Here is a 57,671-nt window from a genome sequence, read left to right as displayed (position 1 = left end):
GCCGGCCGACCGACACCAGCATGGCGTCGAAGGTTTCGGTCTTCGTCCCGTCCGCGCCCTCGTAACTCACGATCAGCCCCTCGGGCTTCGCCTCGACCGCGGTCACCTTCGTCTTCAGCAGGATCTTGTCGTAGAGTTTTCCGAGACGCTTGGCCAAGGGCGCTACGATGTCGGGGTCGGCCCCCGGCATCAGCTGGTCCATCATCTCGATCACCGTGATCTTGCTGCCGAGCGCCCGATAGACCGTCGCCATCTCGAGGCCGATGATGCCGCCGCCGAGGATCAGCAGCCGCTCCGGGGCGAAGCGCATCTCGAGCGCCGCGGTCGAATCCCAGATGCGCTTGTCGGTCGGGATGAAGCCCGGCGCGACCGGCTCCGAGCCCGCGGCGATGATCGCCTTGGCGAAGCGGACCGTGCGCGGCCCCTCGGCCGTCTCGACCCGGAGCGTGTTCTGCGAGGTGAACGCGCCCTCCCCGCGCACCACCGTCACCTTGCGCTGGCGGGCGAGGCCGGTCAGGCCCGTCGTCAGGCGCTTGACCACCGAATCCTTCCAGGCGCGGATGGCGTCGAGGTCGATCGTCGGCGCGCCGAAGGCGACGCCGTGCGCGCCCATCGCCGCCGCCTCGTCGATGGTCTTGGCGACGTGCAGGAGCGCCTTGGACGGAATGCAGCCGACGTTGAGGCAGACCCCGCCGAGCGTCGCATGCTTGTCGACGATGAGGACCTTCTCGCCGAGGTCGGCGGCGCGGAAGGCGGCGGTGTAGCCGCCCGGTCCCGCCCCGAGCACGACGATTTCGGCCTCGAAATCGACGTGGGCGGGCGGCGGCGGCGGCGGCGTGGGATGGGCGGCGGGAGCGGGCGAAGCCACCTCGCCCTCGACGCTCGCGAATGTGGCGATCAGGCTCCCCTGGCTCACCTTGTCGCCGATCTTGACGGCGAATTCGCCGATCACGCCGTCGGCGGGCGCCGGCACGTCGAGCGTCGCCTTGTCGCTCTCGAGGGTGACGAGCGTCTGCTCCTTCTTGACCGGGTCGCCGGGCTTGACGTGAATCTCGATCACCGGGACGTCATGGAAGTCGCCGATGTCGGGAAGACGGATCTCTTGCGGCATGGATTCTCGCTCCCCCCGTTACAGAATGACCCGCCGCATGTCCTCGACCAGCGAGGCCAGATGGCGCATGAAGCGCGCGGCCGCCGCCCCGTCGATGACGCGGTGATCGTAGCTGAGGCAGAGCGGCAGCATCAGCCGCGGCTCGAACGCTTCGCCGGTCCACACCGGCGCCATTTTCGCGCGCACGACGCCGAGGATCGCCACCTCGGGCGCGTTGACGATCGGCGTGAAGGCCGTGCCGCCGATGCCGCCGAGCGAGGAGAGGGTGAAGGTCGCGCCCTGCATTTCGGCTGGGCTGAGCTTTCCGGCGCGCGCCTTCTCCGACAGCTCGCCGAGCTCGCGGGCGAGTTCGATGACGCCCTTCTGGTCGACGTCCCTGATCACCGCCACGACCAACCCGTCGGGCGTGTCGACGGCGACCCCGAGGTGAAAATATTTTCGTAGAACCAACGAATTGCCGTCAGGAGTCAAAGCGGCGTTGAAGGTCGGGAAGGCCTTCAGCGTCGCGACCGCGGCGCGCATCAGCAGCGGCAGCAGGGAAACGCGGTAAGGCTTTGATTTGTCCTTCTTCGCGTCCTCGTCGAGGCGCTTGCGGAAGGCCTCGAGATCGGTGACGTCGGCTTCGTCGCTGTGGGTGACGTGGGGAACGTTGACCCAGGAGGCGTGCAGGCGCGGCCCGGAGATGCGCTTGATGCGCGACAGCGGCACGGTCTCGACCGGACCGTACTTGGCGAAGTCGACGGTGGGGACTGCGGGCAGCCCCGCCCCGCCCGATCCCGCGGCCGGCGCGCCGCCGGAGATCGCGCCCTTGACGTCCTCGCGGGTGATGCGGCCGTTCTCGCCGGTGCCCTTGATCGCGTTGAGGTCGAGCCCGAGTTCGCGCGCCAGGCGCCGCACCGCGGGTCCGGCGAAGACGCCGGAGAAGTCGGGCTTCGCCGGCCCCGCGGCGGCCGCCTGCGCGGGCGCCGCGGGCTGCGCGGGCGCGGCCTCTTCCTTCACGGGGGGCTCGCTCGCCGCCTGCGGCGCGGTCTCGGCCGCGGCGGGCGCGTCCGGGGCGGGCGCGGCGTCCGCCTGCTCGAGGCGTGCGATCAGCGCGCCCATCGACATCTTGTCGCCGACCTTGGCGACCACCTCCACCACCTTGCCGGCGATCGGCGACGGCACGTCCATGGTCGCCTTGTCGGATTCGAGCGTCAGCAGCGACTGCTCCTTCTTGACCTCGTCCCCCGGCTTCACCAGCACTTCGATGATCGGCACGTCCTTGAAGTCGCCGATGTCCGGCACTTTCACATCGATTGTCCCCACCGGCGCTTCTCCTTCGCGCAAAGACGTGAATGATTGTGTTCAAAGTCGGTTGAATTCAAATCGCGCGGCAGACCCCCGCCCGGCGCCGGGCCCGTCGAGGACGGGCCGTGGTTCCGGGCTTCCCCTCGGGGCGCGCCGCCGCGCGCCGTCGTTCAGCTGCGCATCGGGTTCGGGCCGTCGGGGTCGATGCCGTAGGCGGCGATCGCCTCGGACACCCGCTTCGACGGCAGGAGCTGGTCGTCGGCCAGCGCCTTCAGGCTCGCCACAACCACGTGATAGCGGTCGACCTCGAAGAACGCGCGCAGCCGCCGGCGATAGTCCGAGCGGCCGAAGCCGTCGGTCCCGAGCGCCTTGTAGCGCGCCGGAACCCACGGCCGCACGCCGTCGGCGATCGCCTTCATGTAGTCGGTCGCGGCGATCACCGGCCCCTTGCCCCTGGCCAGCGCCTGGGAGATGAAGGGGACGCGCGCCGGCTCCTCCGGGTGCAGCATCGACCAGCGCTCGGCGTCGAGGCCGTCGCGGCGCAGTTCGGTGAAGCTGGTCACGCTCCACACCTCGCTCGCGACGCCGTGCTCCTCGGCGAGCATGTCCGCCGCCGCCTCGACCTCGCGCAGGATCGCGCCCGCGCCCAGCAGGCGCACGGTGAGGCCAGACGGGCCGCCCTGCTTCGGCTTGACGTCGCGCAGCTTGTACAGGCCGCGCAGAATGCCCTCCTCCGCGCCCTCCGGCATGGCCGGATGCGGATAGTTCTCGTTCAGCGTGGTGATGTAGTAGAACACGTCCTCGTTGTCGACCAGCATGCGCTTCAGGCCGGCGTGGACGATCACCGCCAGTTCGTAGGCGTAGGTCGGATCGTAGGTGACGCAGTTCGGGATGGTCGAGGCCAGCACGTGGCTGTGGCCGTCCTCGTGCTGCAGGCCCTCGCCGTTCAGGGTCGTCCGCCCCGACGTGCCGCCGATCAGGAAGCCGCGGGTGCGCATGTCGCCGGCCGCCCATGCGAGATCGCCGATGCGCTGGAAGCCGAACATCGAATAGTAGATGTAGAAGGGGATCATCGGCGTGTTGGAGGTCGAGTACGACGTGCCGGCGGCGATGAACGACGCCATCGCGCCCGGCTCGTTGATGCCCTCCTGGAGGATCTGCCCCTTGGTGTCCTCGCGGTAGTACATGAGCTGATCGGCGTCCTGCGGCCGATAAAGCTGGCCGACCTGGCTGAAGATGCCGACCTGGCGGAACAGCCCCTCCATGCCGAAAGTGCGGCTCTCGTCCGGCACGATCGGCACGACGCGAGGACCGACTTCCTTGTCGCGCAGCAGCGAGGTGAGGATGCGCACGAAGGCCATCGTGGTCGAGATCTCACGCCCTTCCGCCGTCGGCTTGAGCAGCGCGTCGAAGCTCGACAGCGGCGGGATGACCAGCGGCGCGCTCGTCCGGCGGCGCGCCGGGAGATAGCCGCCGAGCGCGTCGCGCCGGGCGCGCAGATATCGCATTTCCGCGCTGTCTTCGGCGAAGTGGAGGAACGGCAGGTTGTGCAGGTCGTCGTCGGAGACGGGAATCCCGAAGCGGTCGCGGAACCCTTTGAGCGCGTCGTCGCCGAGCTTCTTGGCCTGGTGGGCGATCATCTGCCCCTCGCCCGCCGAGCCCATGCCATAGCCCTTGACGGTCTTGGCGAGGATGACGGTCGGCTGGCCCTTGTGCTCGGAGGCCGCCTTGTAGGCGGCGTAGACCTTGAGCGGATCGTGGCCGCCGCGGGTCAGCGACCAGATGTCGGCGTCCGTCCAGTCGGCGACCATGGCCGCGGTTTCGGCATAGCGTCCGAAAAAGTGTTTTCGGATATAGGCGCCGTCCTTGGAGCGAAAGTCCTGGTACTCGCCGTCGACGCATTCCTCCATCAGCTGGCGCAGCTTGCCCTGCGTATCCTTGGCGAGCAGTTCGTCCCAGCCCGAGCCCCACAGGCATTTGATGACGTTCCAGCCGGCGCCGCGGAAATCGGCCTCGAGCTCCTGCACGATCTTGCCGTTGCCGCGCACCGGCCCGTCGAGCCGCTGCAGATTGCAATTGATGACGAAGATCAGGTTGTCGAGCCGTTCCCGCCCGGCGAGCGAGATGGCGCCGAGCGATTCCGGCTCGTCCATTTCGCCGTCGCCGCAGAACACCCAGACCTTGCGCCGCTCGGTGTCGGCGAGGCCCCGCCCCTGCAGATAGCGCAGGAAGCGCGCCTGATAGATCGCCATCAGCGGCCCGAGGCCCATCGAGACGGTCGGGAATTGCCAGAAATCGGGCATCAGCCAGGGATGCGGATAGGACGACAGGCCCTTGCCGCCGACCTCCTGGCGGAAATTCGCGAGCTGGGCCTCGGTCAGCCGTCCTTCGACGAAGGCGCGGGCGTAGACGCCGGGCGAACTATGGCCCTGGATGTAGATCAGGTCGCCGCCGTGGTCGTCGCTGGCGGCGTGCCAGAAGTGCATGAAGCCGGTGTCGTAGAGGGTCGCCGCCGACTGGAAGCTGGCGATGTGGCCGCCGAGCTCGGACGATTCCTTGTTGGCCTTGACCACGATCGCGGCGGCGTTCCAGCGGATGTAGCGCCGGATCGTCATCTCGAGCTTGCGGTCGCCGGGATGGGGCGGCTGCTGCTCGGGCGGGATGGTATTGACGTAGGCGGTGTTGGCGGCGAACGGCAGGCGGGCGCCCTTGCGCCGCGCAGCGGTGACGACCTGGTCGAGGATCTCGTCGACCTTGCCGAGGCCCTCGAATGCCTCGACGGAATCGAGCGCGTCGAGCCACTCGTCGGTTTCGTCGTTGACGGATCGCGCCCTGTCGTCCATGGGGGTCGGCCTCCCTGTTCGCGGAAAAACGCTGAGACGAAAGTCTATGCGTTTCTTTGCCGCAGTCTCTTGTCATGCGCCACGGAAATTCGCAATCGACCGGGGCGGCGTTGCAGCCATGTTCTTCGTGCATGAGTAGCGTTTTGGCGGCAACCGCGACCTCAGGCTAATCTCGATAGGGGCGCGCAACGGCCGACGAGACGCCGCCCCCCAGACTGCATCGAACCAACGGAGCGCGTCCTTGGCAGGCCTCACCACCCACGTTCTCGACCTCACCCGCGGCGTCCCGGCGCCCGGCGTCCGGATCGAACTCTACGAGATCGGCGACGACGGCGCCCGGCTGCTCGCGGCGGCGACGACCACCAATGCGGACGGGCGGACCGACCGGCCCCTGATCGCGCCGAACGACGCGCGACGCGGCAAGTTCGAACTCGTCTTCCACGCCGGCGACTATTTCCGCAGCGTGGGCGCCACACTCGCCGACCCGCCGTTCCTCGACGTCGTGCCGATCCGGTTCGCCATCGCCGACCCCGCCGCGCACTATCACGTGCCCCTGCTCGTCACGCCGTGGAGCTTTTCGACCTATCGCGGGAGCTGAGCGCGCCCGCCTCGGATGCGACTCACCCGAATAGCGCAGCCACGTCGATGGAAATCGCTGGAATGCGCGACGGCGTGAGGAGCCCCTCGCTCATCCGCGCCGCGGACCCATAGCGTCCCTCGGCGGGGTCGCGATAGACTTCGACCACCCGGGCGGCGAGGTCGACGATCCAGACTTCGACGATCCCGAACTTCGCATACAGCGGCAGCTTGGTCTCGCGGTCGTAGGCAAGGGAGCTGTCGGCGACCTCGACGACGAGCAGCGCGTCGTCCGGCCCCGGATGGGACGCCGCGAAAGCGTCGGCGCGCGGCGGCAGGACCACGAAGTCCGGCTGGGGCTCGGTAAAGGGGTCGAGGCGCAGGGGATTCCGAACGCTGGTGAGCAGCAGCCCGTCCGCGACGGCGCGCGCGAAGCCTTGCTCGAGCCGCCGCGTGACCGCCGCGTGCGGGCTGCCGATCGGGTTCATGTCGAAGATCTCTCCGTCGATCAGTTCGACGCGCTGGAACGGAGCCAGAATGCCCGCTTCGGCCATGCGGTAGTAGGCGCCGACATCGAGGCGATGGCGCGCGGGGGCCTGCGGAGTCTGCGGAAGAACGCTCATGCTGCCTCCCTCAGCCGCCACGGTACTTCCGAATGCGGCGAACGCCAACACGGCGAGGCGACGTCACGCCGGGACGATGCCGAGGGTCGAGATCTCCCACCCGGCCGACCCGCTTCCCGGACCGGCGTAGGCTGTCAGCTGGCCGGCTTCACGAGCCCGGAGCTCCGACGGACTCCGGGCCGTGGCGAGCGCCGCTTCCCCCGGGCCCCTCGGCGCCCAGCCCCCGGTAACCAGTTCGCCAACCAGTCCGGCGGTGCTACCGCTTTGAACATGGGTTCAAGGTCAAGGGCATTCGATGCGCATCGGGGAACTCTCAAAAAAGACGGGAATCGCGACCTCGCGGATTCGCTTTTACGAGCGGCGCGAGATTCTCCCCAAAGCCGTCCGTGGCGAGAACGGCTACCGGGAGTATCCGGACAGGGCGGTCAAAGTGCTGAGTCTGATCGACGACGCCCAACGGCTTGGTTTCTCGCTGAGCGAAATTCGCGCCAGCCTCAGCGAGGCCGCGCCCGATTTTCCCTCGCGCGCAGCGATGATCAAGGCCCTGCGAAGCAAGCTCGAGAGCATCGACCAGCATATGAAGGACGTGCGGGCGCGCCGCCGGGCCATCGTCAAGCTGCTGGACGAACTCAGCGACTGAACGGAGCTTCGCCTCGCCCCGACACTCTGCGAGGTCTTCGGAGCCGAGCCTTCAGCTGAGGAAGTCGCCGCAGACGCGGGCGTGACCGTCGGCGCCGCGGACGCTCGGGATCATGCGGGTCGCCTGATCGACCGCCGGAGGCAGCGGGCGGGAAAAACCGTTCGCGCGGAGGAAAGCCTGCGCCCTCGGCTGGCCGCCCTCGGCGGCGCGTATCATCCAGGCGAGCGCTTCCGTCCGGCCCTGCCCGGCGCTTGTCCCGGCGAGGTAGGAAAAGGCGAGGTTGGACATGGCGCTGGTGTGCCCGAAAGCCGCCGACTGGCGCCACAGGTCGCGCGCCTGATCGAGGTCGCGCGGAACGCCGGCCCCGGTCGCGAGCAGGATGGCGAGATTGTTCATGGCCCGGGCGTTTCCGGCCTCCACTCCCTTGCAGTACCAGCGGACGGCCGAAGCGATGTCCGGGGCGACGCCGGTTCCGTACTGATATTTGTAGCCGAGGGCGTTCATCGCCTCGCTGTCGCCCTGCGCCGCAGAGAGTTCATAAAGGTGGAGGGCGGTCGCCTGGTTCGCCGCCACGCCCTGCCCGCGCGCGTAGAGGTATCCAAGGTTGACCTGAGCCTCCGGGTCGCCGGCCCCGGCCTCCTGTGTGAGAAGCCGATAGGCGGTCGCCACGTCTCCCCGATTGTACGCGTCCATACCGACGCGCGTGTCGCGTGACTGCGCCGACGCCGCCGCGGCTCCGCAAAGACAAGCGCAGACGACGGCGGCCCGCCTCCTGCGCCCGATCTTCGGCCGATGGGCGAACCTGCCGCTCACCGGAGCTTCCTCCGCGATCGCCGCCCGCGTCGGAACGGAGAAACTCTGCAGGGCTGGCGCGGCGGGCGCATGCGCGTTGGGCCGTCGGGGTCGTCGCGACGTCGACGCGCTACCCCTCCAGCGTCTTCAGTTCGCGGCGCATGATCTTGCCGGTCGAGGTCTTGGGCAGATCGGCGACAAACCGCACGTCGCGCGGAACCTTGTACGCCGCCAGTTCCTTGCGGCAGAGGGCGAGGATGCCGTCTGCGTCCGGCGCGGCGCCGGGCCTGAGCACCACATAGGCCCTGGCGATCTCGCCCTTCAGGTCGTCCGGCGAGCCGCCGACGGCGACCATCGCCACGCTCGGGTGCGCGGCGACCACCCGCTCGATCTCGGCCGGGAAAACCTTGAATCCCGAGGTGTTGATCATGTCCTTCTTGCGATCGACGATGAACACGGCCCCGTCCTCGTCCATGCTGGCGAGATCGCCGGAATGGAGCCAGCCGTCCGGTTCGATCGTCTCGCGCGTCGCCTTGTCGTTTCCCCAGTAGCCCTGCATGACCACCGGGCCGCGGATCATCAGCTCGCCGACCTCGCCCTGCGGCATCGTCCGTGCGGCGTCCACGACATCGGCGATGCGCGCCTCGCAATAGGGCAGTGCGATCCCAATCGAGCCGAGCTTGCGCCGCCCGTAGGTCGGGAAGGTGGCGCCGAGCCCGGCGATCTCGGTCATGCCCCAGAGTTCGATGAGCGGGCAGCCGAAGCGCTCCTCGACCTCCCGCATTTTGGCCACCGGCATCGTCTGCCCGCCGACGGTGCAGCGGGTCAGCGACGACAGGTCCCGCCGCGCCAGGTCGGGCGAGGCGAGCATGTACATATACATCGTCGGTACGCCCTCGAACAGGGTCGCGCGATGCGCCTCGATGCCCGCGAGCATCTCGCCCGCGTCGAAGCGCGGGTGCATGACGAGCTTCATGCCGCACAGCATGGCGGTCTGGAACACGATGTTGCCGTAGACGTGCGGACAGGGCAGAGCCGACACTACGACGTCGCCGGCGGTCTTCAGGTGCATCTGCGCGGTCATCGCGACATTGGTCATCACCGCGCGGTGCGACTGCATCGCGCCCTTGGGATGTCCGGTGGTGCCGGACGTGTAGCCGATGGTCGACGTCGCCGACGGGGCGACCCTTACGGGATCGAACGCCGCCGGCTTCGCCACGAGCTCCTCGAACGGCGTCGCGCCCGCGACCGACTGGTCGCCGAACGTGATGGCCGTCAACCCTTCGACGCCGGCGGCGAGCGCGGGCGCGACCTTGTCCGGGCTGCCGATCAGCGCCTTCGCGCCGCAGTCGCGGGTGACGAAGGCCACTTCCGCGGGCGTCAGCATCGCATTGACGGGATTGACGATCGCGCCCGCTTTCAGGACGCCGTAATAGCTGACGATCCACTCCCAGCAATTGGGCGCATAGAGGGTGACCCGGTCTCCCGGCGCGACGCCGAGCCCAACGAGACTGTGCGCCAATGCGCTGGAGAGATCGTCGAGGCGGCGGAAGCCGAGTTCGCGCGTATCCGTCACGAGCGCGACGCGGTCGCCGAACAGATGCGCGGCGCGCGGCAAGATGTTCCCGAGCGAGTCGAGCATTGGGCGATCCCCCCGCCGAGCCGATTGCGCCCCGTTGCGCCGGCTCCTGCCCGATTCGTACGCCGCGTCGCCGGCCCTCGGCAAGGGCGCGACCGTCGCGTTTCGCTGTGAGGGCGGTAAATATTCGCCATGCGCCGACGCATCGTCGGCGGCGTCCACGTCGCCCGGACAATCTGAGTAGATCTGTAAACTCCGCCAACGAAGCCCACCCGCGAGCCATTGCTCGACTCGACCGCGCGACACGCTTGTCTCGAAGGAACACGATCGCTGGTCACGGTTCCCCCTTGAAATCCTACAGCTGGCTCATTATAAGTTAGCTTATCATGACAATCGCATACGATCGCGTCTTTTCCCGCCGCCGCGAGGTCGCCTTCGCCCTCCACGACGCAGCGCGGATGTTGCGCACCTACTCGGACCATCGCGCGCGCGAGCTCAACACGACCCGCGCCCAGTGGGCCGTGCTGGTCCGCCTGCAGCGCTGCGAAGGCGCGAAGCAGAGCGAACTCGCCGAACTCCTGGACATTGCCCCGATCACCCTCGCCCGCCTCGTCGACAAGCTGGACGCCGCGGGGCTGGTCGAGCGGCGCGCCGATCCGACCGACCGGCGCGCGCACCGGCTCCACCTCACCGACAAGGCGATCCCGGCGCTCGGCGCGCTCGGCGCGCTCGCCGAGGACGTGATGAGCCGCGCCCTCGCCGGCGTCGACGACGCGACCGTCGAGGCTATTCTCGTGGGCCTGGCGACGATCAAGGCCAATCTGAAATCGGAATTGCATCCCGGAGCTTGCCACAAGTGACGCAGAGTACTTCGGTCGTTCGCGACGGGGCCCCCGAGGCCTCCTCCCCCGCCGCGAGGGGCGAGACGGTCCAGTTCACCCCGGCGCGGCCGGCGACGCAGCCCTCCCCCCAGGCCGCGCCGCCCCCCGCCCCGGCGACGCCGCCGATGGTCGTCAAGCCCGGGCGCGCCGGCTCGCGCCGCTTCATCCTGATCGTGGTGATCCCGCTGATCGCGCTCGCACTGGGCTTTTCCTGGTGGCTGACCGGCGGCCGCTACGTCACGACCGACAACGCCTATATCGGCGCCGACAAGTCGCTGATCACCCCGCAGGTGACCGGCCCGATCGTGGCCATCCACGTCGTCGAGGGGCAGAAGGTCAAGGCCGGCGATCCGCTGTTCGACATCGATCCCAATCCCTACGAGATCGCCCACGCCCTCGCGCAAGGCCGCGTCGACGCCGCCAAGGTCGCCTTCGACAACCTCAAGGCGTCCTATGTGAGCAACCGGGACCAGATCAAGATGGGTCAGGACGCGGTCAACGTCCGAAAGGCCGATTACGACCGCAAGAACGAGCTCGTCGGCCGCGGCGCCGGCACCAACGTCGACCGCGACACCTCGCTCGCAGCCCTCATCCAGGCCCAGCAGATCCTCGAATTCGTCAACAACCAGCAGGCGTCGACGATCACCAGGCTCGGCGGCAGCCTCGACGCTCCGCTGGCCAAGTTCCCCGAATACATGCAGGCGAAGGCGGGCCTCGACGACGCCGAGCGGAATTTGCGCAACACGAAGGTGCTCGCGCCGATCGACGGCGTGGCGACGCAGGTGAGCCAGATCGAGCTCGGGCGGGTCGCCGCCGCGGGACAGCCGGTGTTCGCCGTCGTGTCGGACAAGTCGCTCTGGGTCGACGGCAATCCGAAGGAATCGGACATGACGTATGTCCGCGAGGGCCAGCCCGCGAGCGTCACCGTCGACGCGTTCCCGGGCCGGGTGTGGAAGGGGACGCTGTGCTCGATTGCGCCCGGCACCGGCGCGCAGTTCTCGATCCTGCCGCCGCAGAACGCCAGCGGCAACTGGGTCAAAGTGGTGCAGCGCGTGCCGCTTCGCTTCTGCTTCGCGCCCGACGACGATACGAAGAACCTGCGCGCCGGCATGAGCGCCTATCTCTCGATCGACACCGGCCGTGTGCGCACGCTCAGGGGGGTCCTCGACGACGTGGCCGAGACGGTCGACGGTCTGCTTGGCAGGGGCGCCGCGAGCGCCGACGCCGCGGCGAAATGAACCGCCCGCTCTACGAGACCATCACGCCCGGCGTGCGCTGGGCGCTGACCGTCTGCATCATGATGGCGACGGTGATGCAGGCGCTCGACACCACGATCGCCAACGTCGCCCTGCCCTACATGCAGGGCTCGCTGTCGACGACGCAGGACCAGATCAACTGGGTGCTGACCTCCTACATCGTCTCGGCCGCGATCATGACCTCGCCGCTCGGCTGGATGGCGACGCGGGTCGGCAGAAAGAAGCTGTTCATCGTCTGCACCGCGGGTTTCACCGTCGCCTCGATGCTGTGCGGCGTGGCGCTGTCGATCGAGCAGATGGTCGCCTACCGCGTGTTGCAGGGCGTGTTCGGCGCGGCCCTGGTGCCGCTGTCGCAGGCGGTGATGCTCGACATCTTCCCGCCGAACCGGCGCGGCTCGGCGATGGCGATCTGGGGCATGGGCGTGATGCTCGGGCCGATCATGGGGCCGACGCTCGGCGGCTGGCTCACCGATTCCTATTCCTGGCGCTGGGTGTTCTTCGTCAACCTGCCGTTCGGCATTTTGACGACGGCGGGCCTGTGGGCGTTCATGTCCGAGACCCCGACGCGGCGTGACATTCCGTTCTCGTGGTTCGGCTTCCTGAGCCTGTCGCTCGGCATCGGCTCGCTGCAGATGATGCTCGACCGCGGCGAGCAACTGGGCTGGTTCGACTCGCCCGAGGTCGTGGCCGAAGGGGTTCTGTCGGTCGTCGGATTCTATTTCTTCCTGGCCGACGTGTTCACCTCGAAGCGGCCGTTCATCAGCGTGCGCATCTTCCGCGACTGGAATTTTTCGATCGCGCTGATCTTCATGTTCCTGATCGGCATCATATTGCTCGCCACCATGGCGCTGGTGACGCCGTTCATCCAGAACCTGCTCGGCTACCCGGTGCTCTCCAGCGGCTATCTGCTCGGCACCCGCGGCATCGGCACGTTCGTGGCGATGTTCCTGGTCGGGCGGCTCAGCGGCAAGGTCGATTCGCGCCTCCTCATCTTCATCGGCCTCGTGCTCGCGACCGCCTCGCTCTGGCAGATGGTCGGCTGGTCGCTCGATGTCTCCGCGCGCACCATCGCCGTCAATTCGGTGATGCAGGGCTTTGGGCTCGGCTTCGTGTTCGTGCCGCTCAACACGCTGGCGTTCGCCAGTCTTCCCGCCGAACTGCGCACCGAAGGCGCGGCGCTGTGGACGCTGATCCGCAACATCGGCTCGTCGGTCGGCATATCGGTGGTGATCGCCCAGCTCACCACCATGATCACGATCTATCACAGCCAGATCGTCGAGCGCGTGACGCCGTTCAGCGACGCGCTGCACATGCCGAACGCCGCGTCGCTCGCGGGCCCGGGCCTCGCCAACCTCGAGATGCTGGAGGCGATGGTCACCCAGCAGGCCGCGGCGATGGCCTATTCGAACGATTTTCTCCTGATGACGCTGGTGTCGCTCAGCGCCTTCCCGCTGCTCGCCCTGATCCGCTCGCCCAAGGTCGCGCCGGTCGCTGCGAAAGGCGAGGCGGCGCACGCGGTCATGGACTGAGGGCGGTCACGGGCGCCGCTCCCGACGCTCGGCGAGGCGTCGGTCGCCCCGGGGACGCGACACGGCTTACGCCGCAGGCGCCCCGACGGACGCGGGCGGGGCGTCGTCAAACCAGTGTTCGGCCCAACTCTGGCGCTTGACCGGCTGGAACTCGGTGAAGGTGAAGGTCGCCAATCGCTCGCTGAAGAACGGCTCCGCCTCGAACAGGGTCCTGAGGGTCTCCATCGAGTCTGCGCGGGCCACGAGATAACCGCCAGTAGGCGGCTCCTTCGGGCCGGAACAGAGGAACAACCCGGCGTCGTAGCCCTTCTGCAACCATGCCCGATGGCGTGGATAGGCTTCGCGCACCTGCTCGATCGGCGCGACATAGGTTGCCTCGACCATGAAATGCTTCATCGGCGACTCCGAGGGAAACCGACCGGTTCGTCCGGCTGGACTGTTACGAACCGGTCGGTTACATGTCAAGCCGGATCGCGGGGACGAGGGCGTGATGGTGAAGAGCTCAGCAAAAGCCGCCGGGGCGACAACGAGCGCGAAACGGGCGCGGGATAGGGTGTTCGACGTCGCGTCCGATCTCTTTTACCGCAAGGGCGTTCACGCCGTCGGCGTCGACGAGATCGTCAAGGAGGCGGGAGTCGCGAAGATCAGCCTCTATCGCAGTTTCGCCTCGAAAGATGCGTTGGTGGTCGCCTACCTGGAGCAGCGCGGGAGGACTTTCCTCCATCATTGGGACGAAACCTTCGCCCAATATCACGACAATCCTCGCGCGCAGTTGCAGGCGATCATGACCTATATCGCCGAGCGCACGACCGAGGCCGGATATCGCGGCTGTCCCTTCATCAACTTCTGCGCAGAGTTTCCCGATGCCTCCCACCCGGGCCGTCGGATCGCGCGGGCCGCCAAGGAAGCCATGTTCGAGCGCTTCCTGCATATTTCCGAGGCTCTACCGGCGCCGCAGCCTCGAGACCTGGCGAACGCCCTCCTCCTTCTGGTCGAGGGCGCCTACGCCATCAGTCAGACCTACGGCGGCGGGACCGACGGCGTCGGTCAATCGCTCGTCTGGGCCAGCGACGCGCTCGTCGACGCGCAGCTACGAAAAAGGTGAGAAGGTATGAGGCGGTCGGCGCCCGCCGGTCGCCCGCCCGGCGCCCCGGTTACAGGATTGCTCCAGACGGTCACCGGCGCGAAGGTGACGAACGGCGCGACGGCGGCGCCCACGCTGGCGCTCGGCGCCGTTCACGTCGGCGGTTCGAGCACGCAGAGCTTCGCCATCGCCAACACCGGCGTCAACGACCCGTCGCTGCGCGGCGCCATCCAGACGACCGGGACCTCGAGACGGAAGTCGAACGCGCGCCCGAAAGCGCCGAAACGAGATCCCTGGATACCTTGTTGACAATGTAACCGCGACGTGTTCGTTTTCCCCAAATCCGCAAAATGCTCGACGAGAGAGAGTTTCGACGAGCGGGAGAAAAGACCATGCGAATGGGCGCCCGTGTCCAGCAGGGTGCAGCCTGCATGAAAAACCGTCGGTCGATGCTGTCGGGAGTTTCGGTCGCCGCGCTGCTCATGGCGCAGCTAGTGGCCGGCGCGCCCGCGTATGCGGCGTCGCAGTCGTCTGTCGCGGGCGGGGGCGGCGCAGGTTACAATGCTCCAGGAAGCGGCGGCTTGGGCGGGGGCGTCAACGACGCGGTTTCCGGCGGCGGAAACGGCACGGCGAACACCGGCGCGGGCGGGGGCGGCGGCGGGTACGACAGCGGCCTCACATTTTATTCGGGCGGAAAGGGCGCGGCCGGTCCATCGCCCGGCGGGGCGGGCGGAGCGGGCGGAACGGGATCCAACACTCCGGGCTCCGCCGGCCCGGCGGGCACGGCAGGAGCGGCCGGCAATAGCGGCGCTCCGAACGGCGGCGGCGGCGGCGGCGGCGCCGGCGGCACGTCGCTCGGTAAGATCAATGCTCCGACGGCCGAGGCGTTGTCCGGCGTGGCGGGCGCCGGCGGCAATGGCGGCAATGGCGGCAACGGATTCGGCCTGTCCGGGATCGGCGGCGCAGGCGGCGGCGGCGGCGCGGGCGCCGGCGCCCTTTGGGTTTCTTCGACCTTCACGCTGCAATCCGGGACGCTCCAGGGCGGCGTCGGCGGGGCTGGCGGCGCCAGCGGCGCCTCGGTCGCCGGCAGCGGCGCGCCCGGCGGCGGCGGCGGCGGCGGCGGCGGCGGCGGGATCGTCTTTCAGGGAACAACCACAGTCACCGTCTCCAGCGGGACCGTCCAGGGCGGCGCAGGAGGCGCCGGGGGCGCCGGTGTCGGCGCGGGCGCCGGCGGCGGTGGAGGGATCGGCGTTTACTTCGTCCAGTACCCGAGCGTGCTGGTCAACGACGGAACCATCCAGGGCGGCGCAGGGGGATCCGGCGGCGCGAATGGGGCGGGCGGCTTCGGCGTCCAGGTCGGCCAGGTCGCCGGCGCGGCGGGCGGCGGCGCCGTCGTCGTCAATAACGGGACGATCGCAGGCGGTCTGTCGGGCGACGGCGTCACCCGGGCCAATGCGATCGCCTTTACCGGAACCGGCAACGTGCTGTCCCTGGGCGCCTCCCAGACGACGACGGGCGCTGTGAGCAACGCGGGCGCCCTCACCATCGACCAGACCGGGACGCGCCTGGGCGGGACCGGCGCCAGCGCGACCCTCTCGAGCGCCGTCGTCGGTTCGGGCGCCCTCACCGTCACGGCCGGCGTCAACACGCTGACCCTCTCGGGCGCGAACGCCTACACCGGCGGCACGACCATTACCAGCGGCACGCTGCGCATCGGCGGCTCGGGGGCGCTCGGCGCCGGGTCCTACGCTGGGGCGATTCTGAACGCCGGCACGCTCGAATATTCGAGCAGCGCGGCTCAGACCCTGTCCGGTGTAATCTCGGGCGCCGGCGGCATCGTCAAGGACGCCAGCAGCTCGACGCTGACCTTGTCAGGCGCCAACACCTATACGGGCGGCTCCGCCGTGAACGACGGAATGCTTGCAGACGGCGCCAACGGCGGCTTCGGCACCGGCGCTGTGACGGTCAACGGCGGCGCGCTGGCCAGCGGCTACGACGAGAAGGTCGCGAGCCTCGCCGTGGCTGGCGGCGGCGAGGCCGACATCGCCGGCGGAAACTTCACCGCCAACGGCGGCGCGACGATCGCGAGCGGCGCCGCGCTCCGGTTCAACGGCGCGAGCGGCGCGACCTTCACCGGTTCGGTCGCCAACGCGGGCGCGATCGTCGTCGGCGACGGCGTTCATGTCTCGACCTCGACGGTCACCGGCGCCGTCGCCGGGACGGGCTCGATCACGGTCGGCGGCGTCGGCGGATCGGCCGGGGCGACGCTCAAGATCGGCGGGACGACGAACAGCGTGGGGACGCTGACGGTGAACGCGGGCGGGGCGCTCGCCTTCAGCGGCGGCGGCTCGCCTGTCCTCACCGTCAGCGCCGACTACGTCAACGCCAACTCGGGCTCGGGCGACAGCTTCAACCCGACGGCCGGCGTGACCGGCGGCGCGATTGACGCGGCCGGGACCGGAACGCTCCAGACGGTCACCGGCGCGAAGGTGACGAACGGCGGGACGGCGGCGCCCACGCTGGCGCTCGGCGCCGTTCACGTCGGCGGTTCGACCACGCAGAGCTTCGCCATCGCCAACACCGGCGTCAACGACCCGTCGCTGCGCGGCGCCATCCAGACGACCGGGATTTCGAGCGCCGAATTGTCCGGCCTGACCGCCGGCAATTTCGGGCCGATCGCAAGCGGAGGCAGCACGGGGACCTATGCGATCACCTTCACCGGGACGCAGGCTGGCGCGCTCGCCGGTCAGTCGGTCCGCGTAGTCAGCAATTTTTCCAACATCGCGACACAGACAGTCAATCTGACGGGCGCGGCGTACGCCTACGCCGATCCCGAATTCAGCCGGACGGGCGGCGTCGGCGCGCTCACGGGCGGCGGAACCGCCTACACGCTTGACTTCGGCACGCTGAAGGCCGGAACGACGGTGAGCGCGGCGCTCGACGTCCTCAATGCGCTGATGAACGGCGCGTCGGCCGAATACACCGACCTCCTGAGCGGCGAGTTCGCGACAGCCGCTGGTCCGTTCAGCCTGTCGGGCTTCGACGCGTTCTCGGGCGTCGCGGGAGGCGACGGCTATTCGGCGCTTTCCATCGGCTTCGATCCGACGACGGGCGGTTTCTTCACCGAGGTGGTCACCCTCGATGCGTCGAGCGACAACACGGCCGGCCTCGGTTCGACCGCGCTCGGACCGATAACGCTGACGATCGAGGCCAACGTTCAGCAGGCCGTCCCAGAGCCTTCGACCTGGGCGATGATGGGGCTCGGATTGTTGGGGCTCGGCTTCGCTGGCGCTCGCTCGAGGAGAAAAGCCGCGGTCGCCGGGTAGCTGGCGCGCCGGCTCGTCTTGAACGCGCAGGGCGTCACCGTCCCTTGCGGCCGAGATGAGTGTCGCCGAACGCGGTCGGATATTTCAGTCCGTAGCCGAGCGCGCGGTCGAAGCCGATATGCGCCGCCCAGATCATCGCGACCGCCACGGCGGTCTTGCTCGCCAGACCGAGCCCCAGGACCGCGAGAAGGAACGGCGCGACATAGACGTGGAGCGCGTTGTAGGTCGCCGCGCCGGCCTTCGGCCCGGCCAGATAGCCGAGCATGCCGACATCGGGAACGAGGAAGAGAACCGCGAACAGGCGCCAGGAATAACCGGCATGCGCATAGAGCGCGGCGGCGCCGGCGACTGCGGCGGCGCCCTCGAGCCTGAGGAGACCTCGTACGCCCCCGGCAAATTCGGCGCGGTCAGGACGGGAAAGGCCAGTTGCTGTCGCTGCGAGGGTCATGGGAGCCGCCTGTCGAAGCCCCGCCGAGGCGTCGGGACCCCCGGAAGCTAAGCCGCCGGGAGACCCAAGAAAATTGTATATTTACGTCGGTCTGCTATTCATTTTCGTATGCCGGATCTCGATCCCTCCTGGGACGCGCTGCGCACCTTCTTCGCCGTGATGCGGGACGGCTCGCTGTCGGGCGCCGCGCGTCGGCTGAAGCTCGCGCAGCCGACGGTCGGACGGCACATCGACGCGCTCGAAGCCGCCCTCGGGGTGTCGCTGTTCACCCGTTCGCCCAGAGGCCTCGTCGCGACGGCGGCCGCGCAGGCGCTCGTTCCTTACGGCGACGCCATGTCGGCCGCGGCTGCGGCGCTCGTGCGCTCCGCGGCGTCCGAGGGCGACGACGAGCGCGGCGTCGTGCGGATCACGGCGAGCGAGGTCATCGGCGCCGAGGTGCTGCCGTCGATCTTCGCCGCTTTCCGCGCCGAGCATCCGGGCGTCGCCCTCGAACTCGCCGTCACCAACCGCAACGAGGACCTGGCCCGCGGCGAGGCGGACATCGCGGTTCGCATGGTCCGGCCGACGCAGAGCGGACTCGTCGCGCGGCGCGTCGGCCAGACCCGCATCGGCCTCTACGCCCATCGCGACTATTGCCGGCGCTTCGGCGAACCGCGCTCGCTCGACGAATTGCGCGCAATCGCCTGATCGGTTTCGACCGCGACGACCGGGCGTTTCAGGCGGCCGGCGGCATCGCTGCCGCCCTCACCCGCGAGGATCTCGTTTTCCGTTGCGACAATGATCTCGTCCAGCTCGCCGCCTTACGCGCAGGCGTCGGCGTCGGCGGATGTCAGGAAGGGATCGCCAGACGGTCGAAGGATCTCGTCCCCATTCTCGCCGACGCGTTCGGCTTCTCGCTGGAAATCTGGCTCGCGACCCATCGCGACCGCCAGCCGAACAGGCGGGTCAGGCTGCTCTACGACAAGCTGGCGGAAGGGCTCGCCGACTATGTCCGGAGCGCGGGGCGGCGCGAGCGTTAGGCCGGGCCCGCAGGAACTTTTTCCTGTTTCGCTTGTTCACCAGGCTCTCGCAACGGACTCAAGGGAGAGCGAATTGGACAAGACGATCATCGGATTGGTCGGCGCCGCCTCGGCGCTGGCGCTCGGGGGCGGCGCGCAAGCCGCGACCGCTTCCGGGGAGACGACGTCCCTGCGCCCGGCGCAGACCTATGCCGAACTCCTCGATCCCATCCCCGGCGCCGCGGACATCCTGAGATCGCAGCGCAACCGCGCCGATCGCGAAGCCCCTGCGGAGAGCCCGCTCCAGCTCGCCCAGATGCTGGTCCCCGTGCCCGTGGGTCCGGGATATCACCACCATCACCATCACCATCACCATCATCACCACCATCATCACGGCTGGTACGGTTGGCGGTATTATCCGCACCATCATTACCACCACCACCATCATCATCATCACCATTACTACTAGGGAAACCGGGCCGACGCGGCGCCCGGCCGAACGGCGCCGGAAGCGCACGCTCCGATGGCCGGCGCGCCGCTCGCGGCCGTGGTCTCCGCGCTCGTCGAGGCCCCCGGCTCGACCCCGTCAGCGGAGTCGGCGCCCCGCCCTCGGGCGCCTGCGCTTCGCCCAAAGGGCGGCCGGCGACGCGCCTCAGCCCCTGCCCTTCGCCCGACCAGCGGCGGCGCCGAGAATGTTGCGATAGGTCCCGTCGAACACGGTTCCAGTCGCCGACGTCCACGTGCTGTCGGCGGCGAGCGTCTGGCGGCTCGCGTAGATCCGCTGCGACTGAAGCTCCCGCTCGGCCGCCTCCTCCTCGCCCATCGGCACGAGTTCGAAGTCAGCCTCCTCCGGCACGACCAGAATCTGCGCGAACGGCTCGCCGGGGCGGAACATGTGCACCCCGCCCTCCGGCGGCGCCTTGAACACCAGGAAATAGGTCATCGGCCACCAGCGGCGGATCAGCGCCGGGACGGCGATCGGCGTGGTGTGGGTCGGATCGGTGTAGAATCGCGGATGCGGCTCGGTGCGGATCGCGAACCCCTCCTCGACCTTCAGGTCGAGCGACAGCTGGCAGGTGTAATAGAGGTCGCCGAACGGCCGGAACGGCGGCCATTCGCCGCCGCTTCCCTCGGGGGGCGGGCCGAAGTCGCCGTCCAGCGCCACCCGGCCGTCGCGCATCGTCACCGCGAGCGGGTTCGGATAGGGATAGAACAGTTCGATCCCGTAGCGGGCCGCCTCGGAGAACGGCAGGCAGTGCCACGCCTGCTCCATCGCGCCGTCCTTGCGCGGCTGGCGGTCGCCCGCCCAGCCGGGCGATTCGAGTTTGGTGCGGCGCGGATTGAGGCCGGGCGTGAAGCTGCGGACCTTGACCTGGCGCATGGCGAGCCCCTCCTGCTGCGGTGGACAACGCTCGGGCTGCCGCTTTCGTTCCCCGCGGGCCGCGCCCTTGCGCAACCCCGCGCGGGCGCTACAGCCTAGCGGCGCGACGACACGACCGCCCCGAACCGGGAGGAACCGCATGGCGAAGCTCCTCGTCCTGTACAAGACGCCGACCGACGCGGCCGCATTCGACATCTATTACGCCGAGACGCACATCCCGCTGGCCAAGAAGATCCCCGGGCTACGCCAATACGAGGTCAGCCGCGGGCCGGTCGCGACGCCGGCCGCGCCGGCTGTCCCATCGCCCATTCACCTCGTGGCGACGCTGACCTTCGACAGCGTGGCGGCGATCCAGGCCGGCCTCGCCAGCCCCGAGGGCCAGGCGACGGCGGCGGACCTCGGCAACTTCGTCACCGGCGGCGTCGACATGCTGGTCTACGAGACAGCCGACGCCTGATCGCGCGGGAACGCCGTCAGGCGGGCCGCGCCACGGCCAGGACCACGTCGGCGAGGCGCTCGGCCGCGTCCGGCACGCCGACCGCCTTGGCCGCCGCGGCCGCCGCCGCGAATTTCTTGGGCGCAGCCAGGGCCTCCCTCAGAATCGTGGCGAGCCGGTCCGGCGTGAACTCGGTCTGCGGCACGACGATTGCGCCGCCCGACGCCGCGAGCGCCGCCGCGTTCGCCGCCTGATCCTGATCGAGCGCGTGGGGAAACGGCACCAGCACCGAAGACCGCCCGATCACGGCGAGTTCGGACACGGTCGACGCGCCGGCGCGCCCCACAATGAGATGCGACGCTGCGATTCGCGCCGGCAAGTCGGGAAAGAAATCGGCGATTTCGACCGGAAAGCTCAACCGCGCGCAGGCCGCCGCAACGCGCGCGCGGTCTTCGCCGCGCGCCTGCATCGTGAGGCGGATCTCCCGCCGTTCGCTCGACGCGAGGCGCGCGAGCGCCTCCGGGACGACGTCGGCCATGACGCGGGCGCCCTGCGAGCCGCCGGTCACCAGCAGCCTGAGGCCCGCGGAAAAGTCCGGATAGGGGGTGGCGGCTGCGGCGATCACCGCCGGGCGGACCGGATTGCCGGTATAGCGCACCTTCGCCCGGGTCGCGGCGTCCGCCCCTTTCAGCTCCGGGAAGCCGCAGGCGACCGCCGTCACGCGGGGCATGAGGAAGCGGTTCGCCCGTCCGAGCACCGCGTTCTGTTCGTGCAGCACGCCGGGAATCCCGAGGAGCGCCGCGGCGACCAGCGGCGGCACCGTCGGATAGCCGCCGAACCCGACCACCGCGCGCGGGCGGATGCGGGCGAGCTTCGCCAGCGCGGCGGCGACGCCCACGCCGAGGGTCAGGGCGGCGCGCGCCTTGTTGAGCGCCCCCGCTCCGGTCGGGGTCGCCGACGGGAAGGCGTGCACCGCGCGCGCGGGAAAGTCCTGTCCGTACTTCAGCGCCCGGTCGTCGGTGGCGAGCTCGACCGCAACGCCGCGGGCGGCGAGCGCCGCGGCGAGCGCCGCGGCCGGGAACAGATGGCCGCCGGTTCCCCCGGCCGCCAGCAGGATCGGTCGTTGTCGCTCGCTCATTCGGCAGCCACCAGGTCGTGCGGCAGGTCGGCGACCGGGCGCCTTCGCGTGGTCGCGAGCAGGAAGCCCATGCCGAGGCCGAGCGCCAGCAGCGACGAGCCGCCGTAGGAGATGAAGGGCAGCGTCATGCCCTTGGCCGGCATGGCGCGCAGGTTGACCGCCATGTTGATCCAGCTCTGCACGCCGAACATCACCGTCATGCCCGCCGCCACGAAACGGCAGAACGGGTCCTGGTTGCGCGACGACAGGACGAGCCCGCGCAGCACGATGAAGGCGAAGAACAGGATCAGCGTCAGACAGGCGATCATGCCGAACTCCTCGCCGGTGACGGCAAACACGAAGTCGGTGTGCGCGTCGGGAAGGATGCGCTTGTACATGCCCTCGCCCGGCCCGCGCCCGAACCAGCCGCCGGAGAGAATGCTCTGCAGCGCCGTGTCGACCTGAAAGGTGTCGACCACGCCGCCGGTCTTGTCCGGATCGATGAAGCGCAGCACGCGCTCGTGCACGTGCGGCGCGAGCTTGAAGGCGGCGAAGCCGCCGAGCAACCCCAGGCCGCCGACGCCAACCACCCAGAACCAGTGCAGCCCGGCCATGAAGAACAGCGACGCCCAGACGATCGACACCAGCATGGTCTGGCCGAAGTCGGGCTCCATGATCAGCGGCACGATCGTGACGGGCAGGATGGCGAACGACAGGAACTTCGCCAGCGCGGCGGTCGGCGTCCTGCGCCCGCCCTCGGTGAAGGCCCAGGCCGCCAGGACGACGAAGGCCGGCTTGATGAATTCCGACGGCTGGATGCCGAAGATCCACCGCCGCGCGCCCTTGACCTCCGCCCCGAACATCAGGGCGAGCACGATCAGGATGAGCGCCGACGCGAAGGTCACGAGCGCCGCGCGGCGGACGTGACGCGGCGACAGGAACGAGGTCGCCACCATCAGGATCGCGGTGGGGACCAGCATCAGCGCCTGACGATTGACGAAATGGAAGGTCGAGAGATTGAGCCGCTCGGCCACCGCGGGGCTCGCGGCCAGCGCCATCACCAGTCCGATCACCATCAGCGCCAGGAACGAGCCGAGCAGCCAGCGGTCGATGGTGCGCAGCCAGTCGGCGAACGGCCCGCGTTCGGCTCTCGACACCATCTCACGGCTCCCCGTTCAAGAGATAATGGACTTCGGCGCGGAACGCGTCGCCGCGCGCCTCGAAATTGGCGAACTGGTCGAACGAGGCGCAGGCCGGCGACAGCAGCACGACGGGCTCCTGCGCCCGCGAGCGGAAGGCGTCGCGCGCCGCGGCCTCGAGCGCGCGCGACAGGGTGTTGCAGCGCTCGAACGGGACCGCGCCCTCGAGCGTCGCCGCGAAGTCTTCCGTCGCGTCGCCGATCAGGTAGGCTTTCGCCACCCGGCCGAACAACGGCCGCAGCGGCTCGATCCCGCCCGCCTTCGGCTTGCCGCCGACAATCCAGTGGATGTCGCGGAACGACAGCAGCGCCTTCTCGGCGGCGTCGGCGTTGGTCGCCTTCGAATCGTTGACGAACAACACCCGGCCGCGCCGGCCGACCTCCTCCATCCGGTGCGCCAGGCCCGGAAAGGTTGCGAAGGCGCGGGCGATGTCCTGGCTCGCCACGCCGAGGGCGCGCGCCGCCGCGCAGGCGAAGGCGGCGTTCTGGCCGTTATGGGCGCCGCGCAGGGCGCGGGCGGCCTCGAGGTCGATCGGCGGCTCGGCCGAATCGCACGAAACGATCCGGCGGCCGTCAACGAACACCTCGGCGAGCGGCGATTCGCCGCCCGACACCGCGACGACGCGCCGGCCCGGACCGCTCGCGATTCGCGCCGCAACCGCCCGGGACGGCTCGTCGTCGACGCCAACCAGGGCGATGTCGGCTTTCGCCACCAGCCGCTCCTTGACCGCGGCGTAATGCGTGAGGTCGCCGTGCCGGTCGAGGTGGTCGGGGGTGATGTTGATCAGGAGCCCGACCGTCGGCTTCAGCGACGGGGCGAGATCGATCTGGTAGGACGAGCACTCGATCACGTGGACGCGATGATCCGCGGGCGGCGGCAGATCGAGCGCCGGCACGCCGATGTTGCCGCCGAGCGCCACGTCGCGCCCGGCCTCCCGCAGCACGTGGGCGATCAGCGCGGTGGTGGTGGATTTGCCGTTGGTTCCGGTGATCGCCACCAACGGCGCGTTGGGCGCGCGGGCGGCGCGCTCGCGGGCGAAGAGTTCGATGTCGCCGATCACGGCCACGCCGGCCGCATGCGCGCGCTTCACCGTCCAGTGCGGCTCGGGGTGAGTCAGCGGCACGCCGGGGGCGAGCACGAGGGCCTTGAAACGGCTCCAGTCGGCGCTGGCGAGATCGACCAGCGGGAATCCGGCGGCTGCGGCGCGCGCGCGCGCCTTGTCGCCGTCGTCCCACGCCGCGACCGTTGCGCCCCCCCCGACCAGGGCGGCGAGCGTCGACAGCCCCGATCCGCCGAGCCCGAAGACGGCGACCGTCTCGCCGCGCAGGGTCTCCACCGGGGTCATCGGCTCACCTCAGCTTCAGCGTGACGAGGCCGACCATCGCCAGCACGAAGGCGACGATCCAGAAGCGCATGACGATCTGCGGCTCCGACCAGCCGAGCTGCTCGAAATGATGGTGGATCGGCGCCATGCGGAAGACGCGCTTGCCGGTGAGCTTGAAGGAAGCGACCTGGACGATCACCGAGACCGCCTCCATCACGAACAGGCCGCCGATCACCGCGAGCACGATCTCGTGCTTGACCGCGACCGCCATCGTGCCGAGCAGGCCGCCGAGCGCGAGCGAGCCGGTGTCGCCCATGAAGATCTGCGCCGGCGGGGCGTTGAACCACAGGAAGCCCGCCCCCGCCCCGATCAGCGCGCCGCAGACGACCATCAGGTCGCCGGCGAGCGGAACGTGGTTGATCAAGAGGTAGTGGGCGAAGAAGGCGCTGCCGGCGAGATAGGCGATCATGCCGAGCGTCGCCGCGGCGATCATCACCGGGACGATCGCGAGGCCGTCGAGCCCGTCGGTCAGGTTGACCGCGTTGCCGAAGGCGACGATCACGAACGGCCCGAACAAGAGAAAGCCCCAGCCGAAATCGAGCACGTAGCCCTGGACGAACGGCACGGCGAGCGAACTCGCTCCCGGTCCGCCGACATGCATCATCGCCAGGCAGGCGATCGCCGCGATCACATATTCGGCCGCCAGCCGCGCGCGCCCCGAGAAGCCGAGGTGCGACTGCTTCGTCACCTTGAGGTAGTCGTCGTAGAAGCCGATCGCCCCGAAGCCGAAGGTGACGAACAGGACGATCCAGACGTAGGGGCTCTCCGGGTCCGCCCACAAGAGCGACGAGGCGATCAGTCCGAACAGGATCATCAGCCCGCCCATGGTCGGCGTGCCCTTCTTGGTCAGAAGGTGCGAAGCGGGGCCGTCGGCGCGGATCGGCTGGCCCTTGCCTTGCTTCAGCCTGAGCATCGAGATGATCGTCGGGCCGAAGAACAGGACCAGGAACAGCCCCGTCCCCGCCGCCCCGAGGGTGCGGAACGTCAGCCAGTGGAAGAGACGAAAGACGCCCGGCAGGTGCGCCCAGTCGGAAAGCCAGGTGAGCATCGATCCTCTAGCCTCCCGAGCCCAGGCGGGCGAAATGGGCGCACAGGCGCGCGACCAGCGGCCCCATCCGGCTGCCGTTCGAACCCTTGACCATGGCGACGTCGCCGGACCGAAGCGCGGCGGCGACCTCGGGGGCGAGGTCGATCGACCGCTCGGCCCAGCCGCCGCGAATCGAAGGCGGCGCCGCGTCGTAGAGCGCGCGCGTCAGCGGCCCGGCCCCGAACAGCAGGTCGACCGCGTTGGCTTCGAGGTCGGCGGCGAGGGCGGCGTGCATCGCCGCGCCGTCGGCGCCGAGCTCCAGCATGTCGCCGATGACCGCGACGCGGCGCCCGCCGGGACCGGGCCTGGCTTGGCCGAGCAGCGTCAGCGCGGCGCGCATCGAGGCCGGGTTGGCGTTGTAGCTCTCGTCGATCAGCGTCACGGCGCCGCCGGGCGCAGCCAGCGTGATGCGTTCGCCCCTGCCCTTCTGCGGGGCGAAGGCGGCCAGCGCCGCCGCGCAGACGTCGAGATCGGCGCCGAGCGCATGGGCCGCGATGAGCGCGCCGAGCGCGTTCTCCGCCATGTGGGCGCCGGGCGCGCCCAGTTCGAAGCGTTGCGTGCGGCCGAAGATCCGCGCCTCGACCCGCGAACCGGACCCGGCCGGCTCGAGCCCGATCAGCCGGGCGTCCGCCCCTTCGGACCAACCGAAACTCAGGACGCGCGCGCCGAGCGCCTCTGCCGCCGCGACCAGCCGGGCGAACTGCGGGGCGTCGCGATTGAGGATCGCGGTCCCGTCCGGCTCGAGCCCGGTGAAGATTTCGCTCTTGGCGTCGGCGATCGCCTCGAGCGAGCCGAGGTGCTCGATGTGGACCGGCGCGATCGTGGTGACGAGGGCTGCGTGCGGCCGCGCCATGGTGACCAGCGGCGTGATCTCGCCGGGGTGATTCATGCCGATCTCGATCACGCCGAAGCGCGTCTCAGCCGGCATGCGGCACAGCGTCAGCGGCACGCCCCAATGATTGTTGTAGGAGGCGGCCGAGGCGTGGGTCGCGCCGCAGGCCCCCAGCAGGACTCGCAGCATCTCCTTGGCGCTCGTCTTGCCGACCGACCCGGTGACGGCGACGACGCGCGCCGCCGTCCGGTCGCGGGCGGCGCGGCCGAGCCGCTCCATCGCCCGCAAGGTGTCGTCGACCGCCAACACCGGTCCGGCGCCGGCGAGCGCGCCCGCCCGCGCCGAGGCGACGACGGCGGCCGAGGCGCCGGCTTCGAAGGCGCGCGCGACGTGGTCGTGGCCGTCGTGGGTGTCGCCGCGGATGGCGACGAACAGGTCGCCCGGCCGAAGCGTGCGGCTGTCGATCGACACGCCGAGGACCTCCTGGGCGAGCGGCGCGCTCGGGACCGCGCCGAGCGCCCCGGTCAGTTCCGATTCGGTCCAGAGCGCGCTCATGCCGCCTCCATGAGCGCCTTCAGCGCCTCGTCCGCATCGCTGAACGGCAGGATCGTGTCGCCGACGATCTGCCCGACTTCGTGTCCCTTGCCGGCGATCATCAACGCGTCGCCCTGCTCGAGCATCCTGACCCCCGCCCGGATCGCCTCGGCGCGATCGCCGATCTCGAGCGCCCCGGGCGCGGCTGCGAGAATCTGGGCGCGGATCGCGGCCGGATCTTCCGAGCGTGGGTTGTCGTCGGTGACGATGACGACGTCGGCGCGGCGCGTCGCGATCTCGCCCATGATCGGGCGCTTGCCCGCGTCGCGGTCGCCGCCGCAGCCGAGGACGACGATCAGCCGCCCGGTGACGTAGGGACGGAGCGCGGCCAGCGCCTTTTCCAGCGCGTCGGGCTTGTGGGCGTAATCGACGAACACCGCCGCGCCGCGGATCGCGCCGACCCGGTCGAGCCGTCCCGGCGCGCCTTCGAGGTCCCTGAGCGCGTGGAAGACCGCGTCGGCCTCGCAGCCGGTGACGATGCACAGCCCGGCCGCCACCAGCGCGTTGGAGATCTGGAAATCGCCCGGCAGGGGCAGGCGCACGCGTCGGCGGCGGCCGCCGAACTCGAGGTCGAGGATGGAGCCGAGGCCGTCGCGCGTCGCCGCCGCGAGCCGGACGCCCTCGCCCCTGGCGCCGACCGAAAAGACCGAAAGACCGCGCGCCGCGGCGGCCTCGACGACCCGCGGCGCGATCGTGGAGTCGGCGTCGACCACCGCCGGCGCGCCGTCGGGCAGAAGCTCGCGGAACAATCTCAGCTTGGCGGCGAGATAGTCGTCGACGGTCGGATGGTAGTCCATGTGGTCGCGGCTCAGGTTGGTGAAGGCGCCGGCCGCGAGCCGGACGCCGTCGAGCCGCTTCTGGTCGAGGCCGTGCGACGAGGCCTCCATGGCGACATGAGTGACGCCGGCCTCCGCGAGCTCGGAAAGCGTGCGGTGGAGGGTCAGCGGGTCCGGGGTGGTGAGCGAGCCGTAGACCGTCTTGGGCCGCGAGACGAGGCCGATGGTGCCGAGCGACGCCGCCTCGCGTCCGAGCGCCGCCCAGATCTGCCGGACGAAGGCGGCGACCGAGGTCTTGCCGCTGGTGCCGGTCACGGCGACGATGGTCTCGGGCTGGTTCGGATAGAGGCGCGCGGCGGCGCGCGCCAGGGCGAGGCGGGCGTCGGCGACCCGGACGACCGGCGCGCCTTCGATCGGCGCCCGGCGCTCGGCGACGATCGCGGCCGCGCCGCGCGCGACCGCGTCGGCCGCGTGGGTCAGGCCGTCGTCCCGGGCGCCGGCGAGCGCGAAGAAGACGTCGCCGGGGCGGACGATGCGGCTGTCGGACGCGACGCCGGCGACGGCGCGGTCGGCGAGCGCCGCATCCTCGCCCTCGAGATCCACGATGTCTGCGAGCCGAACCATTGCGGTCACTCTATTCCTTGCCGACCCTGTCGGCGTCGGCTCCATATCCCAGTCGGGCGATGATGGGGAATGGATTCGTCGGCGGGTCCTTCTCCGGCGGCAAGCCCTCGAGCGGCTGGATCCTGCGGATGAGGGCGCCCGCCGTGCGGCCGGCGTTCCAGGCGGCGGTGTGGAAGCCGTAGTCGCCGGGCGCGGCGACCGGATCGTCGTAGATCGCCAGATACAGGTATTTCGGCTTGTCGGCGGGGGTGACCGCCATGAAGGTGGTGAACACCTTGTCCTGCGAATAATGGCCGTGGATGATCTTGTCCGCGGTGCCGGTCTTGCCGCCAACGTAATAGCCGGGAATGTTGGCGAAGCCCGCCGAGCCGTGCGTCGCATTGGAGCGCATCAGGTAGCGCATCGATTCGGACGTCTGTTCGCTGACCACCCTGCGGCCGATCTTGTCGGCTTCTTCCTGCGTCCGCGGCAGAAAGGTCGGCGCCATCATGCGGCCGCCGTTCGCCAGCGCCGACACCGCCATCAGCGCCTGCAGCGGCGCGACGTTGAGCCCCTGCCCGAAGGCGATCGTCATGGTGTTGAGCTCGCTCCAGTGTTTCGGCACCAGCGGCTCGGCGCTCTCGGGCAGTTCGGTGCGCAGCCGGTCGAGCTGGCCCATCTTGCGCAAGAAAGCCTGGTGGCCGGTGACGCCGACCATCAGCGCCATGCGCGCCGTGCCGATGTTGGAGGAATGGGTGAACACCTCGGGGACGGTCAGGACACGGTGGGTGGCGTGGAAATCGTGGATGGTGAAGCGGCCGTAGCGCAGCGAATCGCGCGCATCGATGCGCGAGCCGAGGTTGACCTTGCCGGAATCGAGCGCCATCGCGATCGACAGCGCCTTGAAGGTCGAGCCCATCTCGTAGACGCCGACGTTGATGCGATTGATCTTGGTCGGGTCCTGGGCGTCGACGGGCGTGTTGGGATCGTAGTCGGGCAGCGATTCGAGCGCGATCACCTCGCCGGTGTTGACGTCCATCACCACGCCGGCCGCGGCCTTGGCCTTCCAGTGCGCCAGACCGTCCACGAGTTCGTCGCGCAAGGCGTGCGTCGCCCTGATGTCGAGCGACAGGCGCACCGGCTTCAGACTCTCCGGATCGACGACGAATCCGGGCACGTGCGGGTCGGTCAGGCTCTGCTGATCGAGGTACTTCTCCATGCCGGCGATGCCGACGTTGTCCTTGTCGACATAGCCGATGACGTGCGCCCCGATCGGCCCGTTGGGATAGACGCGCTTGTTTTCCGGCAGGAAGCCGACGCCCGGCAGGCCGAGGTGGAAGATCTCCGCCTGCTCCTTCGGAGTGATCTGCCGCTTGACCCAGACGAAGCCCTTGCGCGAGCCGAGCCGTTCGCGCAGCTCCCTGGCGTCGACGTCCGGCAGGACGGCAGTGATGAGTTCGACCGCTTCGTCCTTGTCGATGATCCGGTTCGGCTCGGCGAACACCGACATGGTCTTCACGTCGGTCGCGAGGATCTCGCCATTTCGGTCGACGAGGTCGGGCCGGGCGCCGGAGACGGCCTGGTCGGCGGCGCCCTTGAGCGTCTGCGGGGGATCGTGCGAGACCCCGAGCACGACCAGTTTCACCGCGATCACGCCGTAGGCGACCGCCACGCCGAGAGACAGCGTGCGAATGCGCGCGCCGGAGCGGTCGAGGCGGGTGACCAGCAGCGCGCGTCCGAAGGCCCTGAGATTGGCGACGGTGAGCAGCGCGCGCAGCGGACGGCGCGGCGGCGGCGGCTCGAGATCGACGCCGAAGTTGCGCGGCACATGGCGGTGGAAGGCCGCGACCGCAGCCCTGCCGAGCCGGCCGGGGGCGCGGCGGCCGCGTCCCTTGGCGTCGCGGTCAGCGTTGTTCGGCGTCCTGGCCATCGCTACCTCGCCGCCGGCGTGGCCCCGCCGGCGACGACGGCGGGGGTTTCGTTGTCCTTGTTCAGGCCGAGCGTCTCGAGCGTGCGCCCGATCGAATCGACCTTCGGCTGGGCGCCCGGCAAGTCTTCGACCGCAGCGATCTGCCACAGGGCGAGCGGCTGCATGCCGAGCTTGGAATCGGCGAGGTCCTGGATGCGGTCGGGGCGGGACAGCCGGGCGTGTTCGGCGCGCAGCAAGTTGATCGCGTCCTTCTCCTTGCCGATCAGGTGGCGCGTCTTCACCAGCTGCTCGGCGGCGTAGATCGTGCGATACTTGACGCCGTAAACATACCCCGCCGAGCCGATCAGCGCGGCGATCGCGGCCGCGTGCATGAGCCGCAGGAACATCTAAGCCCTCCCCCGCCGCAACGGCAGCCGCGTCAATGCGGCAAGCGAATCCCCCGCCGCCCGCGCCGGCGCGTCGAGCCGCGCCGCATGGCGCAGCTTGGCCGAGCGCGAGCGCGGATTGGCCGCGATCTCCGCTTCGCCCGCCTCGATCGGCTGACCGCGCGGCACCTCGAAGGTCGCATCCAGCTCCGGCGGCTCGCCCGGCAGCCGGCGCGAGACGGCCTGGCCCCGCCCGGAGCGGCCGGCGAGAAACTGCTTCACGATCCGGTCCTCGAGCGAGTGGAAGGTGACGACCGCCAGCCGCCCGCCGGGCCGCAGCAGACGCTCGGCGGCGAGGAGTCCGCGCAGAAGCTCGCCGAGTTCGTCGTTGACGGCGATGCGCAGCGCCTGAAAGGTCCTGGTCGCGGGATGGGTCAGTTCGCCCCGTCGCGCCGGAGCGACCCGGGCGATCATGCCCGCGAGTTGAAGCGTGCTGGTATAGGGGGCCGTCGCGCGATCGGCGACGATCGCGCGGGCGATCCGGCGCGAGGCGCGCTCCTCGCCGAAATGGAACAGGATGTCGGCGATCGTCTCCTCGTCCTCGTCGCGCAGGATGTCGGCGGCGGAACGGCCGCCCCCTTCCATCCGCATGTCGAGCGGCGCGTCGAAGCGCAGCGAGAAACCGCGTTCCGGCTGGTCGAGCTGCATCGACGACACGCCGATGTCGAAAACGATTCCGTCGACCGCGGCGAGCCCGAGTTCGCGCGCGATCCGTTCCAGATCGCCGAATCGCGCTTCGACCAGTCTGAGGCGGCCGGCCGCTTCGGCGACGAGGCCGGCGCCGCGGCCGATGGCGTACGGGTCCCGGTCGAGCGCCGCCACCTCGGCGCCCCTTTGCAGGAGCGCCCGCGTGTAGCCGCCCGCGCCGAAGGTTCCGTCGACGATCACGGCGCCGGGCGCCGGGCGGAGCGCGTCCAGGACCTCGGCCAGAAGCACGGGAACGTGAGCCGGGCCCTCGGTCATGCGGCGATCCCGTCGCCCTGCCCGGCCCGCATCATCCGCACGCGCTCCCGCGCCATCTCGAGATGAGCGGCGAAGCGCGACGGCTCCCAGATCTGGAACTTGTGCCCCTGCCCGACGAACACCGCCTCGCCCGCGAGGCCGAGCGCCGCCTTGATCCGGTCGTCGAGCATCACCCGCCCCTCCGAATCCATGCGCAGGATCTCGCTGGTGCCGAGAAGCGCCGTGGCGAAGGCGTCGCGCCCCGGCGAAAACGGCGGCATCGATGCGAGCAGCGCGTCGATCTCGGCGAGCAGCGCATTGCCGCCGCAGTCGAGCGCGGGCGCGTCGAGCGAGGGATAGGCGTAGACGCCCTCGAACCCGTCGCGGCCGAGCGCCTGCCGGAACGGCGCCGGGATGGAGATCCGGCCCTTGGCGTCGAAGCGGTGGGTGAAATGCGAGAGGAAGCGGTCCACGGGGCCCCCCGACGCCAAAGCCCGCCGCGGCCTGACGAGCGAATCTCGCGAGGAGCGGCGCGCAAGCGCGGTCTGTTGACGGGATGGCTTGGGATAACATGGGACCCTATGGGCGTCAAACACACCGCCGGCGATTCCCGCCCCCGGAACCGGCCTCGACCGGATTAGGGGTTGTTAAGGTTAAGGTTCCGTTAGAGGCGAACTGACGCCGCCCCTCCGCGCTCGCCTCCGATGAAGCGGGACAGCATTTCCCGCCTCGGCATGGTTTTTCTCGCCGCGTTGTTGTGCTACAAGGCCGCTGAAATTCGCCGATGCACGAGCCGCCATGACCGAACCCGACAACCTCGTCCTCGCCCTCCTTCGCGACATGCGCAGCGAAATGGCGGACATGCGCGCAAACATGGCGACCAAGGACGAGGTGGCCACGAAGGGCGACATGGCCGATCTGCGCTCGGAGATGCATTCGCTCCGCGCCGACGTGGCCTCCGATATCCACCGACTGGACGCCAAGATCGAAGGCGTCCGAAAAGATCTTTCCGGACAGATCGCCGGGCTTCGCCGCGCTGTCGTGGAGTATCATGCCTCGGTCGTCGGCCACGGCGTCCTCATCAGCGAACTCGACGACCGGATGCGGCGCGTCGAGCAGCACCTGAACCTTCCGCCGATCGAGGCGCACTGACCCGGGCCGGCGTGAGAAGACCTTTCGCGCCCGTGAGGTCTGGCGTCTCAGCTCGCCCTTTGCGGCAGCGAAAGCCATGGTGGAATGGCGGCGAACCGAACCCGGCGCCGCCCCTGCCCGCATGACGCGGCGGGGCCGTCCTATCTGAAAAGCCACAGCCAAGGCGGGTACGTCTTCGGTCACGACGGGGCCGACGCCGAAGAACGCGCGGGCGGCGCGTCTTGCCCGACGCTTCAGGTCCCGTTCACGACGGCGAGACCGGACGGCCTCCGCCGGCGGGGGCGACCGCCCAGGACGCCGCGCGACTCGAGCCGACGGGGCTTCTGGCGCGCCTGCTCCGCTACGGCGCGGAATTCGACGAGAAAAGCTGTCGATAGAAGGCCAGAATCGCGTCCCGCCCAGCCATCGGCGCGGCGTAATGGCCGACGTTCTTCAACTCCACATATTGCAGGTCCGTGCCCGCGCGCCGTATCCCGGCCGCCGCGTCGCGGCCGATCCGGATCGGCGTCGTGTCATCGGCGTCGCCCTGGACGAACAGGATCTTGCCGGGCAGTTTGTGGGCTTCGAAATAGCCTTGGTTGTCCGTCATAAACCAGACCAATTCGAACGGCAGCCGCCCTGCGCCATAGGTTCCAGGCCAATCGATCAATTTGCCGCCCGCCTTCTGGCTGGCCAGAATCTCGCTGTCGATTTCCTGATTATCCTGATCCAGGCATTTGTCGTCCTTGAGACGTTCGAGCATGCGCGATCGAAATAGCTCCGCGGCCTTGATGGTGTACCCGGCCAGATGCGCGCTTTTGTAGAGGTAGGCGATTTCAGCATTCATGAACACAACCGGACCGATATCATCCTCGCTTTGCGAGGTTTGATTGGACCTGTTGATTTGTCCCCAGGTGGTACGGTAGATCTCGGGAACCCGCAGCACCGGCGCGACGGCCGCAGCGCCGAGAAAATTCATGCCGACGCCCGTCGCCGCGCCGGCTTCGCTGGCGGCCGACAGCGCGGCGAAGCCGCCTTCCGAGAGGCCGTCGGCCGCCCACGCGCCGCTCAGGCGGTCGCCCAGCTCGGCCTTGGCGGCCATGACCGCCCAGACCATCGATTTCCCCTCCGAAGAGCGGTTGTAATAGGGATGGCCATAGCTGGGCACGACGCCAGGGGGGCCCATGCCCTCCAGATCCGGGGCCACCACCGCGAAGCCGTTTTGCAGCAGCCAGGCGATATAGTCGCCGTTCTGGTCGTGGACCGATTCCCAAGGTCCGCCGCGCTTCAAGGATTCGGTCGGAGCGCAGAACGCCGCCTGGCCGCTGGTGCCATGGGCGTAGGCGATCAGATTGTAGCCTCCGGCGGGGGCCGGACCCTTGGGCAAGAACAGCATCGCGGTGGCTTTCACCGGATAGCCCTTCACGCCCGGCATGTCATAGGCGATCACCTCGGCGAGCGACGCCTGAGCCTCCGTCGCCTTCGGCAATCCAGGGATCGCGGCTGCGACAGGACCGGCAGTCGCCGACATCGCCAGAACCACAGCCGTCTTGACGAATTTCAACACCGTTTCGCCCCCCGAATCGGAGAAATGAAGTCCCGCACTCTTCCACGCTCGACCGTCGACTTCTGGAGCTTGTGGCGTTTGTGATAATCATAAAAAAGTATACGCTCGTGTCAAGTTGGGAGACGCCATATGCCAGCCGCGAAACGTCGTTCTCCCCTCCCCGGCCCTGCTCGCCGGATCTGAACAGGTCGCGGGCGCGCCGTGGGACCGGGATGGCCGTTGACGTCATGCCGATCGCTTCTGGCGCTCTTGGAGATGGGAGCGGCTTGCACGCGGGCGGCCGGCCCCCTGACGGCGGCCGTCGCGGCCGCGGCGATTTGGGCCGCCCCGGCGATCAACGTCCAGAATAGACTCGCCGAGCTCGGGATCAGTCTGGCGGCGGCGTCCCCTTCCGGTCAACGCCGCGCTGGCCTTTCCCTCGGCAAGGTCAATATGCTGGGGGTCGCCGCGGATGGGCGGCGGCGGCGAGACGACCTTTCGGGAACTTCGGCTTCGCCGCCCGATGAGCGGCGTGACCCCGCCCTGCATTTCCGGCGGCGCAGCCGATCCCACCCCTCGCCGCAGGCCTGTCGAATCAGGGCCGCCTGCTCGCCCTTCGCAGCTGCGAAAGCCATGCTAGGATGGCGGCGAACCGAACCCGGCGCCCGTCCCCGCATGACCTCTCTAACTGCTCGCCTCGTTTCGTCCATCGCCGCCGTCGACCCGGCGGCGTGGGACGCCTGCGCCAATCCGCCGGGCCTTTCCGAGGCCGAGGCCGAAGGCGAGCGGTTCAATCCCTTCGTCACGCACGCGTTTCTGAATGCGCTGGAAGCCTCCGGATCGACCGGCGGCCGGACGGGCTGGACGCCGGCGCACGTTGTCGTCGAGGACGGAAAAGGCCGCATCGTCGCCGCGGCGCCGTCCTATCTGAAAAGCCACAGCCAGGGCGAGTACGTGTTCGATCACGCCTGGGCCGACGCCTACGAGCGCGCGGGCGGCGCGTATTACCCGAAGCTTCAGGTCGCGGTCCCGTTCACGCCGGCGACGGGACGGCGTCTGCTGGCGGCCGCCGGCGCGCCCGAAGGCGCGCGTGAGGCGCTGATCGCGGGATTGCGCGAGGTCGGGCGGCAGATCAAGGCGTCGTCGATCCACGTCACCTTCCCGACCGCAGAGGACGCCGCGCGCCTCGAGCGGATGGGGTTTCTGGTGCGCCACGGCGAGCAGTTCCACTTCCTCTGCGACGGCTTTGCGACTTTCGACGACTTCCTCGCCGCGCTGGCGTCGCGCAAGCGGAAGAGCATCAAGCGCGAGCGGCGAGAAGCGACGGGCGACGACGTAACCATCGAATGGGTGACAGGTTCTTCAATAACGTCAGGGCACTGGGACTCATTCTTCGCGTTTTACATGGACACCGGCTCGCGCAAGTGGGGCCGCCCCTATCTGACCCGGCGCTTCTTCAGCCTGATCGGGGCGGCGATGGCCGAGCGCATCCTCTTGGTCATGGCGAAGCGCGAGGGCCGCTGGATCGCGGGCGCGATCAACTTCATCGGCGACGACGCGCTTTACGGGCGCAACTGGGGCGCGATCGAGGAGCGGCCGTTTCTCCACTTCGAGGTGTGTTACTATCAGGCGATCGAGTTCGCGCTGAGCCGCGGCCTGAAGCGGGTCGAGGCGGGCGCCCAGGGGGAGCACAAGCTCGCCCGCGGCTATCGCCCGGTCGTCACCTATTCCGCGCACGAATTCGCCGACGCGCGGCTCGAGCGCGCCGTCGCCGATTACCTTCGGCACGAGCGAGCGGCGGTGGCGCGCACGATCGCCCATTACGAGGACCATGCTCCCTTCAGGCGGGGCGACGGCGACAGAAGCGAAGCGCTGGGAGAGACCTATGACGCAGACCTATGATTCCAACAACATCTTCGCGAAGATCCTGCGCGGCGAAGCCCCCTGCTCGAAAGTCTGGGAGGACGACGTCTCGCTCGCCTTCCTCGACGTGATGCCGCGCGCGGAGGGCCACACGCTGGTGATCCCGAAGGTCCCCGCCCGCAACCTGTTCGACATCGCCCCCGACGATCTCGCCCGCTTCATGCCTTCGGTTCAGACGGTCGCGCGCGCGGTCAGGGCGGGCATGGCGGCGGAGGGCGTGGCCATCCAGCAGTTCAACGAGGAGGCGGGCGGACAGCAGGTGTTTCACCTCCACTTCCACATCCTGCCTCGCTGGACGGGCGTCGCGGTGCGCCCGCCGGGCGGACCGTTCCAGAACGCCGAGGCGCTGCGTCCGCACGCCGAGAAGATCCGGGCGGCGTTCGCGGCGCTCTGACGGCCGGCGCAGTCTTCTCGGTTCTGCTCTGCCTTTACTTGCGCCTCCGGCGCCGCAGGCGACGCCCGGCGGGGTCGCCGGCGCCATCGCTCCCCGTTTCCGCCATCCGACGGCGCCCCCCGCTCGCGGCCTCGACGTCCCGATTTCGAGGCTTGCGGCCCCGCCGCTGGCGGCGTTCGTCTGCTTTCGCAGCCGATTCGCGGTTCCGTTCCCCTATTTCGCCACAATCTGGGACCTTGCGCGTTCGGTCGTCTTCGAAGCGTCGGGTGCGGGCGCGTCGATCTGCGGCGCAGGCCTATTCTCCAGCGTCTTTCCCCGCCGGCGCGATCGCCTTGGTTCGGGCGGGCCTGTCGAGGGTTAACATGCTCCCCAAACCGTTGATCCCACTAATGATTGGTTAACCACAAGACCCCGTTTTGTGTCTAATTTGCCACATCTTCGGGCGATGCGCCCGGACCCGGGCCGAAACGGTGGACTCGGCTACCGGGCTTCCGTATAAGGACGTTGTTGATTTCGTTAACGGGCGACGGCGCGCACAGGTTTGCGTAAGGCGGAGCCGATCAAAACGGAGACCAAAATGACGAAACGTTGGATGATGGGAGCTGCCGCCGCAGCGCTGACGATTGCGACCGCTGTCGCCGCTCAGGCTGCCGACCTTCCGACCAGAAAGGCGCCTCCCGCGCCGGTTTACGTTCCCCCGCCGTTCAGCTGGACCGGGTTCTACGTCGGTGTGAACGCCGGCGGCATCTGGGGCACCGGCAACACCACGACGACGTTCTACAACGCCGGCTTCCCGGTGCTCAGCAACGTCAACTATGGCGCGCTCGGAACCGGCGCGAGCGGGTTCATCGGCGGCGGTCAGGCTGGCTACAACTTCCAGTCGGGCGCGGCGGTGTTCGGTCTCGAGACCGATTTCGACGGCACCAGCATGAGCAAGTCGAAGAGCCGGATCGGCAACACCTTCGCCTATAACAGCGCCAACGACTACTTCACCACCAACGCCTCGACCCGTCTGAATTGGCTCGGCACGACCCGTGCGCGCGTCGGCTTCGTCGCCACCCCGGACAACCGCCTGATGCTGTACGGGACAGGCGGTCTCGCCTACGGCGGCGGCAACGGCAACGCCAGCGTCTACGACGCCGGCAACGGCTGGGGCTGGGCGGGCTCGAAGAGCAACACCCGCATCGGTTGGACGATCGGCGCGGGCGCTGAATACGCGATCACCAACAACGTGACGGTGAAGGGCGAATACCTGTACTACAACCTGGGCACCACCAACCAGGTCGGCGTCGCCACGGGCGCCGCGCTGGCGGCGTTCCCGACCTCGTACCTCGCCTCCAAGGTCACCTACGAAGGCTCGATCTTCCGCGCTGGCCTGAACTACAAGTTCTGATCCAACCGGTCTGAACCGATCTCTCGAACCGCCGGCGGAAAGGTCATGCCTTTCCGCCGGTTTTCTTTTGTCTTTTTGCGCGCCCGCCGCTTCAAGCCAGCCATGGCGTCGGGGAGGAAGCCGACCTTGAAGCCGCCATCATAATCAACAGTGTTCACGTGTCCATTTTGTCACAGCGGCGCCAAATCGCCGGCAGGAGCGCCGCGCGGATAGACTTGGCCCTTCGGCCCTCCTAAACCTTTGGCGTTTCAGTAAGACAGGCGGGGTTTGAATCCATCGGGGCTGGGCTGCACTTCAAGGAGAGTGACAATGACGAGACGTTTGTTGATGGGCGCTGCCGCTGCGGCGATGACCGTTGCGACTGTCGTGGCCGCTCAGGCCGCCGACCTGCCGACGCGGAAAGAAGCTCCCCCACCGGTCTACGTTCCGCCGCCCTTCACCTGGACCGGGTTCTACGTCGGTGTGAACGCAGGCGGGATCTGGAGCAGCGGCAGCCGCTCGGCGACGCTGGTCGACCCCGGCGTCGCCTGGCTTTCGAACTATTTCCCCGGCGGCGTTGGAAGCGGCCAGAGCGGATTCATCGGCGGCGGCCAGGTCGGCTACAATTGGCAGACGGGCTCCTTCGTGCTCGGCGCCGAAGCCGACTTCGACGGGTCGAGCCTCAGCAAGACATACAGCTACACGAGCACGCCGTTCGGCTCCGTCGTCAACGGCGTCGCCTTGCCGACGACCCTTGTGGGCGACTCGCTCAGTGTCAGCGCCAAGTCGAGCCTGGACTGGATCGGCACGGTGCGCGGGCGGGTCGGCTTCGTCGCGACGCCTGACAACCGGCTGATGATCTACGGCACCGGCGGTTTCGCCTATGCCGGCGGAAGCTCGAATCTGAACGTCTACGACGCCACCCAGGGATTCTACTGGAACGGCAACCCGAGCTCGTCGCGCAGCGGCTGGACGATCGGCGGCGGCGTCGAATATGCGTGGACGAACAACATCACGATCCGGGCCGAATATCTGTACGTCGACCTCGGCAACAAGACCATCACCACGACCGCCAACCCCACCGCCTACGCGTTCTTCAACGCCGCGGGCGTGGCGACGCCGTATGCGACCGCCAGGATCAACTACGACGCGTCGATCGTTCGCGCCGCCATCAACTACAAGTTCTGATCGAACCGGTCGGGTTCGAGCGAAGCAGCCGGCGGGAGGGCCAGCCCCATCCGCCGGTTGTCTTTTGCCGCCGCGCCGCCTCAACCGCCGCGGCGCGCGGCACGACTCGCGCCGCCAGAAAGAAAACCGCCCCCCGTCGGGCGGACGGGAGGCGGTTCATATCCACACAACCCTTGGTCAAGTCAGGGCGTCGGCTCCGGCGTCTCGTCGGGCGGAGCCTCGGTCGCAGCCGGCTCGACCCGCTTCTTCGATCGCCCGCGGGCCTTCGCGGCGAGCATGATGTCGCGCTCCATCCGCGGCGCCGCCGGACCCTCGGGATAGACGAAGCCGAGCTTCTTCTCGCCGGTCTCGTCGCCGGTCACCACGACCTTCACCACGCCGCCGTTCTTCAGTTTGCCGAACAGCACCTCGTCGGCGAGCGGCGTTTTGATCTGGGTCTGGATCACGCGGGACATCGGCCGCGCGCCCATCGACTCGTCGTAGCCGTGCTTGACCAGCCAGCCGCGCGCCTCCTCGGTCAGTTCGATCACCACGTTGCGGTCGGCGAGCTGCGCCTCGAGCTGAAGAATGAACTTGTCGACGACGCGCGAGATCACCTCTTCCGGCAGGCGGGCGAACGGGATGATGGCGTCGAGGCGGTTGCGGAACTCGGGCGCGAACAGCCGGTCGATCGCCTCCTTGTCGTCGCCTTCCCGGGTCGATTTGTGGAAGCCGAAGGCCGCCTTGGCCAGATCCTGGGCGCCCGCATTGGTGGTCATGATCATGATCACGTTGCGGAAATCGATCGCCTTGCCGGAATGGTCGGTCAGCTTGCCGTGGTCCATGACCTGCAGCAGGATGTTGAACAAGTCCGGATGGGCTTTCTCGATCTCGTCCAGGAGCAGCACGCAGTGCGGATGCTGGTCGATCGCATCGGTGAGCAGCCCGCCCTGGTCGAAGCCGACATAGCCGGGAGGGGCGCCGATCAGCCGCGAGACCGTGTGCCGCTCCATGTATTCCGACATGTCGAAGCGGATGAGCTCGAGGCCGAGACTGGTGGCGAGCTGGCGCGCGGCCTCGGTCTTGCCGACGCCGGTCGGGCCGGAGAACAGGTAGCAGCCGATCGGCTTCTCCGGCTCGCGCAAGCCGGCGCGGGCGAGCTTGATCGCCGCGGCGAGCGCGGTGACCGCGGCGTCCTGACCGTAGACCGAGCGCTTGAGCGTGTCCTCGAGATGCTGCAGCACCTCGGTGTCGTCCTTCGACACCGACTTCGGCGGAATCCGGGCCATCGATGCGACGGTCGCCTCGATCTCCTTGACCCCGATCGTCTTTTTCCGCTTCGCTTCGGGCAGGAGCATCTGCGAGGCGCCCGTTTCGTCGATGACGTCGATCGCCTTGTCGGGCAGCTTGCGGTCGTGGATGTAGCGCGACGACAGTTCCACCGCGGCCTTCACCGCGTCGCCGGTGTAGCGCAGCTTGTGGAACTCCTCGAAATAGGGCTTGAGGCCCTTGAGGATCTCGATCGCGTCGGCGACGCTCGGCTCCTTCACGTCGATCTTCTGGAACCGGCGCACCAGCGCCCGGTCCTTCTCGAAGTACTGCCGGTATTCCTTGTAGGTGGTCGAGCCGATGCAGCGCAGCGTCCCCTGCGCGAGCGCCGGCTTCAGCAGATTCGAGGCGTCCATCGCGCCGCCCGAGGTCGCCCCGGCGCCGATCACGGTGTGGATCTCGTCGATGAACAGGATCGCGTCCTTGTGCTGCTCGATCTCCTTCATCACCTGCTTGAGGCGTTCCTCGAAATCGCCGCGATAGCGGGTGCCGGCGAGCAGCGCGCCCATGTCGAGCGCGAACACGGTCGCCGATTCCAGCACCTCGGGCACCTCGGAATTGACGATCTTGCGCGCCAGCCCCTCGGCGATCGCGGTCTTGCCGACGCCCGGGTCGCCGACCAGCAGCGGATTGTTCTTCTGCCGGCGGCACAGCACCTGGATGGTGCGCTGGACCTCCGATTCGCGGCCGATCAGCGGGTCGATCCGTCCGTCGCGCGCCTTGCGGTTGAGGTTGACGCAATAGGCGTCCAGAGCCCCCTCCTTCTTCTTGGAATCCCCCGCGTCCTTCGCGTCCTTGGCCTCGCGCGCCTCGGGCTCGTCGTCCGCGCCGCGCGGCAGGCGCGAGTCGGAATGACCGGGGCGCTTGGCGATGCCGTGGCTGATGTAGTTGACCGCGTCGTAGCGCGTCATGTCCTGCTCCTGCAGGAAGAAGGCCGCGTGGGTCTCCCGCTCGGCGAAGATCGCGACGAGCACGTTGGCCCCGGTGACCTCCTCGCGCCCCGACGACTGGACATGGAACGCCGCGCGCTGCACGACCCGCTGGAAGCCGTTGGTCGCCTTGGCTTCGTCCTGGCCGTCCACCACCAGGTTCTCGAGCTCCGTGTCCAGATAGTTGACGACCGTCTTGCGAAGCACCTCGAGATCCACGCTGCACGCGCGCATCACCGCGGCGGCGTCCGTGTCGTCGATCAGCGCGAGCAGAAGGTGCTCGAGCGTCGCGTATTCATGGTGACGTTCGTTCGCGAGCGACAGGGCCTTGCGGAGCGTCTTCTCAAGGGTGCGGGAAAATATCGGCATGGAGCCCTTTCACTTCTTTTCCATGATGCATTGAAGCGGGTGCTGATTCTTTCTGGCGTGGTCCATCACCTGCGACACTTTCGTCTCCGCCACCTCATAGGTGTAGACCCCGCATTCCCCCACGCCGTTGTGGTGCACCTGCAGCATGATCTGCGTAGCTTCCTGCGTGTCCTTGTTGAAGAACGACTGCAGGATCGAGATGACGAACTCCATGGGCGTGTAATCGTCGTTCAGCAGCAGCACACGATACATGTTCGGGCGCTTGGTCTGGGTCCGGGTGCGGGTGATCACGGCCGCCCCGGCGCCGGGGTTTTCGCCTCCCCTCTTGGGCTCCCGGGGGCCTGCGGCCCGGATCGGCGCCGGCGCCGGCGCGGCGCCGAAACCGGGGGCGAGCCAGCGCGCCAGCCGCGCCATCCCGGCTCTCAGGCGAAGGACCAACGGATTTGAGGCGCCTGCCACGAACTGTCCCCGTTTGTTGCGTTCTTCTTGGCGTCACCAATAACGCACGCGAACACGTCTGAATGTGGGCATCCGGCCGTTGTTCCCGCCTGCGCCCGCTATCGGGAAAGAATTGCGAATTTACTCGTCGCACGCAAGGGGCCATTCTGCCGGACTTTCAGGCCCCGGTCCAAACACGGCCAGCCCTCGCCTCGCGCGTCTCGAAGCCCGACCGGGGCGCGAACCCCGGCGCCCTTACCGGCAGATAGGCGCGGCAGATAAAAAAACAAGCCGGCGTCCCCGAGGGACGCCGGCTCGTGATTGCCGTCTTTCGAAAACCGCGAGGCGCGGAGGCCCCGGTCTCCGGCGGATTACTTCGGCTGGAAGTTGGCATAGGCCGCGGTGACGGGCTTCATCGCCTCGGAGGCGAACTTGGCGAGAAGCTCGGACATCTTGCTCGACTGGGCGACGAAGCCCTCGTAGCTCTGCTTGGCGTAGTCCGACTGGATCTGGATCGCGGCTTCGAGGCTCTTGGCGCCGAGCAGCTTCTCGAAGGTCTCCGTCCCGGCGGCGAACGCCTTCTTGGTGTAGTCCGTCGACTCGACGGCGAGGTCCTGCAGGCCCTTGGTGAGGGTCGACGAGGCCGACGTGATCGCCTCGAACTGCTGCTTGGAGAAATCCTGCATCTCTACGAAATTCGGGGTGCTGGCCATCGTGCTCTCCTCAGTGGTCTCGGCCGCATCGTTCCGGCCTCGTTCGATGAGGTCATTATGTGCACTGCACCATGAATGTCAAGAACTTTTTTTGCACTGCAACATAGACCGTTCTTGGCGCTACAACCCGGTAAGCGAATCCTGATGGGATTTCATGACATTGACGACGGTTTCGTAACTCCCGCGCAAAGCCTTCGCCGCTGTCGTCGGCGCGGGTTCGGACGCCTCTTCAAGGGTTTGGCCACTTTTCCCCGGTCTTTGTCGCGGTCCCGTTAACCGCGCCGTAACCGCGTCGCCATAACGTCCTCGCCTGTCCGCGGGCGTTTTCCCGGCGGCTGCGTTAGGTCAATCGGGGCGCGTTGATGGCGTTGCGTATTCCCAATTCGCATCTCGGCCGCGCGGCCCGGCTGGCGGCTGGAGCGTTCCTGGCCTCGGCGCTGCTGTTGGCCGCGGCGCCGGCCGACGCTCACCGCCACGTCCGCCACTTCGCCCATGCCGCGCACAGCCGGCACGTCGTCCGCGCCGCCGCGCCGTCGTCGCCCACCTTCTCGGCCTATGTCGTCGACGCCAACAGCGGCCGCGCCCTCTACGCGGCCGATCCGGACGGGCTCCGCCATCCCGCCTCGATCACCAAGGTGATGACCCTCTATCTGCTGTTCGAAAAACTCGACCGGGGCGCGATGACCTTGCAGTCGCGCATCCCGATCTCCCAGCACGCAGCCGCCCAGGAGCCCTCGAAGCTCGGCCTCGATCCGGGCGAGACGATCAGCGTCGAGGACGCGATCAAGGCCGTGGTCACCCGCTCCGCCAACGACATCGCCGTCGCGATCGCCGAGGCGGTCGGGGGCGACGAGGACACGTTCGCCGACATGATGACCCGCAAGGCGCGCGCGCTCGGCATGTCGCGCACCACCTACCGCAACGCCTCCGGGCTTCCCAACGACGAGCAGATCACCACCGCGCGCGACCTCGCCGTGCTGGCGCGCTCGCTCGAGGACCGGTTCCCGCGCTACTTCCGCTATTTCTCGACCGAGTCGTTCGAATACGCCGGCGAGACGATCGGCAATCACAACCACCTGCTCGGCCGGGTGGACGGCGTCGACGGCATCAAGACCGGCTACACCCGGGCCTCGGGCTTCAATCTCCTGACCTCGGTCCATCGCGACGGCCGGTCGCTGATCGCGGTCGTGATGGGCGGGCGCAGCGCCGCCGCCCGCGACCGGGTGATGGAAAACCTGATCGAGGATCACATCGCCCAGGGCTCGACCGTGCGCACCGCGACGCGGGTCGCCGACGCGTCGGCCGACGACCAGCCGGACCCGTCCCCGCCGCCGCAGGCCCGCAACCGGCCCGCCGTCGTCGCAGCCAGCGTCCCGACCCGCTTGCCCACCGCCCGCCCCGCCCCGGGCGCCGACAGCGAGGGCGACTACAGCGACGACGACGACCAGCCGACGCTGCGCGTCGCTGCGGTCCAGACGCCCGTCAAGGGGCAGCCGACGCCCGTCCCGCCGCGTCCGATCGCCGAGCCGCCGGTCGCGGCCGAGCGGGTCGCCGACGCCGCGCCAGCCGGGAAGCCGGTCACGCCCGCCGCGCTCGGCTGGAAAAAGGGCGCCGACGCGGCGCCGCGCCCGGCCCAGACGACGGTCGCGGCGCGCTCGGCCGGCGACGGCGCAGACAGCGACACGCCATCGGCGGGAAAGGGCTGGAAGATCCAGATCGGCGCCACCGACGACGCCGCCAAGGCGACCGCGCTGCTCATCAAGGCGCGCAGCCGCGACCGCGGCCAGCTCGCGGCGGCCAAGCCCGTGACCCTGAAAGTGCGCAAGGGCGACGGAGCCTATTACCGCGCCCAGTTCGCCGGCCTCGACTCGGTCTCGGCCGAGCAGGCCTGCCGCTCGCTCAAGCGGGACGGATTCTCGTGCTTTGCGACCCGTGACTGATGACCGACACCCTCTCCCCCGCCCCGGCTTCCCACTCTCCTTCGCGGAGCGCCCTACCCGTGCCGTTGCAGCAGAACATCCTTGGCCTGATTGACCCGCGCGGCAAGGCCGGTCGAGCCGCCGCGATCTGGATGAAGCTTCTTCATCAGCGCCCGATGGGCGCCGATGATGTCCTCGGCGCTCGCGCCCTCCGCGAGACCCAGGGTCTCCCAGGCCTCGCGGCGCGTCATCGCTCCGCTCGCCGACCCGCGCCCCGCCTCGCGCTCACCCTGGTCTGCCTCACGCCAGCCGGCAAACCGGCGGTCCAGATATGTCTCTAGCAGCGGGACGCCGTCCGGATCGTCGCGACGGAGCTCGCCGAGCAGGCTGACGAGTTCGGGGCGCGACAGGGTTTCCAGCGCCCGGCCGGCGTAGGCGCCGGCGCGCACGGCGCCGGTCATGACGCCGCTGTCGTGATCGAGGCGCACCTCCAGCGTCGCCGAGCGCGCCGTCGAAACCCGGCCGCCGTTCGGGTCCGCGGCGCCGGGCGTGCGAAAGTTGGTCCATCCCTGTCCGAGTCCGCCCGGCCATCCCTGCCCGAACTTGCCCAACCCGAACTTGCTCCAGCCGGCGAAGCTCGCCGCCATGCCGGCGAGCGCGGCCGCGAACACGATCCGGCCGCGCAGCAGCAGCAGCGCCGCGACGATCAGCCCGAGGACGCCGCCGCCGGTCCTGACCGCGCGCGCGGCCGCGGCCGCGTCCATGCGGGCGAACTGCTTGATCGCGGACAGGAGCAAAATCAGCAGAACGAGACCGATGATGAAGTTCATCGCGGCGTTGCTTTTCCATGTCAGCGCCGGCGCCCGCCGTTCGTCGGCGGAGGGTTTCGGGGCCGGGGCCGGGAGAGGTTACGCGAGATTCACGATTTGCGCATCTGGGACAGGAGAAGCCGCGCCGTCGGGTCGGACTCGGCTTCGCGCGCCAGCGCCGCGCGTCCCCCCGCCGCATAGGCCGCAGCCGCCCTGAGCAGCGCCTCGAGCCGGGCCGATGCGCCCGAATCGAAGGCGCTGTAGGCGCCGTCGGTGAGCCGCGCGATCTCGCGGAACAGGCGCGCAGCCGCAGGATCGCTGCCCTCCTGGAACATGAACGCCTTGACGCCGAGCAGCGCCAGCTCCCCGCCCAGCGCCAGGAGCGCGTCCGGGTTTTCCTCCATCGCGTCGCCGACGAACACCAGCGCCCCGACCTTGGCGCGCCGGGCTTCGTCACGGGCGTGGACCAGCACCCGCCGGATCTGCGTCTCGCCGCCGCGCACCTCGATCCGGCTCATGAGATCGGCGAGGCCGCGGCCGTCGGACACGAACCGGGACGCGCGGCACTCGCTCAGGCCGCGATAATAGACGAGCTGGACCGCGAGCCCGCCGGACCGGGCGGCCGCGTCGAACATCCGCGCTTGCAGCCGCTGCGCGGCGTCCCAGGTCGGCTGCCGGCTCATCGTGGCGTCGAGCGCGAAGATCAGCCGCCCGCGCCCCGAGACCGCCGGAGCGGGCGTGCGGCTGGCGGCGTCGAGGAAGGCTGCGACGTCCTCGCGGGCCGCGGTCCTCGCGACGGGGGCGTTGGGGGGCTTGACCATGGCGTTCGACAAACGGTTGCGGAACTCGTGAGATTGGGCCCCGCGCGCGGTTCGGCAAGCGGGAAACGCAAAAAATCCCTGCGGCCCGCTCGGGGCGCCGCCGGTGGCGAACCGTCAGCCCGCCTTCGCCGCCGCGCCGCCCGTGTGGTCCGCCGAACGCGTCCGCGACTTCGGCGGCTCGGACCGCCGGCGCGCCGCGTCGCCGCCCGATCGACTGGGTTCGTTCGCGCCAGGCCGCCGCTAGGCTTGTCTCGCCCTGAACTCGGGAATCTTTCGAATCGTCGCCTTGACCTGGTCGGCGGTGATGAGCCGGTTACACTCGAATTGCCGCGGCGTGCCGGCGTGGCGCGGGCACCACAGGAAGTCGTGGTGATCGAAACGGTGCTTCGGATCGTTCCAGCAGCTGTTGCACGCGTGGTAGTTGATCACCCGGTAAGGCGTCTCGAATTCGTTCAGGGGGTGGGTGAAACCGCTGATCATCACCACGGGCGTTCCCGTCGCCCACGCCAGCCACGACAGCCCGCTCGACAGGCCGATGAAAAAATCCGCGTGCTTGATGTAACGGGCCCGTTCGCTCAGCGGCTTGTTGCCGGTGTCGTCGATCACGCCATGCGGCATGTGGTTCCAGACGATGCCGTGCCCGTTCACCGGCTCCTTGTCGATGCACACCACCTGATAGCCGTGCTCTTTCAGGAAAGCGACGATCTCCCGCCAGCCGGTCGGATTCGTCCAGTTCTTGCACTGCGTCGACGCCTGCACGGCGATGCAGACGTAGGGGTCTGCGATCGGCCGGCTGTCGTCCGGCAACGCCAGACGCGGCGGCGCGTCGGACGTATCCACCCCGAGGATGTAGCCTGCGGTGCGATGCAGTCCGACATAGCGGAAATCGCACGGCTGGAAGACGTTCTTATCGTCATCGAAAAACAGGCCCATATTATAGGTCGCGTAATAGGTCTCGGGCTTGACCTGATCATGGGTCAGGAAGGTGATGTCGGGATAGGCGTCGCGGAACAACTCGCAGATGACGTTCGACATCGCGCAGGTGAGCTTGCAGCCATGGCGCTCCTTGAATTTCACCGCGTACGGAAACCAGCCGATGGAATCGCCGAGGGTGCCGACCGGGAACTGGATGAGCACATCGCGGTCGCGCGCATCGAACTGGTGTTGGAACACCAGCTTGCCGTCCTTCATGGCTTCGATGCCGAACCGTACGAAGTAGCGTTTGGCGCTCATGACGAGACTGCCGCCGCGCTTGCCAACGAACAGGACGTTGCCGGTGTCGAGGTCGCGCAGGACGGTTTCCCAGGCGCCTTCCGGCAACGCCAGCCGGGCGCCGAAGTTGAAGTCGAAGCGCAAACCGTCCGGACCCATTTGCGTCGGGCGTTCCGCGGGCGCGGGAAAAGCGGGCGGCTTGGCTTCCGAGGCCGCCTGGCCCGCGGCCGGGGTCGAACTCGTCGCGCTCGCGACCGCGCCGGAATCCAGCGCTTCCGGTTGCGCGACCGGGGCGCTGGCCGCCCCGCCATGCGGCGGGTTGATCGTATCGTTCAAAGGATATCCCCTCAAATCCGTTCGCGTGACCCAGGCGCCGCAGACAAACCAGGGGAACCGACGTGTCAAGTATACCGTCGTTAGCGGACTTGCGCTCCGAATAACCTACGCTCGTCTCATGTTTGACCGACTTTTTCGTAGCAATTCTGTCATGTCCGCAGACTAGCCATTCCGGAGCGGCTTGCTCGGCAATTTGAACGTAAAGATCGTGTCAATGAGGCGGTCCACGCTCCGCGTGACGAATTACGGGACAGGCATTATGCGACTTGCGCGCGTTGAAGGAGAATGAGGGTTTGGGGGCTTCGAGAGGACGATTGGCGACGGGTCTCAGGATGCGTTGACACGACAAGTTTACACTGACAAGTTACCTTGAGTCTGGGTCTTGGACCGTGAGTGGCATTCCAGCGCAGCATCACTGCGCGCTGGAATGCTCGTTGTACATTCGGCTGTGGTGCGGGGGGATGGCGTGGCGCCGGTCGCGCGCGCTGCTGTTCCGCCTGGGGGATTAGGGATGACGAACGGCAACGGGTTTTCATACAGCTCAGGATCCGCATTCACCAATCAGGGGGCGAACGACTCCGGCTACTCGTTTCCGTCGACCTACAAAGGCGGCAACATTTCTACAGTTGTGGTCACGAGCGGCGGCCATCTGTTCGACAGCGTCATTGGCTACGGCGCCACGATGATCGTCAGTAATTCAACCGGTAGCCAGAATAACTCCGCGAACGGAATCACCATCATGAGCGGCGGCGTGGGGATTGTTTCTCACTTCGGTGAGGCAGTCGACACGACGGTGTCCTCCGGAGGGAGGCTTAGCGCGATCGACAATTCATATACATTCAATGACGGCGGTGCGAATATCCAAGCGACCGTTGTTGAATTCGGTGGGTATGAAGAAGTCGATGCCCATGCTTCCGAGACGCCATACGGCGCTAACGCTCCAAGAACGCAAGTTTATGGAACGCTCGTCGTCTCCTCCCTGGGTGTTCTTAGTCACGCGATGGTGGAGCAAAGCCCGGGAGCTTCCAGCGGCGGCCTTATCGATTTGAAGAGCGGAGGCTACGCTAGAGACGTTCTGGTGAGCAGCGGCGGCCAGGTCGGAGTCGACGTCGGCGGCAGTTTGAGCAGCACGACGATTTCCGACTCCGGCAATGTGTGGGATCACGGGTCGGCGACGTCGACGACGATCCTGAGCGGCGGCTTCCTGTTCATCGATTCGGCCGCCACGGCGAACTCCGTGACGGTGTCCTCCGGCGGCGGCTTGGATATCTCCTCCGGCGCGACGACGTCCGCGATCACCCTCGAGAACGGCGGCACGATCTGGCTGGACGGAGGCGCGTCCAACTCCATCACCTATGTCGCCGCCTCCAACGGCGTCGGCATCGATGTCGTCGAGCGGAATTGGACGCTGTCGAACACCTCGACCGTCATCAGCGCCAGCGGCTATAGCGGTTTCGCCCTCGGAGTCGCCAAGGGCGGCGTTCTTTTCGTCGAAGGTCAGGGGCAGACCGTCTTCACCAGCGTCTACGCCGGCGGCGAAGAGGACGTTTTCTCCGGCGGATCCTCGTACAACGGCTTCGTTTCCTCCGGCGGCGGTCAAACCGTTTCCTCAGGCGGAAACACCAGCAACACCAATATCCTGGATGGCGGCCAACAGCTCGTGTGGGGGGGGACGGCGAAGGAAGACTATGTCTACGGAACCGGTGACGACGAGGTCATCGACGGCGGCCTTACCAGCTGGACCCACCTGGGCTCCGGGGCGCAGGCGGGCGGGACGGAATATGTCTCTTTGGGCGGAAAGACGATAAACACCTGGGTCAATTCCGGGGGGCAGCAAAGCGTCGGCGTCTCCGGAACGGCGACGTCGACCAACGTGCTGGGGGGCGGCGTTCAATGGGTGGAGAACGAAGGCGTCGCGAATGCGACGTCGGTCTCCGGCAACAGCGCCAGCGGCGCGGGGCAAGTGAACGTTCTGTCGGGCGGTTCGGCGACGGCGCTGGTCGTCGAAGCCCGCGGCGTCGCCACCGTCCAGTCGGGCGGCTCGGTCACTGACGTCACCGTCTCCAGCGGGGGCACGCTGATCATCGACTCCGGCGCCCGGGTCACGGACGCGACTGTCGAGACCGGGGCGACGGAAGAGTTTGTGAACTACGCCCTCGGCGTTTCGGGCGGCAATGGCCAGACGCTCGATCTCAGCGCCAATGTGTCCGCGCTCTCGGCGCAGATCGGGTTCGGTGGGCAATTGTTCGCGGACGTTCAAGGCGCCGCCGCGATCGACGCGATGGTGTCGTCGGGCGGGCGCCTGCTGATCGCCTCCGGCGCATCCGCGCTCGATACGGAAATTCTGTCCTCGGGCAGCGCCGTTCTCCTGCTCGGCGCCGTCGCGTCGGGAACCCGGATCGATTCCGGCGGCGTGTTGCTGGTCTCCTCCGGCGCCAGCGCCGACGTCACGCTTCCCTACGCGCACGGCTCGGCCTCGCTGAACGCCGGCGGCCTGCTCGATTACGGCTCGGTCAGGCTGGATATTTCCGGGACGACCACCCTTTCGGCCGGCGCGATCGTCGGCCAGGGCGTCCTCGAACTCGATGGCAGCGGCGCGGTCGTCACCGACGGCCTCGTGACGTCGACGCAGCTCGGCAGTCAGACCGGGTTCCACGGCAGCATTTATGTCGACCCTTCGGTTACGGTCTCCGTGACCAGCGGTTCGCCGGTCTCGAATCTCAGCGACAGCGGCGCGGTCGATGTCGATGGCGGCGCCACGTTCAACACGTCGGTCTTCTCCGGCGCTCATGAATGGATCGGGCCCGGCGGCGTCGCATCCGCGACCGTCGTCGGGTTCGGCGCCGTCGAGACCATTGCTTCCGGCGGCCTCGCCCGCGGCACGATCCTGTCCTCCGGCGGCGTCCAGTCGGTCATGGCGGGCGGCGTGGCCGTGTCCGCCATCGTCAGCAGCGGCGGCTCCGCGCTGGCGTTGTCCGGCGCGACCTTCAGCGGCGGCGTCGTGCTGTCGCATGGCGTCGTGTCCGTCCAGGCGGGCGGCAGCGGCGTCAGCGTCACGGTGAGCAGCGGCGGCGACCTCGTCTATGACGCTTCGGGCGTGGATCCATCGGTGATCGTCGCCGAACTCTCCGGCGACACCTTGATCAGCGGCGGCGAGATCGACATCAGCGGCCTCGTGATCACCTCCGGCGAGACCTTCAGCGCGCTGGCCGGCTATCGCATGTACGACACGGTCGTGGAGGCGGGCGGCGCGCTCGATGAGGCCACCAGCGCGGCGACATGGAGCACCACGATCCAGTCCGGCGGCTATGTCTCCGCCGCGCCCGGCGGGTTCAATTTCCTTCCGACGCTCGACTCCGGCGGAACGATCGAAGCCGCGGGCCTGAATGTGTCCTTCGGCGGAGATATGGCCGCCCTCGGAACCAGCCTGATCGACAATTCCCTCGAGGTCGGGCCCGGCCGACGCGTCGACGCCTCCTTCGTGGGCGATGGCGGCCTGATCGTCTTCGAGAGCGGCGGCCGCGGCCGCGGCAACGCCATCGCCGCCGGCGGCGCTCAGTCGGTGCTGCAAGGCGGCGTCGCGATCAACACGCAGGTGTCTTCGGGCGGCGTCGACGATGTGTTTTCCTCGTCGAGCGCAGGCGACAGCGGCTATGCGCAGGGCGGCGCGGACAGTGGCGCGCAGATCTACAACGGGGGCGTGGAGAGCGTCTATCAGTTGGGAAGCGCCAACGGGACCGTGATCTATGACGGCGGCCAGGCGATCATCGGGTCCGGCGGCACGGCCTACAATGTTTCGGTCGGGTCCGGCGGCAGCGAGACGATCCTGGCCGGCGGCGTCGACAGCGACGCCATCGTCCTGGGCGCCCAGGTGATTTCGAGCGGCGGCGTCGCGACCAGCGCCTATGTCAGCGGCGGGGTCGATCCGAACACCCATGTCGGCTACGGCGGCCTGCAGGCGATCGCCTCGGGCGGCCGCGCGGCCGACACGATCGTCGCCGATTCCGGCGCCGTCGTCGTCGGGTCGGGCGGCGGTCTGGGCGGCGCGACGGTGGAAAGCGGCGGCGTCGAGGCGGTGAAGGCGGGCGGAAGCGCGTTCGCCGATACGATCGCCTCCGGCGGCGTCGCGATCGTTTCGGCGGGCGGCGTCGACTCGGGGGCGACCGTCGAATTCGGCGGCGCCCTGACGGTCGCGGGCGTGGCCGCCACAGCGACGGTCGGCGGCCAGGAGACCATCCTCGGCGGCGGCGTCGCCAATCAGACCATCGTGCAGCAGAGCGGCGTTCAGCACGTTTCGTCCGGCGCGACGGCGTCCGGGACCGTGATCGAGCGCGGCGGCGCGCTGATCGAGGACCCGGGCGCCAATGTCGTCAACGCCGTGCTCCAGTCGGGCGGGCACATCATCTACGCCGACGTCCTCGTGTCCGGTTCGACCCTGGTGGTCAGCGCCGGTTATGGCGTGCTGAACGCGACCGTGGAGGCCGGCGGCGAGATCGTGGTGCTGTCCGGCGGCGTCGCCATCGACACGGTCGTGAAATCGAACGGCGTTCAGGCCGATGAAGGCGGCTATGTGACCGGCACGACCGTTCTTCTCGGCGGCGTGGAGAGCGTCTTCGCCGGCGCCAGCGCTGCGGGCACGGTGGTCAGTTCAGGAGGAGACCTGTCGGTCGCGCTCAACGGCGAGGCCGCCTCGACCATGGTCTCGTCCGGCGGAAGCCTGGTGGACGCCGGTCTCGTCGTCGGGACGGACATTCTGTCCGGCGGCAGCGCGCTCATCCAGTCCGGCGGCCTGGCGAGCGCCACGTCGGTCACGACCAGCGGGACGGAAATCGTCGGGACCTCTGGGGTCGCGGTCGGCGACGTGATTGCGCCGGGCGGCGTGGAAGTCATTTCTGGCGGGCAGACGTCCAACGCCGTCGTTTCCTACGCCGGCTCGCAGGTCGTCTCGGCTGGAACGGCGACCGGAACGGTGGTGAACAGCGGGGGGATCCAGCTGGTCATCGGCGGCGCCGCGTCGAACACCGTCGTCTCGAGCGGCGCCGGCCTGCTCATGTCGGGCGGCGTCGTGGAGGCGGCGTCGGTGCTCTCCAGCGGCACGATCGTCGGCAGCGGCGGCGCTCTGAACGATTCGATCGTTTTCGCCGGCGGGATTGTATCCTTGGGCGGTTCGGCGTCGGGCAATGACGACACGCTCTCCGGCGGCGCTCTGGGCGTTTCCGGCAGCGCTTCGGTCACAGACGCGACGGTCGACAGCGGCGGCTTTTTGTTCGTGCAGTCCGGCGGCGTGGCGAGCGGCACAACGGTGAACCGGGGCGGCATTGAAGACGTGTCGGGCGGCGTCGCCGTGTCTACGGTGGTCGGCGTCCTGGGCCAAGAAGTGACGACCGCCGGCGGCCTGAGCCTCGACGACTTGATCAACGCCGGCGGCTACGAGTTCGTCTCGTCCGGAGGCGTGGCCGACTTTACCTCGGTCTCCGGGTTCGAGACCAGCAGCGGCACACTGCACGGCACCATCGAGGTCTACAACGGCGGCTACGCGTTCGGCGCTCAGGCGGATGCCGACGGCATTGTGTTCATTCAGTCCAGCGGCAGCGCGGTGTACACCAACATCTCCAGCGGCGGCGGGATCCAGATCGCCTCGGGCGGCTACGCCAACAGCACCTACATCTCGAGCGGCGGTTTGTTCGGCGAGATGAGCGGCGGGACCGACATCAACACGACGTACGAAACGCCCACCGCCGGTGAAATCGCCAAGGAAGTGGTGTCGGGCGTTCTGTTCGCCCTGAACGTCGCCATTGTCGTTGGAACCGCAGGCGCGGACGTCCTTGGCGACGGAAAGTTGGTCGGTTCCGTGGCGAAGGACGCCACCACCGCCCTCGAAGACGAAGGCGCAACGACAACGGAAAAATCCGTCTCTACACTTGAGCAGGACCTCGCGAAAGGCGCAAACAGCACCGAACAGAGCAACCTCGTCAACGCGGCCACAAATAACCTGGATAACGTTAGCAATGATGCGGCAGCAGAAAAACAACTGGGTGACTTCTCTGAACAATCCGATATTAGCAATGATACGCAAGTAGTCAACCAAGACGTTAATCTGAAGCAGAACGAGGAGTTCTTGGGTATCGAGATAGTAGACTCGAATTTAGAGGCGTCGAACGACAACATCGAAAACTTTAGCCTGGAGCAAAATAGCGAGCTTGTCCAAAAGGGAGGCGAGCAAGAGAATATTTCGATCGCCTCGTTTTCTAAAGACGAAGAGCAAGATTGTACAGACGTCGAGAGCATAGCCGTCGAAAATGACGGCGACTTCGAAGCCGAATATACAGACGCGGACATTCAGGCTACGTTAAAAGACATCAATGTTGAATCGGGCGGCAAAGCCGGGATAACCAATCTTACCTCAGCGAATATCAAGGTTGCTTTGGGTCTTGCCAAGACCGCCACGACTGTTGTGAAAGGCGCGATGCAAATCGCCAACGCCGATGGAAGCCCCACTGACATCGTTGGCGGCGTCCTGACGCTTCTCGGCGCCGGATATGCCGTGGCCAGCATGCCGATGAACTTCACCGGCACGTCGATGGGGGTGCCGATCTTGTGGAACGCCCTGGTGTCGGCCGGCGGCCTGGTTCAAGCCTACGGCGCGACGATCTCGAAGTTCGAAGCCGCCAACAGCGGCTGGATCACGGCCGAGGGCGGCACAGCGACCGACGTTTATGTGCACGATATGGGCGAGATCGACGTGCTCGCCGATGAGACCGCCTTCGCCACCACGGCGACCTTCGGCGGCGTCGTGGAGGTGGCGGACGGCGGAATCACCTCGAACACCGTGGTTAGCGGCGGAAGCAATGTCGTATCCTCCGGCGGCGTCGACATCGCCGGCTCGGTCTACGATGGCGGTGCGGAAGTCGTCCACTCCGGCGGTTTCGCCAGCGCGCTGGTCGTCGGCGTTGGCGGCAGCGAGACAATCTCCGGCGGCAGCGCGCTCGGCGCGCTCGTCTCCGGGTGGTCCGGCGTGGAGACCGTCCTGAACGGCGGCGTCGCGACCGATACGACGCTGTCGGCCGGCGGCGCGCAGGTGATCAGCTCCGGCGGTCTCGCGATCGGGACGATCGTGGCCGGCGGCGGCACGGAGACCATCCTGAACGGCGGCGTCGCGACCAGCGCCACGCTTTCGGCCGGCGGCTCGCAGGTGATCAACGCCGGCGGCCTCGCGAACGCGACGACGGTCGCCAGCGGCGGCGAGATGATTGTCAGCGTCGGCGGCATGGCGAGCGGCCTGACGATCCAGAGCGGCGGCGTCGTCGTCGATTCCGGCGGACAGATCGAAGGCGCCATCGAACTCGACGCGGGCGGCGAGCTCATCCTCGACAATCCGCTCGGCGGCGCCTTGACCGGAACCATCGCCGGCGGCGGCGAGGTCGTCGTCGAAGGCGGCGGAACCTATCTCGTGGGCTCCGGCGATGCGTCGCAATTCTCCGGAACGGTCAAGATCGTCAGCGGCGCAGTCGAGATGACGAGCGGCGGCGCGCTCGGATCGGCGACGATCGCGTTCCCTGTCGGCGCCGATCCGACGTTGAAGGTCGACGGCCCGAGCGCGCTCAGGAATCTGATCGAGAATTTCACCTCGCTGGACACCATCGATCTCGCCGGCATCGCCTACGACTCGCTGGGATCGATCGTCGCCAATGGGGACGGTACGGTAACCATCGCGCTGCACGGAAGCTCCTACACGCTGAACCTCTCGGCCCTCGGTTTACGCCTGAGCGACGACGGCGCTGGCGGGACCGACATCACGGTAGCGCCGGCGATCGGCGGGATCGCAGCCTCGCAGAGCGTCAGCGACACGGGAACGTTCGCGCTGTTCCAAAGCGCCTCGGTCAGGGAGGCGGCGGCGGCGATGACGCTCACGGTGCAAATGTCGTCGCCGAACGATGGCGCGTTTTCAGATTCGGCGGGCGGCGACATCAATGCGACGACCGGCGTCTACACCGTCACCGGCTCCCCCGATCAGGTCACCAGCGCGCTCGACGATCTGGCGTTCACGCCGACCGCCGGTCAGACGGCCTTCGGCGACTTCGTCAGGACCCAGTTCCAGATCGTCGTCACCGACGACGCCGGCCATTCCACCAGCGCCGCCGCCTCCGTCGACGCGTACGACGAGACGTTGAATGTCGGCGCGGGCCAGACCGCCAGCAACACGCTCGTCGGCAGCGGCTTCTCTGCGTTCGTCCATTCGGGCGGCGTGATCAGCGCAACGACGGTCGTCAGCGGGGGGGCGCTTGTGGTCTCGTCCGGCGGCGTCGTGACGGGCGGACTGACCTTGGCGGGCGGAACGGCGACGGTCTCCGGCGCTGTCGGGTCCGGCCAGGATGTCGTCTTCGCCGGTTCGGGCGGCTATCTGAGGCTCGACGACCTGAGCGACTTTCAAGCGACGATCTCCGGCTTCGGCGCCGGCGACGCCATCGATCTCGGCGACTTCAGCTACAGCAGCGCGGTGGGCGTTCTCTTCGGCCCGCTGGCCGATGGGCTCGGCGGAACGTTGCTGGTGGCGAATGGCGGCGGAGCCGTCGCGCTGGTTTTGAGCGGCAGTTACGCGACGTCCAATTTCGCGCTCAGCGCGGATGGAGCGCACGGAACCTTGATCTCCTTTGCGACGCCGGCCGCGGTCACGTCGGTCGGCGCGCCCGCCGCCGGCGACTACGGCGTCGGCAGCGTGCTTACGTTCACGGTCGGGTTCGACCAACCGGTCGACGTCACCGGAACGCCCCGGATCGCGATCGACCTCGCGACCGGAGGCGTGGCCTACGCGAACTACGTGTCGGGCGGCGGGACGAGCGCGCTGACGTTCCAGTACACCGTCGCGGCCGGTCAGCAGGCCCTGGCCGGCATCACGACGGGGTCGACCATCGACCTCAACGGCGGCGCGATCACCGACGCCGCCGGCGACCCCGCGAACCTGGACCTGTCCGCCGTCGAGCCGTCGACATCGGGCGTCGTCATCAACACCTTCGCGCCGACGGAATCCGTGGCGCAGGTCCTGGCGACCATGTCCACGCTGAACGCGCTTCCGACCGGATTCGCCGTGGCCGACACGGCGGCCGCGATCGGGGCCTATCTGACCGCGAGCGTCGCGACCGGACCGTCGGCGCTGGCGCTGGACGCGAGCCACATCACGGCGATCACGGCGAGCGGCGGGACGGTGACGGTCGGCAACGGCGTGTTCGCCGCCGACCAGCCGGCGCTCGACAAAATTGTGGGCGGCTTCGCGATCTCCGGCAGGGCGAGCGTCTTGAACGGAAACCTCGACGGGCTCGAAGCCGACCAGGCGCGCATCGACTCGGTCACGGCCAAGGGCGGCGCGATCACGGCGACGATCGCGCAGTTCACCGCCGACCAGCCGCTGCTCGACAAGGTCGTCGGCGGCTTCGTCGTCTCGGACACGGCGGCCGCGATCGGGGCCTATCTGACCGCGAGCGTCGCGACCGGACCGTCGGCGCTGGCGCTGGACGCGAGCCACATCACGGCGATCACGGCGAGCGGCGGGACGGTGACGGTCGGCAACGGCGTGTTCGCCGCCGATC

46 protein-coding genes and 1 pseudogene (1 of these 47 running past the window's edge) are annotated in these 57,671 nt (G+C 68.5%); 20 read left to right on the top strand and 27 right to left on the bottom strand.

What is annotated here, in order from left to right:
- The 3 genes from lpdA to aceE form a co-directional block, all read right to left on the bottom strand.
- A protein-coding gene (lpdA, locus tag DFR50_RS04540; RefSeq protein ID WP_113888021.1) for a dihydrolipoyl dehydrogenase crosses the window boundary here: on the bottom strand, positions 1–1,111 show its 5' portion. 599 nt of this gene lie to the left of the window's left edge; 1,111 of the gene's 1,710 nt are visible here — the first part of the coding sequence; it begins with the start codon at positions 1,109–1,111; its stop codon lies beyond the left edge, outside the window.
- An 18-nt stretch (positions 1,112–1,129) separates the two neighbouring features.
- Complete coding sequence (gene aceF / locus DFR50_RS04535) at positions 1,130–2,416, bottom strand: dihydrolipoyllysine-residue acetyltransferase (RefSeq protein ID WP_113888020.1); 1,287 nt, start codon at positions 2,414–2,416, stop codon at positions 1,130–1,132.
- A gap of 152 nt (positions 2,417–2,568) precedes the next feature.
- Positions 2,569–5,241 (bottom strand): pyruvate dehydrogenase (acetyl-transferring), homodimeric type, encoded by a 2,673-nt coding sequence (gene aceE, locus DFR50_RS04530; RefSeq protein WP_113888019.1) that lies wholly within the window; start codon positions 5,239–5,241, stop codon positions 2,569–2,571.
- Positions 5,242–5,482: 241 nt separating this feature from the next.
- On the opposite strand from aceE, the gene uraH reads away from it, so the two are divergent.
- Complete coding sequence (uraH, locus tag DFR50_RS04525) at positions 5,483–5,839, top strand: hydroxyisourate hydrolase (protein ID WP_113888018.1); 357 nt, start codon at positions 5,483–5,485, stop codon at positions 5,837–5,839.
- Positions 5,840–5,861: 22 nt separating this feature from the next.
- Here the strand turns inward: uraH and DFR50_RS04520 are convergent, their stop codons facing one another.
- Positions 5,862–6,491: a Uma2 family endonuclease gene (locus DFR50_RS04520; protein WP_210208806.1), complete on the bottom strand. Its 630-nt coding sequence runs from the start codon at positions 6,489–6,491 to the stop codon at positions 5,862–5,864.
- A 244-nt stretch (positions 6,492–6,735) separates the two neighbouring features.
- Here DFR50_RS04520 and DFR50_RS04515 point away from each other — a divergent pair, with 244 nt between their 5' ends.
- Positions 6,736–7,080, top strand: a complete 345-nt coding sequence (locus DFR50_RS04515) for a MerR family transcriptional regulator (protein WP_113888016.1) — start codon at positions 6,736–6,738, stop codon at positions 7,078–7,080.
- A gap of 51 nt (positions 7,081–7,131) precedes the next feature.
- On the opposite strand, the gene DFR50_RS04510 is transcribed toward DFR50_RS04515, so the two are convergent.
- Both DFR50_RS04510 and DFR50_RS04505 read right to left on the bottom strand, forming a co-directional pair.
- Positions 7,132–7,773: a tetratricopeptide repeat protein gene (locus DFR50_RS04510; protein ID WP_113888015.1), complete on the bottom strand. Its 642-nt coding sequence runs from the start codon at positions 7,771–7,773 to the stop codon at positions 7,132–7,134.
- A gap of 229 nt (positions 7,774–8,002) precedes the next feature.
- Positions 8,003–9,514: a class I adenylate-forming enzyme family protein gene (locus tag DFR50_RS04505; protein ID WP_113888014.1), complete on the bottom strand. Its 1,512-nt coding sequence runs from the start codon at positions 9,512–9,514 to the stop codon at positions 8,003–8,005.
- A gap of 323 nt (positions 9,515–9,837) precedes the next feature.
- Between DFR50_RS04505 and DFR50_RS04500 the strand changes: the two genes are divergently transcribed.
- Genes DFR50_RS04500 through DFR50_RS04490 form a run of 3 tightly spaced genes read left to right on the top strand, consistent with a single transcriptional unit; the run spans position 9,838 to position 13,117 of the window.
- Entirely contained in the window at positions 9,838–10,311 is a 474-nt protein-coding gene (locus tag DFR50_RS04500; RefSeq protein ID WP_113888013.1) for a MarR family winged helix-turn-helix transcriptional regulator, read from the top strand.
- The gene (locus DFR50_RS04495) at positions 10,308–11,570 is read left to right on the top strand and encodes an HlyD family secretion protein (RefSeq protein ID WP_147262652.1); all 1,263 of its coding nucleotides are present in this window, start codon (positions 10,308–10,310) and stop codon (positions 11,568–11,570) included. Before DFR50_RS04500 ends, DFR50_RS04495 begins: the two co-directional genes overlap by 4 nt.
- Positions 11,567–13,117, top strand: a complete 1,551-nt coding sequence (locus tag DFR50_RS04490; RefSeq protein ID WP_113888011.1) for a DHA2 family efflux MFS transporter permease subunit — start codon at positions 11,567–11,569, stop codon at positions 13,115–13,117. The genes DFR50_RS04495 and DFR50_RS04490 overlap by 4 nt, the downstream gene beginning before the upstream one ends.
- Before the next feature lie 66 nt (positions 13,118–13,183).
- On the opposite strand, the gene DFR50_RS04485 is transcribed toward DFR50_RS04490, so the two are convergent.
- Positions 13,184–13,513, bottom strand: coding sequence for a YciI family protein (locus DFR50_RS04485; RefSeq protein ID WP_113888010.1), 330 nt, complete (start codon positions 13,511–13,513; stop codon positions 13,184–13,186).
- A gap of 94 nt (positions 13,514–13,607) precedes the next feature.
- Between DFR50_RS04485 and DFR50_RS04480 the strand changes: the two genes are divergently transcribed.
- From DFR50_RS04480 to DFR50_RS33280, 3 genes are all read left to right on the top strand, one after another.
- The gene (locus DFR50_RS04480; RefSeq protein WP_113888009.1) at positions 13,608–14,222 is read left to right on the top strand and encodes a TetR/AcrR family transcriptional regulator; all 615 of its coding nucleotides are present in this window, start codon (positions 13,608–13,610) and stop codon (positions 14,220–14,222) included.
- A 57-nt stretch (positions 14,223–14,279) separates the two neighbouring features.
- Positions 14,280–14,510: a hypothetical protein gene (locus DFR50_RS04475; RefSeq protein WP_147262651.1), complete on the top strand. Its 231-nt coding sequence runs from the start codon at positions 14,280–14,282 to the stop codon at positions 14,508–14,510.
- 272 nt (positions 14,511–14,782) lie between these two features.
- Positions 14,783–17,527, top strand: a complete 2,745-nt coding sequence (locus DFR50_RS33280) for a beta strand repeat-containing protein (protein ID WP_210208805.1) — start codon at positions 14,783–14,785, stop codon at positions 17,525–17,527.
- Positions 17,528–17,561: 34 nt separating this feature from the next.
- On the opposite strand, the gene DFR50_RS04460 is transcribed toward DFR50_RS33280, so the two are convergent.
- Entirely contained in the window at positions 17,562–17,975 is a 414-nt protein-coding gene (locus tag DFR50_RS04460) for a DUF4260 domain-containing protein (protein WP_113888006.1), read from the bottom strand.
- A gap of 108 nt (positions 17,976–18,083) precedes the next feature.
- Between DFR50_RS04460 and DFR50_RS33430 the strand changes: the two genes are divergently transcribed.
- The 3 genes from DFR50_RS33430 to DFR50_RS04450 all read left to right on the top strand — a co-directional run bounded on the left by DFR50_RS33430 (position 18,084) and on the right by DFR50_RS04450 (position 19,442).
- Positions 18,084–18,662 carry a LysR family transcriptional regulator gene (locus DFR50_RS33430; protein ID WP_342634527.1) on the top strand — a complete coding sequence of 193 codons (579 nt, stop codon included), beginning with the start codon at positions 18,084–18,086 and terminating at the stop codon, positions 18,660–18,662.
- Positions 18,608–18,994, top strand: a complete 387-nt coding sequence (locus tag DFR50_RS33425; protein WP_342634526.1) for a LysR substrate-binding domain-containing protein — start codon at positions 18,608–18,610, stop codon at positions 18,992–18,994. The genes DFR50_RS33430 and DFR50_RS33425 overlap by 55 nt, the downstream gene beginning before the upstream one ends.
- Positions 18,995–19,067: 73 nt before the next feature.
- On the top strand, positions 19,068–19,442 hold the full coding sequence (locus DFR50_RS04450; protein WP_113888005.1) for a hypothetical protein: 375 nt from the start codon (positions 19,068–19,070) through the stop codon (positions 19,440–19,442).
- A gap of 183 nt (positions 19,443–19,625) precedes the next feature.
- Here DFR50_RS04450 and DFR50_RS04445 read toward each other — a convergent pair whose 3' ends face one another.
- A complete protein-coding gene (locus DFR50_RS04445) occupies positions 19,626–20,354 on the bottom strand; it encodes a hypothetical protein (protein WP_113888004.1) in 729 nt (242 codons plus the stop codon).
- Between the two features lie 139 nt (positions 20,355–20,493).
- Between DFR50_RS04445 and DFR50_RS04440 the strand changes: the two genes are divergently transcribed.
- Positions 20,494–20,811, top strand: a complete 318-nt coding sequence (locus tag DFR50_RS04440; RefSeq protein ID WP_113888003.1) for an EthD family reductase — start codon at positions 20,494–20,496, stop codon at positions 20,809–20,811.
- A gap of 16 nt (positions 20,812–20,827) precedes the next feature.
- Here the strand turns inward: DFR50_RS04440 and DFR50_RS04435 are convergent, their stop codons facing one another.
- Genes DFR50_RS04435 through DFR50_RS04390 form a run of 10 tightly spaced genes read right to left on the bottom strand, consistent with a single transcriptional unit; the run spans position 20,828 to position 32,152 of the window.
- A complete protein-coding gene (locus DFR50_RS04435; protein WP_113888002.1) occupies positions 20,828–21,928 on the bottom strand; it encodes a UDP-N-acetylglucosamine--N-acetylmuramyl-(pentapeptide) pyrophosphoryl-undecaprenol N-acetylglucosamine transferase in 1,101 nt (366 codons plus the stop codon).
- Positions 21,925–23,067 carry an FtsW/RodA/SpoVE family cell cycle protein gene (locus DFR50_RS04430; protein WP_113888001.1) on the bottom strand — a complete coding sequence of 381 codons (1,143 nt, stop codon included), beginning with the start codon at positions 23,065–23,067 and terminating at the stop codon, positions 21,925–21,927. Before DFR50_RS04430 ends, DFR50_RS04435 begins: the two co-directional genes overlap by 4 nt.
- 1 nt (position 23,068) lies before the next feature.
- Positions 23,069–24,451, bottom strand: a complete 1,383-nt coding sequence (gene murD, locus DFR50_RS04425; protein ID WP_113888000.1) for a UDP-N-acetylmuramoyl-L-alanine--D-glutamate ligase — start codon at positions 24,449–24,451, stop codon at positions 23,069–23,071.
- Positions 24,452–24,455: 4 nt separating this feature from the next.
- Positions 24,456–25,538 (bottom strand): phospho-N-acetylmuramoyl-pentapeptide-transferase, encoded by a 1,083-nt coding sequence (mraY, locus tag DFR50_RS04420; RefSeq protein WP_113887999.1) that lies wholly within the window; start codon positions 25,536–25,538, stop codon positions 24,456–24,458.
- Between the two features lie 7 nt (positions 25,539–25,545).
- Positions 25,546–26,964: a UDP-N-acetylmuramoylalanyl-D-glutamyl-2,6-diaminopimelate--D-alanyl-D-alanine ligase gene (locus tag DFR50_RS04415; protein WP_113887998.1), complete on the bottom strand. Its 1,419-nt coding sequence runs from the start codon at positions 26,962–26,964 to the stop codon at positions 25,546–25,548.
- A complete protein-coding gene (locus DFR50_RS04410) occupies positions 26,961–28,403 on the bottom strand; it encodes a UDP-N-acetylmuramoyl-L-alanyl-D-glutamate--2,6-diaminopimelate ligase (RefSeq protein WP_113887997.1) in 1,443 nt (480 codons plus the stop codon). The genes DFR50_RS04415 and DFR50_RS04410 overlap by 4 nt, the downstream gene beginning before the upstream one ends.
- A 10-nt stretch (positions 28,404–28,413) precedes the next feature.
- A complete protein-coding gene (locus DFR50_RS04405; protein ID WP_113887996.1) occupies positions 28,414–30,312 on the bottom strand; it encodes a peptidoglycan D,D-transpeptidase FtsI family protein in 1,899 nt (632 codons plus the stop codon).
- A 2-nt stretch (positions 30,313–30,314) separates the two neighbouring features.
- Complete coding sequence (gene ftsL, locus DFR50_RS04400) at positions 30,315–30,698, bottom strand: cell division protein FtsL (RefSeq protein ID WP_113887995.1); 384 nt, start codon at positions 30,696–30,698, stop codon at positions 30,315–30,317.
- Positions 30,699–31,700 (bottom strand): 16S rRNA (cytosine(1402)-N(4))-methyltransferase RsmH, encoded by a 1,002-nt coding sequence (gene rsmH / locus DFR50_RS04395; RefSeq protein ID WP_113887994.1) that lies wholly within the window; start codon positions 31,698–31,700, stop codon positions 30,699–30,701. It lies immediately after the preceding gene.
- Complete coding sequence (locus DFR50_RS04390) at positions 31,697–32,152, bottom strand: division/cell wall cluster transcriptional repressor MraZ (protein WP_113887993.1); 456 nt, start codon at positions 32,150–32,152, stop codon at positions 31,697–31,699. Before DFR50_RS04390 ends, rsmH begins: the two co-directional genes overlap by 4 nt.
- Before the next feature lie 325 nt (positions 32,153–32,477).
- On the opposite strand from DFR50_RS04390, the gene DFR50_RS04385 reads away from it, so the two are divergent.
- Together DFR50_RS04385 and DFR50_RS32795 are read left to right on the top strand one after the other, a co-directional pair.
- The gene (locus DFR50_RS04385; RefSeq protein WP_113887992.1) at positions 32,478–32,831 is read left to right on the top strand and encodes a hypothetical protein; all 354 of its coding nucleotides are present in this window, start codon (positions 32,478–32,480) and stop codon (positions 32,829–32,831) included.
- A gap of 84 nt (positions 32,832–32,915) precedes the next feature.
- A pseudogene (locus tag DFR50_RS32795) lies at positions 32,916–33,077 on the top strand (peptidogalycan biosysnthesis protein); the annotation flags it as partial.
- A 94-nt stretch (positions 33,078–33,171) separates the two neighbouring features.
- Here DFR50_RS32795 and DFR50_RS32790 read toward each other — a convergent pair.
- Positions 33,172–34,374: an alpha/beta hydrolase family protein gene (locus DFR50_RS32790; protein WP_245427308.1), complete on the bottom strand. Its 1,203-nt coding sequence runs from the start codon at positions 34,372–34,374 to the stop codon at positions 33,172–33,174.
- Between the two features lie 657 nt (positions 34,375–35,031).
- Here DFR50_RS32790 and DFR50_RS04375 point away from each other — a divergent pair.
- The 3 genes from DFR50_RS04375 (at position 35,032) to DFR50_RS04365 (ending at position 38,066) form a co-directional block, all read left to right on the top strand.
- Positions 35,032–36,258 carry a GNAT family N-acetyltransferase gene (locus DFR50_RS04375; RefSeq protein ID WP_113887991.1) on the top strand — a complete coding sequence of 409 codons (1,227 nt, stop codon included), beginning with the start codon at positions 35,032–35,034 and terminating at the stop codon, positions 36,256–36,258.
- Positions 36,242–36,673: an HIT family protein gene (locus DFR50_RS04370; RefSeq protein WP_113887990.1), complete on the top strand. Its 432-nt coding sequence runs from the start codon at positions 36,242–36,244 to the stop codon at positions 36,671–36,673. The genes DFR50_RS04375 and DFR50_RS04370 overlap by 17 nt, the downstream gene beginning before the upstream one ends.
- Before the next feature lie 577 nt (positions 36,674–37,250).
- Positions 37,251–38,066, top strand: coding sequence for an outer membrane protein (locus DFR50_RS04365; protein WP_113887989.1), 816 nt, complete (start codon positions 37,251–37,253; stop codon positions 38,064–38,066).
- Here the strand turns inward: DFR50_RS04365 and DFR50_RS31880 are convergent.
- Positions 38,054–38,224, bottom strand: coding sequence for a hypothetical protein (locus DFR50_RS31880; protein ID WP_170153051.1), 171 nt, complete (start codon positions 38,222–38,224; stop codon positions 38,054–38,056). The genes DFR50_RS04365 and DFR50_RS31880 overlap by 13 nt on opposite strands.
- Before the next feature lie 151 nt (positions 38,225–38,375).
- Here DFR50_RS31880 and DFR50_RS04360 point away from each other — a divergent pair, with 151 nt between their 5' ends.
- A complete protein-coding gene (locus DFR50_RS04360; RefSeq protein WP_113887988.1) occupies positions 38,376–39,233 on the top strand; it encodes an outer membrane protein in 858 nt (285 codons plus the stop codon).
- A gap of 182 nt (positions 39,234–39,415) precedes the next feature.
- Here DFR50_RS04360 and clpA read toward each other — a convergent pair whose 3' ends face one another.
- The 3 genes from clpA to DFR50_RS04345 all read right to left on the bottom strand — a co-directional run bounded on the left by clpA (position 39,416) and on the right by DFR50_RS04345 (position 42,990).
- Complete coding sequence (gene clpA / locus DFR50_RS04355) at positions 39,416–41,839, bottom strand: ATP-dependent Clp protease ATP-binding subunit ClpA (protein WP_113887987.1); 2,424 nt, start codon at positions 41,837–41,839, stop codon at positions 39,416–39,418.
- A gap of 9 nt (positions 41,840–41,848) precedes the next feature.
- Positions 41,849–42,253, bottom strand: coding sequence for an ATP-dependent Clp protease adapter ClpS (gene clpS / locus DFR50_RS04350; RefSeq protein WP_113887986.1), 405 nt, complete (start codon positions 42,251–42,253; stop codon positions 41,849–41,851).
- A 395-nt stretch (positions 42,254–42,648) separates the two neighbouring features.
- Entirely contained in the window at positions 42,649–42,990 is a 342-nt protein-coding gene (locus tag DFR50_RS04345; protein WP_113887985.1) for a phasin family protein, read from the bottom strand.
- A 362-nt stretch (positions 42,991–43,352) separates the two neighbouring features.
- On the opposite strand from DFR50_RS04345, the gene DFR50_RS04340 reads away from it, so the two are divergent.
- Entirely contained in the window at positions 43,353–44,930 is a 1,578-nt protein-coding gene (locus DFR50_RS04340) for a serine hydrolase (RefSeq protein WP_113887984.1), read from the top strand.
- 53 nt (positions 44,931–44,983) lie between these two features.
- Here the strand turns inward: DFR50_RS04340 and DFR50_RS04335 are convergent, their stop codons facing one another.
- From DFR50_RS04335 to DFR50_RS04325, 3 genes are all read right to left on the bottom strand, one after another.
- On the bottom strand, positions 44,984–45,739 hold the full coding sequence (locus DFR50_RS04335) for a J domain-containing protein (RefSeq protein ID WP_113887983.1): 756 nt from the start codon (positions 45,737–45,739) through the stop codon (positions 44,984–44,986).
- Positions 45,740–45,828: 89 nt separating this feature from the next.
- A complete protein-coding gene (locus DFR50_RS04330) occupies positions 45,829–46,539 on the bottom strand; it encodes a VWA domain-containing protein (protein ID WP_113887982.1) in 711 nt (236 codons plus the stop codon).
- 240 nt (positions 46,540–46,779) lie between these two features.
- Positions 46,780–48,087 (bottom strand): autotransporter strand-loop-strand O-heptosyltransferase, encoded by a 1,308-nt coding sequence (locus tag DFR50_RS04325; RefSeq protein ID WP_245427306.1) that lies wholly within the window; start codon positions 48,085–48,087, stop codon positions 46,780–46,782.
- Positions 48,088–49,165: 1,078 nt separating this feature from the next.
- Between DFR50_RS04325 and DFR50_RS04320 the strand changes: the two genes are divergently transcribed.
- Positions 49,166–57,671, top strand: an 8,506-nt coding sequence (locus DFR50_RS04320) for an AIDA repeat-containing protein (protein WP_170153050.1), incomplete at its 3' end; no start/stop codon positions are given.

Source organism: Roseiarcus fermentans (assembly GCF_003315135.1).
Classification (GTDB): domain Bacteria; phylum Pseudomonadota; class Alphaproteobacteria; order Rhizobiales; family Beijerinckiaceae; genus Roseiarcus; species Roseiarcus fermentans.
The sequence above is the reverse complement of the archived record's forward strand: the minus strand, read 5'-3'. Positions and strand labels throughout refer to the sequence as shown.

Coding starts and splice junctions, on each gene's coding strand:
- aceE (WP_113888019.1), bottom strand. CDS start 5,241: ATGGACGACAGGGCGCGATCCGTCAACGACGAAACCGACGAGTGGCTC.
- DFR50_RS04515 (WP_113888016.1), top strand. CDS start 6,736: ATGCGCATCGGGGAACTCTCAAAAAAGACGGGAATCGCGACCTCGCGG.
- DFR50_RS04510 (WP_113888015.1), bottom strand. CDS start 7,773: ATGGACGCGTACAATCGGGGAGACGTGGCGACCGCCTATCGGCTTCTC.
- DFR50_RS04505 (WP_113888014.1), bottom strand. CDS start 9,514: ATGCTCGACTCGCTCGGGAACATCTTGCCGCGCGCCGCGCATCTGTTC.
- DFR50_RS04500 (WP_113888013.1), top strand. CDS start 9,838: ATGACAATCGCATACGATCGCGTCTTTTCCCGCCGCCGCGAGGTCGCC.
- DFR50_RS04490 (WP_113888011.1), top strand. CDS start 11,567: ATGAACCGCCCGCTCTACGAGACCATCACGCCCGGCGTGCGCTGGGCG.
- DFR50_RS04485 (WP_113888010.1), bottom strand. CDS start 13,513: ATGAAGCATTTCATGGTCGAGGCAACCTATGTCGCGCCGATCGAGCAG.
- DFR50_RS04480 (WP_113888009.1), top strand. CDS start 13,608: ATGGTGAAGAGCTCAGCAAAAGCCGCCGGGGCGACAACGAGCGCGAAA.
- DFR50_RS04460 (WP_113888006.1), bottom strand. CDS start 17,975: ATGACCCTCGCAGCGACAGCAACTGGCCTTTCCCGTCCTGACCGCGCC.
- DFR50_RS33430 (WP_342634527.1), top strand. CDS start 18,084: ATGCCGGATCTCGATCCCTCCTGGGACGCGCTGCGCACCTTCTTCGCC.
- DFR50_RS04445 (WP_113888004.1), bottom strand. CDS start 20,354: ATGCGCCAGGTCAAGGTCCGCAGCTTCACGCCCGGCCTCAATCCGCGC.
- DFR50_RS04440 (WP_113888003.1), top strand. CDS start 20,494: ATGGCGAAGCTCCTCGTCCTGTACAAGACGCCGACCGACGCGGCCGCA.
- DFR50_RS04435 (WP_113888002.1), bottom strand. CDS start 21,928: ATGAGCGAGCGACAACGACCGATCCTGCTGGCGGCCGGGGGAACCGGC.
- DFR50_RS04430 (WP_113888001.1), bottom strand. CDS start 23,067: ATGGTGTCGAGAGCCGAACGCGGGCCGTTCGCCGACTGGCTGCGCACC.
- murD (WP_113888000.1), bottom strand. CDS start 24,451: ATGACCCCGGTGGAGACCCTGCGCGGCGAGACGGTCGCCGTCTTCGGG.
- mraY (WP_113887999.1), bottom strand. CDS start 25,538: ATGCTCACCTGGCTTTCCGACTGGGCGCACCTGCCGGGCGTCTTTCGT.
- DFR50_RS04415 (WP_113887998.1), bottom strand. CDS start 26,964: ATGAGCGCGCTCTGGACCGAATCGGAACTGACCGGGGCGCTCGGCGCG.
- DFR50_RS04410 (WP_113887997.1), bottom strand. CDS start 28,403: ATGGTTCGGCTCGCAGACATCGTGGATCTCGAGGGCGAGGATGCGGCG.
- DFR50_RS04405 (WP_113887996.1), bottom strand. CDS start 30,312: ATGGCCAGGACGCCGAACAACGCTGACCGCGACGCCAAGGGACGCGGC.
- ftsL (WP_113887995.1), bottom strand. CDS start 30,698: ATGTTCCTGCGGCTCATGCACGCGGCCGCGATCGCCGCGCTGATCGGC.
- rsmH (WP_113887994.1), bottom strand. CDS start 31,700: ATGACCGAGGGCCCGGCTCACGTTCCCGTGCTTCTGGCCGAGGTCCTG.
- DFR50_RS04385 (WP_113887992.1), top strand. CDS start 32,478: ATGACCGAACCCGACAACCTCGTCCTCGCCCTCCTTCGCGACATGCGC.
- DFR50_RS04375 (WP_113887991.1), top strand. CDS start 35,032: ATGACCTCTCTAACTGCTCGCCTCGTTTCGTCCATCGCCGCCGTCGAC.
- DFR50_RS04370 (WP_113887990.1), top strand. CDS start 36,242: ATGACGCAGACCTATGATTCCAACAACATCTTCGCGAAGATCCTGCGC.
- DFR50_RS04365 (WP_113887989.1), top strand. CDS start 37,251: ATGACGAAACGTTGGATGATGGGAGCTGCCGCCGCAGCGCTGACGATT.
- DFR50_RS04360 (WP_113887988.1), top strand. CDS start 38,376: ATGACGAGACGTTTGTTGATGGGCGCTGCCGCTGCGGCGATGACCGTT.
- clpA (WP_113887987.1), bottom strand. CDS start 41,839: ATGCCGATATTTTCCCGCACCCTTGAGAAGACGCTCCGCAAGGCCCTG.
- clpS (WP_113887986.1), bottom strand. CDS start 42,253: ATGGCGCGGCTGGCGCGCTGGCTCGCCCCCGGTTTCGGCGCCGCGCCG.
- DFR50_RS04345 (WP_113887985.1), bottom strand. CDS start 42,990: ATGGCCAGCACCCCGAATTTCGTAGAGATGCAGGATTTCTCCAAGCAG.
- DFR50_RS04340 (WP_113887984.1), top strand. CDS start 43,353: ATGGCGTTGCGTATTCCCAATTCGCATCTCGGCCGCGCGGCCCGGCTG.
- DFR50_RS04335 (WP_113887983.1), bottom strand. CDS start 45,739: ATGAACTTCATCATCGGTCTCGTTCTGCTGATTTTGCTCCTGTCCGCG.
- DFR50_RS04330 (WP_113887982.1), bottom strand. CDS start 46,539: ATGGTCAAGCCCCCCAACGCCCCCGTCGCGAGGACCGCGGCCCGCGAG.